The sequence below is a fragment of the Streptomyces guryensis genome (genome assembly GCF_021261325.1).
GTDB lineage: Bacteria > Actinomycetota > Actinomycetes > Streptomycetales > Streptomycetaceae > Streptomyces > Streptomyces guryensis.
This window is the reverse complement of the sequence record NZ_JAJSBI010000019.1, coordinates 115,344-169,958: the sequence shown is the minus strand read 5'-3', so window position 1 is coordinate 169,958 and position 54,615 is coordinate 115,344. Positions and strand designations below refer to the sequence as shown.

Annotated in this window: 56 protein-coding genes and 1 pseudogene; 24 read left to right on the top strand and 33 right to left on the bottom strand. The window is 69.9% G+C overall.

Going from position 1 to position 54,615, the window contains the following annotated elements:
• The first annotated feature begins 160 nt into the window (after positions 1 to 160).
• The gene (locus tag LJ657_RS31920; protein ID WP_232652367.1) at positions 161 to 727 is read left to right on the top strand and encodes a hypothetical protein; all 567 of its coding nucleotides are present in this window, start codon (positions 161 to 163) and stop codon (positions 725 to 727) included.
• On the opposite strand, the gene LJ657_RS31915 is transcribed toward LJ657_RS31920, so the two are convergent.
• Positions 693 to 1,031: a DUF3817 domain-containing protein gene (locus tag LJ657_RS31915; protein WP_232652366.1), complete on the bottom strand. Its 339-nt coding sequence runs from the start codon at positions 1,029 to 1,031 to the stop codon at positions 693 to 695. The two genes, LJ657_RS31920 and LJ657_RS31915, sit on opposite strands and share 35 nt — an antisense overlap.
• Before the next feature lie 43 nt (positions 1,032 to 1,074).
• Positions 1,075 to 1,584, bottom strand: a complete 510-nt coding sequence (locus tag LJ657_RS31910) for a MarR family winged helix-turn-helix transcriptional regulator (protein ID WP_232652365.1) — start codon at positions 1,582 to 1,584, stop codon at positions 1,075 to 1,077.
• A 25-nt stretch (positions 1,585 to 1,609) separates the two neighbouring features.
• Here LJ657_RS31910 and LJ657_RS31905 point away from each other — a divergent pair, with 25 nt between their 5' ends.
• Positions 1,610 to 2,341 carry an ArsR/SmtB family transcription factor gene (locus LJ657_RS31905; RefSeq protein WP_372487995.1) on the top strand — a complete coding sequence of 244 codons (732 nt, stop codon included), beginning with the start codon at positions 1,610 to 1,612 and terminating at the stop codon, positions 2,339 to 2,341.
• A 102-nt stretch (positions 2,342 to 2,443) separates the two neighbouring features.
• Positions 2,444 to 3,442 (top strand): glycoside hydrolase family 6 protein, encoded by a 999-nt coding sequence (locus LJ657_RS31900; protein WP_232652364.1) that lies wholly within the window; start codon positions 2,444 to 2,446, stop codon positions 3,440 to 3,442.
• Positions 3,443 to 3,519: 77 nt separating this feature from the next.
• Here the strand turns inward: LJ657_RS31900 and glxA are convergent, their stop codons facing one another.
• From glxA to LJ657_RS31865, 7 genes are all read right to left on the bottom strand, one after another.
• Positions 3,520 to 5,520 carry a radical copper oxidase GlxA gene (gene glxA / locus LJ657_RS31895; protein WP_232652363.1) on the bottom strand — a complete coding sequence of 667 codons (2,001 nt, stop codon included), beginning with the start codon at positions 5,518 to 5,520 and terminating at the stop codon, positions 3,520 to 3,522.
• A gap of 4 nt (positions 5,521 to 5,524) precedes the next feature.
• A complete protein-coding gene (locus tag LJ657_RS31890) occupies positions 5,525 to 7,321 on the bottom strand; it encodes a glycosyltransferase family 2 protein (protein ID WP_232652362.1) in 1,797 nt (598 codons plus the stop codon).
• Between the two features lie 322 nt (positions 7,322 to 7,643).
• On the bottom strand, positions 7,644 to 8,294 hold the full coding sequence (locus LJ657_RS31885) for a TetR/AcrR family transcriptional regulator (RefSeq protein ID WP_232652361.1): 651 nt from the start codon (positions 8,292 to 8,294) through the stop codon (positions 7,644 to 7,646).
• Positions 8,291 to 8,947 (bottom strand): DUF4166 domain-containing protein, encoded by a 657-nt coding sequence (locus tag LJ657_RS31880; protein ID WP_232652401.1) that lies wholly within the window; start codon positions 8,945 to 8,947, stop codon positions 8,291 to 8,293. Before LJ657_RS31880 ends, LJ657_RS31885 begins: the two co-directional genes overlap by 4 nt.
• A gap of 98 nt (positions 8,948 to 9,045) precedes the next feature.
• Positions 9,046 to 9,807, bottom strand: coding sequence for a hypothetical protein (locus tag LJ657_RS31875; RefSeq protein WP_232652359.1), 762 nt, complete (start codon positions 9,805 to 9,807; stop codon positions 9,046 to 9,048).
• A gap of 146 nt (positions 9,808 to 9,953) precedes the next feature.
• Positions 9,954 to 10,247: an MTH1187 family thiamine-binding protein gene (locus LJ657_RS31870; RefSeq protein ID WP_232652358.1), complete on the bottom strand. Its 294-nt coding sequence runs from the start codon at positions 10,245 to 10,247 to the stop codon at positions 9,954 to 9,956.
• Positions 10,244 to 10,588, bottom strand: a complete 345-nt coding sequence (locus tag LJ657_RS31865) for a DUF3817 domain-containing protein (RefSeq protein WP_115905837.1) — start codon at positions 10,586 to 10,588, stop codon at positions 10,244 to 10,246. The genes LJ657_RS31870 and LJ657_RS31865 overlap by 4 nt, the downstream gene beginning before the upstream one ends.
• Positions 10,589 to 10,748: 160 nt before the next feature.
• On the opposite strand from LJ657_RS31865, the gene LJ657_RS31860 reads away from it, so the two are divergent.
• The 4 genes from LJ657_RS31860 to LJ657_RS31845 all read left to right on the top strand — a co-directional run bounded on the left by LJ657_RS31860 (position 10,749) and on the right by LJ657_RS31845 (position 13,399).
• Complete coding sequence (locus tag LJ657_RS31860) at positions 10,749 to 11,381, top strand: AIM24 family protein (protein ID WP_232652400.1); 633 nt, start codon at positions 10,749 to 10,751, stop codon at positions 11,379 to 11,381.
• A 1-nt stretch (position 11,382) separates the two neighbouring features.
• Positions 11,383 to 12,033: an AIM24 family protein gene (locus LJ657_RS31855; RefSeq protein ID WP_232652399.1), complete on the top strand. Its 651-nt coding sequence runs from the start codon at positions 11,383 to 11,385 to the stop codon at positions 12,031 to 12,033.
• A complete protein-coding gene (locus LJ657_RS31850; RefSeq protein WP_232652356.1) occupies positions 12,030 to 12,827 on the top strand; it encodes an AIM24 family protein in 798 nt (265 codons plus the stop codon). Before LJ657_RS31855 ends, LJ657_RS31850 begins: the two co-directional genes overlap by 4 nt.
• Positions 12,828 to 12,922: 95 nt before the next feature.
• Positions 12,923 to 13,399, top strand: coding sequence for a MarR family winged helix-turn-helix transcriptional regulator (locus tag LJ657_RS31845; RefSeq protein WP_232652354.1), 477 nt, complete (start codon positions 12,923 to 12,925; stop codon positions 13,397 to 13,399).
• A gap of 57 nt (positions 13,400 to 13,456) precedes the next feature.
• Here LJ657_RS31845 and LJ657_RS48300 read toward each other — a convergent pair.
• A pseudogene (locus tag LJ657_RS48300) lies at positions 13,457 to 13,870 on the bottom strand (ATP-binding protein); the annotation flags it as partial.
• 76 nt (positions 13,871 to 13,946) lie between these two features.
• Between LJ657_RS48300 and LJ657_RS48730 the strand changes: the two are divergent.
• Entirely contained in the window at positions 13,947 to 14,261 is a 315-nt protein-coding gene (locus LJ657_RS48730; protein ID WP_308117094.1) for a helix-turn-helix domain-containing protein, read from the top strand.
• Entirely contained in the window at positions 14,258 to 15,667 is a 1,410-nt protein-coding gene (locus LJ657_RS31825; RefSeq protein ID WP_232652351.1) for a zinc ribbon domain-containing protein, read from the top strand. Before LJ657_RS48730 ends, LJ657_RS31825 begins: the two co-directional genes overlap by 4 nt.
• 30 nt (positions 15,668 to 15,697) lie before the next feature.
• Here LJ657_RS31825 and meaB read toward each other — a convergent pair whose 3' ends face one another.
• Both meaB and LJ657_RS31815 read right to left on the bottom strand, forming a co-directional pair.
• Complete coding sequence (meaB, locus tag LJ657_RS31820) at positions 15,698 to 16,654, bottom strand: methylmalonyl Co-A mutase-associated GTPase MeaB (RefSeq protein ID WP_232652350.1); 957 nt, start codon at positions 16,652 to 16,654, stop codon at positions 15,698 to 15,700.
• Positions 16,655 to 16,698: 44 nt separating this feature from the next.
• Positions 16,699 to 17,901, bottom strand: a complete 1,203-nt coding sequence (locus tag LJ657_RS31815) for an acetyl-CoA C-acetyltransferase (protein WP_232652349.1) — start codon at positions 17,899 to 17,901, stop codon at positions 16,699 to 16,701.
• Positions 17,902 to 18,048: 147 nt separating this feature from the next.
• On the opposite strand from LJ657_RS31815, the gene mce reads away from it, so the two are divergent.
• From mce to LJ657_RS31780, 7 genes are all read left to right on the top strand, one after another.
• Positions 18,049 to 18,489, top strand: a complete 441-nt coding sequence (gene mce, locus LJ657_RS31810; protein WP_115905844.1) for a methylmalonyl-CoA epimerase — start codon at positions 18,049 to 18,051, stop codon at positions 18,487 to 18,489.
• Positions 18,490 to 18,700: 211 nt separating this feature from the next.
• Positions 18,701 to 22,579 (top strand): polarized growth protein Scy, encoded by a 3,879-nt coding sequence (gene scy / locus LJ657_RS31805; RefSeq protein WP_232652348.1) that lies wholly within the window; start codon positions 18,701 to 18,703, stop codon positions 22,577 to 22,579.
• Positions 22,580 to 22,762: 183 nt separating this feature from the next.
• Positions 22,763 to 23,698, top strand: coding sequence for a coiled-coil domain-containing protein (locus LJ657_RS31800; protein ID WP_232652347.1), 936 nt, complete (start codon positions 22,763 to 22,765; stop codon positions 23,696 to 23,698).
• Positions 23,699 to 23,962: 264 nt separating this feature from the next.
• Positions 23,963 to 24,964, top strand: coding sequence for an ABC transporter ATP-binding protein (locus LJ657_RS31795; RefSeq protein ID WP_232652345.1), 1,002 nt, complete (start codon positions 23,963 to 23,965; stop codon positions 24,962 to 24,964).
• Positions 24,961 to 25,737 carry an ABC transporter permease gene (locus LJ657_RS31790; RefSeq protein ID WP_232652343.1) on the top strand — a complete coding sequence of 259 codons (777 nt, stop codon included), beginning with the start codon at positions 24,961 to 24,963 and terminating at the stop codon, positions 25,735 to 25,737. Before LJ657_RS31795 ends, LJ657_RS31790 begins: the two co-directional genes overlap by 4 nt.
• A 144-nt stretch (positions 25,738 to 25,881) precedes the next feature.
• Complete coding sequence (locus LJ657_RS31785) at positions 25,882 to 27,117, top strand: ABC transporter ATP-binding protein (protein ID WP_232652341.1); 1,236 nt, start codon at positions 25,882 to 25,884, stop codon at positions 27,115 to 27,117.
• On the top strand, positions 27,114 to 27,989 hold the full coding sequence (locus LJ657_RS31780; protein WP_232652338.1) for an ABC transporter permease: 876 nt from the start codon (positions 27,114 to 27,116) through the stop codon (positions 27,987 to 27,989). Before LJ657_RS31785 ends, LJ657_RS31780 begins: the two co-directional genes overlap by 4 nt.
• A 19-nt stretch (positions 27,990 to 28,008) precedes the next feature.
• On the opposite strand, the gene LJ657_RS31775 is transcribed toward LJ657_RS31780, so the two are convergent.
• Complete coding sequence (locus LJ657_RS31775) at positions 28,009 to 28,350, bottom strand: Rv1322 family protein (RefSeq protein WP_099931329.1); 342 nt, start codon at positions 28,348 to 28,350, stop codon at positions 28,009 to 28,011.
• Between the two features lie 219 nt (positions 28,351 to 28,569).
• Between LJ657_RS31775 and LJ657_RS31770 the strand changes: the two genes are divergently transcribed.
• The gene (locus LJ657_RS31770; protein ID WP_232652336.1) at positions 28,570 to 29,598 is read left to right on the top strand and encodes an LLM class flavin-dependent oxidoreductase; all 1,029 of its coding nucleotides are present in this window, start codon (positions 28,570 to 28,572) and stop codon (positions 29,596 to 29,598) included.
• Positions 29,599 to 29,687: 89 nt separating this feature from the next.
• Here the strand turns inward: LJ657_RS31770 and LJ657_RS31765 are convergent, their stop codons facing one another.
• Complete coding sequence (locus tag LJ657_RS31765) at positions 29,688 to 30,080, bottom strand: SCO5389 family protein (protein WP_232652334.1); 393 nt, start codon at positions 30,078 to 30,080, stop codon at positions 29,688 to 29,690.
• Between the two features lie 311 nt (positions 30,081 to 30,391).
• On the opposite strand from LJ657_RS31765, the gene nucS reads away from it, so the two are divergent.
• Entirely contained in the window at positions 30,392 to 31,063 is a 672-nt protein-coding gene (gene nucS, locus LJ657_RS31760; protein ID WP_232652332.1) for an endonuclease NucS, read from the top strand.
• 69 nt (positions 31,064 to 31,132) lie between these two features.
• Here the strand turns inward: nucS and LJ657_RS31755 are convergent, their stop codons facing one another.
• The 4 genes from LJ657_RS31755 to LJ657_RS31740 form a co-directional block, all read right to left on the bottom strand.
• Positions 31,133 to 33,634 carry an ATP-binding protein gene (locus LJ657_RS31755; RefSeq protein WP_232652330.1) on the bottom strand — a complete coding sequence of 834 codons (2,502 nt, stop codon included), beginning with the start codon at positions 33,632 to 33,634 and terminating at the stop codon, positions 31,133 to 31,135.
• A 207-nt stretch (positions 33,635 to 33,841) separates the two neighbouring features.
• Positions 33,842 to 34,165 (bottom strand): STAS domain-containing protein, encoded by a 324-nt coding sequence (locus LJ657_RS31750; RefSeq protein ID WP_016438220.1) that lies wholly within the window; start codon positions 34,163 to 34,165, stop codon positions 33,842 to 33,844.
• Positions 34,166 to 34,334: 169 nt separating this feature from the next.
• Entirely contained in the window at positions 34,335 to 35,183 is an 849-nt protein-coding gene (locus LJ657_RS31745; RefSeq protein ID WP_232652323.1) for a 3-hydroxyacyl-CoA dehydrogenase family protein, read from the bottom strand.
• A 138-nt stretch (positions 35,184 to 35,321) separates the two neighbouring features.
• Positions 35,322 to 35,963, bottom strand: coding sequence for a TetR/AcrR family transcriptional regulator (locus LJ657_RS31740; protein ID WP_232652322.1), 642 nt, complete (start codon positions 35,961 to 35,963; stop codon positions 35,322 to 35,324).
• 81 nt (positions 35,964 to 36,044) lie between these two features.
• On the opposite strand from LJ657_RS31740, the gene LJ657_RS31735 reads away from it, so the two are divergent.
• Genes LJ657_RS31735 through LJ657_RS31725 form a run of 3 tightly spaced genes read left to right on the top strand, consistent with a single transcriptional unit; the run spans position 36,045 to position 38,170 of the window.
• Positions 36,045 to 36,827: an ABC transporter ATP-binding protein gene (locus LJ657_RS31735; RefSeq protein ID WP_232652321.1), complete on the top strand. Its 783-nt coding sequence runs from the start codon at positions 36,045 to 36,047 to the stop codon at positions 36,825 to 36,827.
• A gap of 7 nt (positions 36,828 to 36,834) precedes the next feature.
• On the top strand, positions 36,835 to 37,584 hold the full coding sequence (locus LJ657_RS31730; protein ID WP_232652320.1) for an ABC transporter permease: 750 nt from the start codon (positions 36,835 to 36,837) through the stop codon (positions 37,582 to 37,584).
• Between the two features lie 13 nt (positions 37,585 to 37,597).
• On the top strand, positions 37,598 to 38,170 hold the full coding sequence (locus tag LJ657_RS31725) for a cob(I)yrinic acid a,c-diamide adenosyltransferase (RefSeq protein ID WP_232652319.1): 573 nt from the start codon (positions 37,598 to 37,600) through the stop codon (positions 38,168 to 38,170).
• Between the two features lie 31 nt (positions 38,171 to 38,201).
• Here LJ657_RS31725 and LJ657_RS31720 read toward each other — a convergent pair whose 3' ends face one another.
• The 5 genes from LJ657_RS31720 to LJ657_RS31700 are packed head-to-tail and all read right to left on the bottom strand — an operon-like array spanning position 38,202 to position 41,639.
• Positions 38,202 to 38,408, bottom strand: coding sequence for a hypothetical protein (locus tag LJ657_RS31720; protein ID WP_232652318.1), 207 nt, complete (start codon positions 38,406 to 38,408; stop codon positions 38,202 to 38,204).
• Complete coding sequence (locus LJ657_RS31715; RefSeq protein WP_372487994.1) at positions 38,408 to 38,851, bottom strand: hypothetical protein; 444 nt, start codon at positions 38,849 to 38,851, stop codon at positions 38,408 to 38,410. The genes LJ657_RS31720 and LJ657_RS31715 overlap by 1 nt, the downstream gene beginning before the upstream one ends.
• Positions 38,852 to 38,861: 10 nt before the next feature.
• On the bottom strand, positions 38,862 to 40,337 hold the full coding sequence (locus LJ657_RS31710; RefSeq protein WP_232652316.1) for a sensor histidine kinase: 1,476 nt from the start codon (positions 40,335 to 40,337) through the stop codon (positions 38,862 to 38,864).
• Complete coding sequence (locus LJ657_RS31705) at positions 40,334 to 41,047, bottom strand: response regulator transcription factor (RefSeq protein ID WP_232652314.1); 714 nt, start codon at positions 41,045 to 41,047, stop codon at positions 40,334 to 40,336. Before LJ657_RS31705 ends, LJ657_RS31710 begins: the two co-directional genes overlap by 4 nt.
• Before the next feature lie 13 nt (positions 41,048 to 41,060).
• Entirely contained in the window at positions 41,061 to 41,639 is a 579-nt protein-coding gene (locus tag LJ657_RS31700) for a hypothetical protein (protein WP_232652312.1), read from the bottom strand.
• A gap of 151 nt (positions 41,640 to 41,790) precedes the next feature.
• Here LJ657_RS31700 and LJ657_RS31695 point away from each other — a divergent pair, with 151 nt between their 5' ends.
• The 3 genes from LJ657_RS31695 (at position 41,791) to LJ657_RS31685 (ending at position 45,552) form a co-directional block, all read left to right on the top strand.
• Positions 41,791 to 42,963, top strand: coding sequence for a sensor histidine kinase (locus LJ657_RS31695; protein ID WP_232652310.1), 1,173 nt, complete (start codon positions 41,791 to 41,793; stop codon positions 42,961 to 42,963).
• A complete protein-coding gene (locus LJ657_RS31690) occupies positions 42,960 to 43,610 on the top strand; it encodes a response regulator (protein WP_232652308.1) in 651 nt (216 codons plus the stop codon). Before LJ657_RS31695 ends, LJ657_RS31690 begins: the two co-directional genes overlap by 4 nt.
• 118 nt (positions 43,611 to 43,728) lie before the next feature.
• On the top strand, positions 43,729 to 45,552 hold the full coding sequence (locus LJ657_RS31685) for a glycoside hydrolase family 18 chitinase (RefSeq protein WP_232652306.1): 1,824 nt from the start codon (positions 43,729 to 43,731) through the stop codon (positions 45,550 to 45,552).
• A 487-nt stretch (positions 45,553 to 46,039) separates the two neighbouring features.
• Here LJ657_RS31685 and LJ657_RS31680 read toward each other — a convergent pair whose 3' ends face one another.
• The 10 genes from LJ657_RS31680 to LJ657_RS31635 form a co-directional block, all read right to left on the bottom strand.
• On the bottom strand, positions 46,040 to 46,486 hold the full coding sequence (locus tag LJ657_RS31680; protein WP_232652304.1) for a DUF2550 domain-containing protein: 447 nt from the start codon (positions 46,484 to 46,486) through the stop codon (positions 46,040 to 46,042).
• Positions 46,487 to 46,628: 142 nt separating this feature from the next.
• The gene (locus LJ657_RS31675) at positions 46,629 to 47,006 is read right to left on the bottom strand and encodes a F0F1 ATP synthase subunit epsilon (protein WP_232652302.1); all 378 of its coding nucleotides are present in this window, start codon (positions 47,004 to 47,006) and stop codon (positions 46,629 to 46,631) included.
• 110 nt (positions 47,007 to 47,116) lie between these two features.
• A complete protein-coding gene (gene atpD / locus LJ657_RS31670) occupies positions 47,117 to 48,553 on the bottom strand; it encodes a F0F1 ATP synthase subunit beta (RefSeq protein ID WP_232652301.1) in 1,437 nt (478 codons plus the stop codon).
• On the bottom strand, positions 48,553 to 49,485 hold the full coding sequence (locus LJ657_RS31665) for a F0F1 ATP synthase subunit gamma (protein WP_232652300.1): 933 nt from the start codon (positions 49,483 to 49,485) through the stop codon (positions 48,553 to 48,555). The genes atpD and LJ657_RS31665 overlap by 1 nt, the downstream gene beginning before the upstream one ends.
• Before the next feature lie 21 nt (positions 49,486 to 49,506).
• On the bottom strand, positions 49,507 to 51,099 hold the full coding sequence (gene atpA, locus LJ657_RS31660; protein ID WP_232652298.1) for a F0F1 ATP synthase subunit alpha: 1,593 nt from the start codon (positions 51,097 to 51,099) through the stop codon (positions 49,507 to 49,509).
• Between the two features lie 149 nt (positions 51,100 to 51,248).
• A complete protein-coding gene (locus LJ657_RS31655) occupies positions 51,249 to 52,064 on the bottom strand; it encodes a F0F1 ATP synthase subunit delta (RefSeq protein ID WP_232652297.1) in 816 nt (271 codons plus the stop codon).
• The gene (locus LJ657_RS31650) at positions 52,061 to 52,609 is read right to left on the bottom strand and encodes a F0F1 ATP synthase subunit B (protein WP_232652293.1); all 549 of its coding nucleotides are present in this window, start codon (positions 52,607 to 52,609) and stop codon (positions 52,061 to 52,063) included. Before LJ657_RS31650 ends, LJ657_RS31655 begins: the two co-directional genes overlap by 4 nt.
• 34 nt (positions 52,610 to 52,643) lie before the next feature.
• Positions 52,644 to 52,889: an ATP synthase F0 subunit C gene (gene atpE, locus LJ657_RS31645; RefSeq protein ID WP_232652291.1), complete on the bottom strand. Its 246-nt coding sequence runs from the start codon at positions 52,887 to 52,889 to the stop codon at positions 52,644 to 52,646.
• Positions 52,890 to 52,976: 87 nt separating this feature from the next.
• Positions 52,977 to 53,783, bottom strand: a complete 807-nt coding sequence (atpB, locus tag LJ657_RS31640; RefSeq protein WP_232652284.1) for a F0F1 ATP synthase subunit A — start codon at positions 53,781 to 53,783, stop codon at positions 52,977 to 52,979.
• A 294-nt stretch (positions 53,784 to 54,077) separates the two neighbouring features.
• Positions 54,078 to 54,530, bottom strand: coding sequence for a hypothetical protein (locus LJ657_RS31635; protein WP_232652283.1), 453 nt, complete (start codon positions 54,528 to 54,530; stop codon positions 54,078 to 54,080).
• Positions 54,531 to 54,615 lie beyond the last annotated feature (85 nt).

Here is a 54,615-nt window from a genome sequence, read left to right as displayed (position 1 = left end):
GAAGAACCACGCCACCTGCTCGTGCAGGCCCGGGGCGAGCCGTCCCCGCTGTACGAGCCGCCCGCGGGCGGCCGGTGGGACGAGGACCTACGAGGACCCCGATTCCTTCACCGTCGGCTCGGCGCTGGAGGACACCGCTCTCGCCCTGCCCGCGGACCTCTTGGAGGCCCTGCGCTCCTGGTCCCTGTCCGGCCCTCCGCACGACGAACGGGGCCTGCCGACGGCCCAGCGCCCGGCCCGGCACCTCGGCCCTTCCTGGGCGGTCCGCTACTGGGACGAAGGCCGACGCACGGTGAAGGGGCTGTGCTGGGGCTGCGACCGTCTCCACTGGGAACGCGACGGCCACGCCAGCCCGCCGCACCCCGTCGACATCACGGTCGAGGGCGAGTTCAAGTACGGTCCGCTGCGTTCCGACGGGTTCGGGGACTTCCTCCCCGACGATCCCGCAGCCGCGCTGGATCTGTCCGACGGCCTGGTCGCCGGTCTGTACGGGTGGGCGCGGAGCATCGATGACACGCTCGACCTGGACGTGCGGGACCGGGAGGAGGGCAGGTACGACGCCGAATGGGACCGGCTGTTCCGGCAGGGCTCGGCGCCGGCGCAGCAGCTCGCGGACGAGCTCGGGCCGTCGCGGACGGTGACCTACAAGGGTCTGGCCCACGGCGGCCCGGCGGCCGTCACCTCGGTGATCGTCAGACCTTGGCGACCGCGGGCGAACCTTCGGTGAGCTTCGCCTCCAGCTCGTGGCTGATCTTCCGCTCGACGAAGAAGGCGGCCGTCGGAATGGTCCCGGCGAGCAGCACCCACAGCTGCTTGCCCACCGGCCACTTCGCCTTGGAGCCCAGGTCGAAGGCGAAGATCAGGTAGACCACGTAGAGCCAGCCGTGCGCGATGGCGACGACGCGGGTGAAGTCCGCGGCACCACCGACCTCCAGGCCGTACTTGGCGATCATGCTCAGGCACAGCAGGACCAGCAGCACACCGGTGACGTAGGCCATGACGCGGTAGCGGGTCAGCACGCTCTTCTTCATGGCGTCGAGCGTAACCGCCCGTTCCGGGAGATCTTGGGCCGGGTCAGTCCTCGGCGAAGTCGCTCGCTGCCACCCGCAGCGGCCGCAGCATCGCGAAGATCTCCGCGCACTCCTCGGCGTCGTACGCCCCGAGGCCGAAGTCCATCGCCATCAGGTCGCGGGTGGCCGCCTCGACGACCTCGCGGCCCTTGTCGGTGATGGAGGCGAGGGTGCCGCGCCCGTCGTTGGGGTTGGGCCGCTTGGCCACCAGGCCCGACTTCACCAGGCGGTCGACGGTGTTCGTCACCGACGTGGGGTGCACCATGAGCCGCTCGCCGATCTTCGACATCGTCAGCTCGCCCTCCTTGGAGAAGGTGAGCAGCACCAGCGCCTCGTACCGCGCGAACGTCAGCCCGTACGGCTTGACCACCGAGTCGACCTCGGCGAGCAGGATCTGGTGCGCGCGCATGATCGATGTGATGGCCGCCATGGACGGTACGTTTCCCCAGCGCTGCTTCCAGAGTTCGTCGGCGCGGGCGATCGGATCGAAAGGAAGACTGAGCGGCTTCGACACGGAACCGACCTTACCGGCCGGTCACATGGTGGTCAGCCCCGTCTCGCCTTTCGGTCCGCCGGGCCTCAGCGGCGAGCAGCACGCAGCACACCGCGCCCAGCGCGCCGGCCCCCCGGGCGCCCTCGACCCCCCGCGGGCCCGGAGGCGGCTGAAGGACCCCACCCGCATGGTCGAGGAACTGCCGGACGCAATGGAGGAGGCCTGGCGCGCCCTTGTCGCCGCGGACCGGCCCCGGCTCCGCACCCTGCTGGAGGCCGACGTCACCTTCCACTCGCGGCGGCTGGCCGAGGCCGGGCCCGGCGGACTGCTGCCGGAGATCAACCGGCGGTTCGGCCGGCACGCGCTGACCGTCGAGTTCAAGGGCGAGCACGAGCGGCGGCTCGGCGGTCAGCGCCTGGTCCTGATGCTGAGCGTCTTCATCTGGCCCGACGTGGTCAGCACCTTCGATCCCCCGTGGCAGCCGACGCTCGCCTGTCCGGCGCGCGGCACCGGCGGCCTGTGGGCCGGGCCCGCCCACCGCGCCTCGGACGTTCTCGTACTGCTGCTCGGCCGCCGACGGGCGGCCGTGCTCGCCGCACTCGACGAGCCCGCCACCACCAGCGCCCTCGCCCACCGCCTGGACCTGGCCCCGTCCTCCGTCTACGCACACCTGACGCTGCTGCGGGACGCCGGACTGCTCACCGCCCGCCGGTACGGCCATCAGGTGCTGTACGAGCGGACACCGCTGGGCATGGCGCTGATGTCGTCGGACGTCTGACCGGTAGCCCGGCTGCCATGTCGAACCCGGCAGCCTCAATTCCCTTGTGCAACGATTACTGACGAATCATCATTAAATGTCACCTTCGCCCCAGGGAGCAGCATGTCCCGGCTGATCCACACTCTCGCGGCTCTCGCGGTCCTCGGGCTTGCGGCGGGCTGCTCGTCCGCGTCCGACATCGATGCCGCCGCCGCGGCGGGCAGCGCCTCGAAGAAGGCGGCCCGCGCGGGCGCCATGGACTTCTGGGTCGACCCGGACAGCCCCGCCGCCAAGCAGATCAAGGAGTGGCGAAAGGCGGGCCGGGCCCAGGACGCGCACGTGCTCAAGCGGATCGCGGACGAACCGGAGGCGTTGTGGCCGGCCGGCGAGATCGACCCCGGCCCCATCGTGAAGGCGGCCACCGAGTCCGCGGCCGAGGAGAACCGCACGGCGCTCTTCGTGGCGTACGACATCCCGCACCGCGACTGCGGCCAGCACTCCGCGGGCGGCGCGGCCGACGCGGACGCCTACCGGGAGTGGATCGGGAAGTTCGCGGACGCGCTCGGGGACGGCAAGGCCCTGGTCGTCCTCGAACCGGACGCGGTCGCCCACATCGTGGACGGCTGCACACCGGCGGGGTACCACGACGAGCGCGAGCAGCTGCTGAACGAGGCGGTCGTCCGTCTGAAGCAGCAGCCGAACACCAAGGTGTACCTCGACGCGGGCAACCCGGCGTGGATCCGCGACCCCTGGAAACTGGTCGATCCGCTCAAGCAGGCGGGCATCGAGCACGCCGACGGCTTCTCCCTCAACGTCTCCAACTTCCAGACGGACGAACTCACCAAGGCGTACGGCCTCGAACTCTCCGGCGACCTCGGCGGCAAGCACTTCGTCGTCGACACCAGCCGCAACGGCAACGGCCCCCTGCCCGGCGCCTGGTGCAACCCGCCCGGCCGCGCGCTGGGCACCCGCCCGACGACCGACACCGGCGACCCCGTCCTCGACGCCTACCTGTGGATCAAGCGGCCCGGGGAGTCCGACGGGACCTGCGGGAGCGGGCCGGCCGCGGGGAAGTGGTGGCCGGAGTACGCCCTGGAACTGGCCCGCAACTCCAAGCCGTAGCACCCGGTCGGGCCGACGGCCCGGGCTTGCGGACCGGGCTTGCGGACCGGGCTTGCGGACCGGGCTTGCGGACCGGGTCACTTCACCTGGATCCACCTGGCCTCGGACGGCGTGCCCTGCGCGTCCGTCACGAACAGCATGTACCAGCCGGGCGGCACCAGGGCCCGGTCGTCCGGTACGTCGACCGTCACCGAGTGCGTGTCCTTGGTCAGGCCGAGTTCGATGGAGCGCTGCTCGACGTCGGTCGTGTGGGTGACCGCGCTGGGCCGCATGAGCCGGGCCTTCGCCACCCGTTCGGGGTGGTCGGTGCGGTAGGTCGCCCGGCGGTCCTTGCCGAGCTCCCGGGGGCCGCCCTCCAGTACGGGGCGGTTCTTGCCGTTGCGATGCAGCGCGGGCGGTGTGAAGACCTCCATGCGCTGCTCGAAGTGGCCGAGCTTGGTGTTCTGCTGGTCGTCGAAGAGCGGGTCGGAGCCGAAGGTGGCGACCCGGCCGTCGGGCAGCAGCAGTGCCTCGGAGTGGTAGTTGCGACCGACGGTCGGCGCGGCCGCCTCGTGGAAGGCGTTGCTCTTCGGGTCGTAGAACTGCGCCTTGAAGATGTTGCTGGCGCTGCGGCCGCGGTAGTCCTCGGAGCCGTTGGTGGTGAACACCGAGTCGTCCGGCATGATCACGCTGTTCAGGTACCGGGTGCCCTGGGGGAGGTCGGGCCCGTCCTTGAAGACCGGGTTGTCCTGCTTCAGATCCACGACGGCCGTGCGCGGGGTCGACCTCCTGGACTCGCCGACGCCTCCGCCGCCCAGGATCATCACCTTCTGGTCCTGCGCGGGCGGCAGCAGCAGGGAGGAGGAGGTCTCCGTCTCGTCGGGGTCGCGCAGCCCCGGCACCTTCCGGAAGGTGTTGGTCCTCAGGTCCCACAGCCCCGGTTCCCGCCCCTGGTCGGCGGGCCCGTAACCGGCGTTGGAGGACGTGTAGAAGAGCTTGCCGCCCTTGGTCAGGAAGAGCGCGGGGTACGTGGGGAAGTACCGCTTCGGGCCGGGGGACCACTTCTTGGTCCTCGGGTCGTAGATCTCGTTGTCCCCGGGGTCGATCATGCCGACGTCGTCCAGTCCGGAGACGGCGAGCACCCGTCCGTCGTCGAGTCCGACGAGCGTCGGGTACCAGCGGGCCTTCTGCATCGGGTCGACGGGCACGTAACGCTCGGCCACGGGATCGAACTCGTAGGCGGTGCGGATCCCCTGGAAGTCCTGCTTGTCGAGGGTGATCTTCTCGCTCAGCCCGTAGGTGTTGGCCGCGTCCTTGCCGGTCAGCCCGACGATGTCGTACTGCGCCTGCTTCTCGGTGACGGACAGCGGGCCGGCTTCGACGGCCTCGACGAAGACCCGGGCCTCGCCCGCCACCACCGGGGCCGGGGCCGCGGCCTGCCCGGGCCGCACCGCGCCGGCGGCGCCGACCGCGCCGACCGCGCCGGCTGCGGGCCTGGCCTTCGGGACGGTGACGTCGAACCTGCTGACGTACTCGACGCCCGCGGGCGAGCGGAAGCGGGTGCCCTTCTTCAGGAAGACCGCCTTGACGGCGCTCTCGTTCTTGACCCGCATTCCGCCGCCGGCCCGTTTGACCTCGCCGTCGAGCAGTTCGTAGCGGGCGGTGCCGCCGGCCACGAGGAGCCGCCCGTCGGGGAGTTGGGTGTGGCCGGAGCAGAAGAAGTCGGCGGGGGTGGGGATCTTCTTGAAGGTGTTCGCCTTCGGGTCCCACAGGACGGTGTCGAAGGATCCGGCGTTGAATTTCCTCTGCTCGTTGCCGGACCCGGCGACGATCAGCACCTTGCCGGTGTGCAGAAGCGCCGCGTGGATGGCGTTGGTGCGGTACTTCGCGGGAATGTCGACACGGCTCCAGGAGCCGTACTTCGCCTGGTACTCAGGCTGGGCGATCTTGTATTCGTGGTACTCCGCATCGGCGAACTCGACCGCGGCAGGGGCGTTGAGACCGGCCAGGACCACGATGCCCCCGACCCCGAGGGCGGCCCTTCTGGTCGCCCTGTTCCTGGGGTTCTTCCGGTACTTGTTCTCAGCGTTCCGGGACATGGCGCTAGTTGCCTCCTGTCGTGGATCCGGAGACCGGGGAGCCTGCGACGCCGGCGGCGAGGACGGGCTCCGTGCCGTCGACGGCACGAGCGGTCCGGTGCGGTGCGTGCCGCTCCCGCCGCTCCTTGAGGAGCGTGGAGCACCACACCGCGACCGGTGCGAGCGAGATGGCCATGGCCAGGACGGCCCAGGTGCGCATGGCCGCATGGGTGTGGTCCAGGACGACAGAGGCTGCCAGGGAGGCCGCGAGGAGGGCCGCCCAGAAGAGGTGGATACGGAAGGTGAGCAGCCGGTCGGCACTGGCGTCCGCGCCCTTGGGGGTCACGACGAACCTGCTGGGCCGGCGGGTGAGCGCCTCGCCGAAGGACTTGAGGTAGATCGGCGCGGCCAGGGCCGACATGACCATGCCGGCGAGACCGCCGGACCCCTCCGGCTCATGGGGCGAGATGTTGTGCCGCCGGTTCCACAGGTACAGCCCGATCTGCAGCGCGGCGGCGTCGCTGTAGAGCATCAGCCACACCGAGGACGCGACCTGTGTGCCGGAGGCCCCGAACCAGAGGAAGAGCACACAACTCAGGATGCCGAGAAACCAGTTGACGGCCGTCATCGGGTAGTAGACAAGCATCATGGTGTACGAGAACAGCCGCCCCGGAGCCATCCTGAACAGCGCTTTCCCGTACTGCTTGAGCAGCGTCTCGTAGGTCCCCCGTGACCAGCGCATCTGCTGCGTGAAGAAGTCCGTCCAGGAGGCGGGCCCCTCTCCGACGGCGAGTACGTCCGGGGTGTACACGGACCGCCAGTGGTTGCCCGTGACGGGGTTGCGCCGCTGGTGTATCTCGAACCCGGTGGCCATGTCCTCGGTGATGGAGTCGTACAGCCCGCCTATCTGCTTCACGGCGGCGATCCGCACCACGTTGTTCGTGCCGACGAACATGGGCGAGCGGTACCGGTTCCCGGCCCGCTGGATCAGCGCGTGGAAGAGGAACTGCTGCGACTCGGCGGCCTTGGTGACGGGATGGTCGGCATAGTTCCCGTACACCTGAGGCCCGACCACGAAGGCGACATCGGGATCCCGGAAGTACCCCATCATCCGCTCCAGGAAATTGGGGCGCGGGACGTGGTCCGTGTCGACGGAGGCGAAGAAGTCGTACGCGTCGCCGTGCACGGCGATCCAGGCGTTGTAGTTGCCGTGCTTGGTCAGGGCCTTGTGGACGCCCGCGGCCTGGTTCCACCGCGCCACGCCGCGCCGGGTGAAGTGCCGGACCCCGAGCTCCGCGCACAGGGCCTTCGCCTGCTCGTCGTCGCCCTCGTCGAGGAGCCATATGTCGAGGACGCTGCCGGGCCCGGCGTGGGTGATGCGGACGGCTCCCTCAAGGGTGGCGCGGACCATCGACAGGGGTTCCTTGCCCGGGACGTACGTGGTGAGAAACGCGACGCGGGTACCGGCCTCCGGAACGACCGGAACGGGATCACGGGCGACCAGCGTGGCATGTGCGACGGAGGCGACGTTGACCACCATGAACAGCTCGATCAGCCCGATGGATACCAGCATCGTGACGTCGAGCCCGACCAGCCAGCTCTCACCGCCGTCCCGCTCCACCCAGTGGGTGGGCCAGACCAGGTAGACGAGCAGGGTCCCGGTGAGCACCGGGGCAAGGGTCATCAGGAGCACGGCCTGTATTCGCCGTGGCTCACTGGAGAGGAGCGAGATGTACTGCACCTGGTACGACGCGTCGGTCGGCTCCGTCAGGGGTCCGGCCAGTCGGCTGTGGGTGTCGTATGCGTAGCCCTCCGACTGCACGGCGCCCTCCAGTGATTGAGGTGTGACCGGCGGACGAATACCGATCACCCCCTACAAAAGTGGAGTTCCGGGGGCACGGCGACCTGGGGGCGTCCAGGCGGGTTGTTCGACGGCGGTTCCGGGGCGGCGGGGGCCGACTCCCGCCGGGCGGAGCTGATCTTCACCGGGCGGGGATCGGTCTTCCAGCCCGTCCGGCGTTTGAGGACGAGGCCGTTCAGGCCGACCGGGGGCCTGGGGGCAGAGCCCCCAGCAGGACTCCGGGGCAGCGCCCCGGGACGGGCAGGGGCGGCGGGGGCGGGAGAACACCCCGGCACCCACCCCGTCAGCGCCGCCCCACCCGCCGCAACCGATGCCGCACCGCCCGCTGCCCCACCGGCCCGAGCTCCTCCAACACGGCCACCACAACCCCCAGTTGCTCCAGCGCGTCCAACGCCGCCGAAGCCCCCTCCGCATCCACCCCCTCGTACAACTCGATCCCCACGAACGCAGCCGCCACAGCCCGCGCCAGCCCCGCAGGATCCGCGAACTCCCCCAGCGGTGTGTCCGCCAGCACCCGCGTCAGCACCTTCTCGATCTCCGCGATCCACAGGTCGAGCCCCGCGGCGGTGGCCGGTCCCAGCGACGCGTGGGTCTGCGCCCCCGCCAACAGCTGCCCGAGCAGGGCGACATGCCCCCCGGCACGCTCCGCCTCGTGCATCTCCCGCCCCATGGCGAGCAGTTCGGACAGCGACGTCACCGCGGAGAACCGTTCCCGGTATCGCGCCACCGACTGCTCCGCGCCGTATCGGCAGGCCGCCGCGAGCAGTTCGTCCACCGAGCCGAAGTGGTAGAAGACGAGCGCCTGGTTCACCCCGGCCGCCGTCGCGATCGTGCGGGCCGACACCTTCGCGATCCCTTGCTCGGTGAGCGTGCGCAACGCCCCCTCCAGGAGTTTGGCCTTGGTTTCCCGGGACTTCGCCGTCTCGGGACTCACGCGCGCCGCTCCTCGCGCACGGGCCGCAGCCCGGGCCGCACGCCACAGGTCCGGATGTCCGTGTACGTCACCTCGAAGGACCCGTCGTAGCCGAACAGGGGCCCGAAGTACTTGTTCACCACCCGGACCCGGATACGGAAGCGCCCGGCCACATCGTCGAAGGACTCCCGCACCTCGGCGCTCGCCCCGATCAGCTCCGGCACACGTACGTCCACCGCCCCCTCCCGGAACCGGTGTTCGCCGGACCGGATCAGCAGCGACCCGTCCGGCTCGGCACTGAAGTACAGGTCGCTGGCCAGGTGCTGGTGGGTCCCGAGGTAGTCCAGGATGCGGTCCCCGCGCGGGCTCAGCACCATCTGGGCGTCGAAGCGCCGGGAACGTCCGGGCAGGTCGAAGGTGCGCACGAAGGTCACCGTCTCACGCCCGAAGGTGTCGGCGTAGGGGACATTCTCGATCACGAAGGGAACATGACGGCCCGGTCGCGGGACGAGGATGTTGCGCGTGGTGCCGAGCGCGAGAAAGGGCTTCACGAAGGATCCGCCGTGCCAGACGCGGTCCATCACCCCGCGGCCGGTGCAGGCCTCCCCGCTCGCCAGGCCGACCGAGAAGCGGCGCTGCAGCTGGGGGTGGAGGCGGTCGAAGTCCGCGCCCATGACCGTGCGGAAGATCGAGTGCGCCGAGGCGTCCGCGGGGGTCGAGTTCGTCGCCTTGGCCGAGTTCGTGCACTTGGCCGAGTTCGTGGACTTCTCCGTCATCGGTGGCTCTCCAGGGTGTGCAGAAGCCGGGGCGCACGCACGCGCGTGGGCGGCGTACGCAGACAGCGGCGGGCGGCCGGGGTGGCGGACAGCGGCGGCGCGAAGAGAGCCAGCGCCAGGGCGACCACCGCCAGCAAGGGTGTGGCGTAGAAGAACAGCGGGGCGAACGGCCCGGCCAGCCGCAGCAGACCGCCGCAGCCGAAGCCCGTGCCGGCGAGGACGATCACCAGGGCTCGCACCAGCAGCTCGGCCAGCCAGTTCGCCCGCGCCCGCTCCGGAGTGATCCCGTGCTCCAGCCAGAGCCGGAGCCGGTCGAAGGACCAGGCAGTCGCCCAGCCCATCAGCGGACGGAACAGAAGCCGGTCGGCGAGCGCTCCGAAGCCGCCCCAGCGGGGCCGGTAGTCGTAGCCGGTGAGGAAGCGGACTCCGTCTCCGTCGGGGATGTAGCGCCAGTACCCGCCGCCCTCGGCCAGCAGCGAGAGCGGATGGGCCGAGCCGAACCGGAGAGCGGACGTACGGGTCCCGTCCGGGCGCTCCCGCTCGCCCGCCGAGACTCCGGTGCCGGCGACCGTGAGGAAGGGCAGCACGCGTGTGGCGTACCGGAAATGCTGCGGTTCGCCCTCCGCGCGCGGGAGGTGGTCGATCTCGGTGAAGCGGAGGTCCCAGCGTTGATGCTGGGACGGCTCCTGCGTACGTGACCACAGTTCGTCGAGGTCGGCGCGGATGCGTGCCTCTATGTAGAGCCCTGAGCGGCCCATGCGAATCCCCCAGGTCAGGCGCGTTGTTTGAGCGACTGCTCAAGTCGCTTGACCGTGAACCTACACCTTCTTGAGCGATCGCTCAAACATGTGGCACAAGAAAACCCCGGACCGCGCGGGCCCGGGGTTCTCCATGCCGAGGAGTGTCACCCGGCGAGATAACGCTCCACCGTCTCCACCTTCGCGGTGAGACCGTCGGTCACTCCGGGGCGGATGTCCGCCTTGAGGACCAGGGACACGCGCGGCGCCCGCTCCTCGACCGCGGCGACGGCGCGCCTGACGACCTCCATCACCTGGTCCCACTCGCCCTCGATGCTCGTGAACATCGCGTCGGTGCGGTGGGGCAGGCCGGAGTCGCGGACGACACGGACGGCGTCGGCGACATACTCCCCGACCTCGTCACCGACCCCCAGCGGCGTCACTGAGAAGGCGACGATCATGCGTTCACGATTCCTTCCTGGCGCGCGCGGGAGGCGATGACGGCGTCCTCGGCGGCGCGCTTGAGCTTGCGCTCGGCGAAGAAGCCGCCGGTCGGCAGGACGGAGAGGAGGAAGTAGAGCCCCGCGGTCTTCTTGTCCCACTTCGTACGGTTCCAGGCGTCGGCCCAGAAGATCACGTACAGGATGAACAGGACGCCGTGGACCATGCCCATCACCGGGACCGCGTTGAAGTCCGTGGTCCGCTTCAACACGGAGCAGACCAGCAGGAGGAGGAAGGACACGGCCTCCGGAGCCGAGACGAGGCGCAGGCGGCGGAGGGCGGTGGCGGTCTTGATGTCCACGGGTCACCTTCGGTGGGAGACGGATCGCTCTTTGTGAACGGAAGCACAAGCGTCCGCCCATTGTGACAAACGGTTCCCCTAGGGGTGCGGTCAGGGTGTGTCTCCACCCCCGGGCCCTGTGCGGTGCACCCGCCCGGCGGCTACCTTTCGCAGCGTGGCGATGTTTCGACTCCAAGGCAGCAAGGTGCTCGCCGTCGACATGACCGGGGACGCCGTTAAGGCGAAGAACGGCTCGATGGTCGCGTACGACGGGCAGATGGCCTTCAAGAAGATGAGCGGCGGCGGTGAGGGCCTCAGGGGCATGGTGACCCGGCGGCTCACCGGTGAGCAGATGACCGTGATGGAGGTGAAGGGGCACGGGACGTGCTGGTTCGCGGACCGGGCCTCCGAGATCAACCTCGTGAGTCTCCAGGGGGACAAGCTGTACGTGGAGTCGAGCAATCTGCTCGCGACCGACGCCGGCCTCAGGACGGGCACGACCTTCACCGGGCTGCGCGGCGCCTCGCAGGGCAACGGGCTGTTCACGACGACCGTCGAGGGCCACGGCCAGGCGGCGATCATGTCGGACGGCCCGGCGGTGGTGCTGCGGGTGAGCGCGCAGTACCCGCTGACCGTCGACCCCGGCGCCTACATCGCGCACCAGGGGAACCTGCGGCAGTCCTTCCAGTCCGGCGTGACGTTCCGCACGTTCTTCGGCGAGGGCGGCGGCGAGGCCTTCCAGATCCGGTTCGAGGGGGACGGGCTGGTGTACGTACAGCCGAGCGAGCGGAACACGATCGCGGGTGATGTGTGACATGGCACTGCGCGAGATCAACTCCAAGATGGTCGAGGCGACCATCCAGCCGGGCCAGCGGTGGTTCAGCCAGCGCGGCGCGATGCTCGCCTACAAGGGCGAGGTGTCCTTCACGCCCAACATCCAGGGCGGCCAGGGCGGGATCATGTCGATGATCGGGCGGCGAGTGGCCAATGAGGCGACACCCCTGATGTCCGTCGAGGGCAGCGGCACCGTCCTGTTCGGGCACGGCGGCCACCACGTCCAGGTCATCAACCTCACCGGAGACACCCTCTACGTGGAGGCGGACCGCCTGCTCGCCTTCGAGGGCACGCTCCAGCAGGGCACGATGTTCATGGGCTCGCAGGGCGGCGTCATGGGCATGGTCCGCGGCCAGGTCACCGGCCAGGGGTTGTTCACGACCACCCTCAAGGGACACGGGTCGGTGGCCGTGATGGCCCACGGCGGCGTCTTCGAGATCCCGATCACCCCCCAGCGGCCCGTGCACGTCGACCCCCAGGCGTACGTCGCCCACCACGGCGACGTACGCAACAAGCTGTCCTCGGCGCTGGGCTGGCGCGACATGGTGGGCCGCGGCTCCGGGGAGGCCTTCCAGCTGGAGCTCAGCGGAAACGGCGCGGTGTACGTCCAGGCCTCGGAGGAGAAGCTGTGAGCGGGTACGGGACTCCGGGCGGCCCGACGGTCTTCGACCCGATGACGCTGCCGGTCGACGACAACGTCAACAAGTACACCTTCTGCGTGGAGCTCAAGGGGAGCCAGTGGTTCCTGCAGAAGGGGAAGATGATCGCCTACTACGGCTCGATGGAGTTCAACGGCATCGGCCACGGCCGGCTCGACCGCCTTGTCCGTACGTCCTTTCATTCGCCACTGCACGCGAGCGACTGGGTCGTGGCGGAGGGCTCGGGCAAGATGCTCCTCGCCGACCGGGCCTTCGACGTGAACTCGTACGACCTCGAAGACGGCAACCTGACCATTCGCTCCGGCAATCTGCTCGCTTTTCAGCCAAGTCTCGCGCTCAAGCAATCGATCGTGCCTGGTTTTCTGACACTGATCGGAACCGGAAAGTTCGTAGCCGCATCTAACGGTCCGGTGGTGTTCATGGAGCCCCCGATCCGGGTGGACCCGCAGGCGCTCGTCGGCTGGGCCGACTGCCCGTCGCCGTGCCACCACTACGACCACGGCTACCTGACGGGCGTCATGGGCGGTCTACGTGCGATGACGGGCCTCGGCGGGGCCTCCGGGGAGGAGCATCAGTTCGAGTTCGTAGGGGCCGGCACGGTCCTGCTGCAGTCCTCGGAAACCCTCATGGCCGAGCAGGCCACGGGGGCGGTTCCGCCGGAGCCCGGGGTACCCGGCGGCGGGGCACACACAGGGCCTTCACAGCAAGCCGGCTCACCGCGCCTTCCCGGACAGCTGGGAGACCTCCAGCGTCGCTTCGGGCTGTGAGCGGTAGTCTGCGGAGTGTGACGTCGAACGTGTGCACGCCGACACCACGCCACCCTCACTAGTTCGCCTTTCAACATTTTAGGTAGACTTGATTCATGGAGACCGAGACGGCCACGCGCTGGCTGACCGATGCGGAGCAGTGCGCCTGGCGCACCCACCTGGAGGTCAACAGGCTGTTGACGTACCAGCTTGAGAGGGACCTGCAGCCGTTCGGCCTGACTATGAACGACTACGAGATCCTGGTGAACCTCTCCGAGTCGGAGGACGTACGGATGCGGATGAGCGACCTCGCGTCCGCCACCCTCCAGTCCAAGAGCCGCCTCTCCCACCAGATCACGCGGATGGAGAACGCGAACCTGGTCCGCCGTGAGAACTGCGAGTCCGACCGCCGAGGGCTCTACGCGGTCCTCACGGAGCACGGCATGGAGACGATGCAGAAGGTCGCCCCGCACCATGTGGCGTCCGTGCGCAGGCACTTCATCGACCTGCTGTCCCCGGAGGCCATGGCGGAACTCGACAAGGCCCTGAAGCCCATCGCGGAGCACCTGCGCGGGCAGCGGGGACGCCCCTAGCACCTCTGGCCCCCCTGGCGCTTCCAGGGCGCGAGCGGCAGGCGGAGTCCGAACGGGGCCCGCCTGCCGGCGCGTCGCGGACGGCGTTCCGCCGTGCCGTACGGCGACGTCGCAGGCGATGGCGAGCCCGGCGCCGCCGTCGTCGCGGCTGCGGGCGTCGTCGAGCCGTACGAACCGCTCGAAGACCCGCTCGCGGTCGCCCTCGGGCACGCCGCCCCCGTCGTCGGCGACGGCCAGTACGGCGTGCTCCCCGCCGCTCCGTATGGACACGGTGACCACTGACCGGGCGTGCCGCTGTGCGGTGTCGAGGAGATTGGCGAGCACTCGCTCCAACTGCCCCCGCGATCCGGCCACTTCCACCACTCCGGCCACCCCGCCCCCCTGAATCGCCTCCTCCCGAGCCAGCGCGGCCAACTTGACCCGCGGGTCCAGCCTGGCCAGCAGCTTGTCGGCGACGAGGCGCTGCAGTCGTGCGTACGTTGGGAGACAAAAGGAGCGCTCAAGTCTGAAGAGGAAAGCGTCAGCAGGCGAACGTTCGAACCGTCACGTGATCGCAACGGTTCGAACGTACTTGCCCGCGTCGCGCACACTTCCAGTTGATTGTGTCTTTTACGCGAGGTTGCGGTGCCCGGCTCCTACGGTGATCTGCGTGCAGCTTCGTTATCAGTGCCGCGTCTACCTGACGTCCAGTCAGCTCATCTGTGCAGCCAGGGTGTTCGGGTGCCGACGTGTGGTCTGGGACGATGCTCTGGCGATGCGGACGCCGCGCAAGGCATCAAACAAACAGCTCGGCAGCCCGAAGACCCGGCTCGCGGAAGGCCCGTACCAGCAGAAGAAGGAACTGACCGGCGGTGGCCGGTGAAGGTCACGCGCATCGCCTACTCGCATCATCTCAATGCCGGGAAGTACGGGCAGTTGGATGAGCAGGCCCGGCGTCTGGGACAGGTGCGGTCGCTGGTGTGGCGCCGCTACGGCTCACTGGCCGGAGTCGGTGTCAGTGACCGTACGATCCGCGACCAGTGGATGGCGGATGGCACCGCCGATACGTTCGGAGTGCTGGCCAATGCCTGGAAAGAGACCGTGCGGGATGCGGTCGGAGACATCAAGGCCGCCCGTGAAGCGGCCAAGGTCCCAGTCCGCCGGGCGATCAGTCGCAGCATCACCGACAAGACGGAGCAGAAGCGGCTGTTCACCGCACTCAAGCGTGACCAGTGGGCAGATGACCCGTACCTGTCCCGGATGATGCGCAGACAGTGGCGCCGGGGCCGCAACCGCACGGTCAATCAGATCGTGGTGCGCTGCGACCAGTACCGGACCTACCGCCTCGGCGAGAACGGGAACATGTGGCTGGCCGTACCGTCCATGGTCCGCCGGAAGATGATCGCCATTCCGCTGAACACCACAATCGCCCCTGCGGGAACGCTACGGCTGATCCTGCGGAACGGGCTCGTCGAGGTGCACTACGCCATCGACGCCTCCGTCCTGAAGTCCTCGCAGCGGCCCTGCGGAACGGGCAGGGTCGGCGTGGACAAGGGATACACCGAAGTCCTCACCGACTCCGACGGCCACCACCACGGCGAGGAACTGGGCGAGCTCCTCCGCGCCGAATCAGACTTCCTGAAGGTCAAGGACGCCCGGCGGGCGAAGATCCGCGCCGTTGCCGAAAAGGCCGGGAAGTCCGGCAACCAGGCAAAGGCCGACCGGATGATCCGCAACAACCTCGGAACCTCCAAACGCAGCCGACGCCGTCGGGTTTTCGAGGCGAAGGTACGAACCGTCACCTTCACCGCTGTCCACGCCGTCGTGGACAAGGCGAAGCAAGTCGTCGCCGAAGACCTCACCCGGCCTTTCACCTCGCGCAAGAAGCTGGGCAAGAACACCAACCGCCGCCTCGCGATGTGGCCCAAGGGCGTCACAGCCGAGGCACTGGCGAACGTGTCGGAGCGCAGAGGTTCTGCGCTGACGCTGGTCAACGCGGCCTACACCTCACAAGTCGTCCCCTGCTGCCGAACCCTCGGCAAGCGCCAAGGGGACCGGCTTGACTGCACCCAGTGCGGGGCGGTGTGGCAAGCAGACCACGCGGGAGCGATCAACGTCCTAGAGCGAGACGGGGACCCCGGCATCTCCCTGTTCACCCCGCACACGCGGGTCAAACAGCTCATCCAGGAACGGGACGATCGCCACCGGACCAGACTGCCGGTCCAGGACTCCAGCCCCACAAGGCGGAGAGCGAAACATCCGATTCGAGCAACAACGCTCAACGAATAGGAAGCAGGTACATGCGGATCAACGGGCGCCTCAGCCCTGCGTGAGTCCCGCCACCAGTTCGTCGGCGGCACGGTACGGGTCCAGGTCCCCGCTCACGATCCGTTCCGCCAGGGCGCTCAGGCGGCGGTCGCCGTGCAGGTCGCCGATGCGTTCGCGCAGGGCCGTCACGGCGATGGTCTCGACCTCGCGGGAGGCGCGGGCCAGGCGGCGTTCCGCCAGCACGCCCCGCTCCTCCATCCAGGCCCGGTGCTTCTCCAGGGCCTCCACGACCTCGTCGACGCCCTCGGCGCGCGCGGCGACCGTCTTGACGATCGGCGGGCGCCAGTCGCCCGGACCGCGGGACTCGCCCAGGCCCAGCATGTGGTTGAGCTCGCGGGCGGTGGCGTCGGCGCCGTCGCGGTCGGCCTTGTTGACGACGTAGACGTCACCGATCTCCAGGATTCCGGCCTTCGCCGCCTGGATGCCGTCGCCCATCCCGGGGGCCAGCAGCACCACGGACGTGTCCGCCTGGGAGGCGATCTCCACCTCCGACTGGCCGACACCTACCGTCTCCACGAGGATCACGTCGCAGCCCGCCGCGTCCAGCACCCGGATCGCCTGCGGGGCGGCCCACGCGAGGCCGCCCAGGTGGCCGCGGGTCGCCATCGAGCGGATGTACACGCCGGGGTCCGAGGCGTGCTCCGACATCCGCACGCGGTCGCCGAGCAACGCTCCGCCGGAGAACGGGGACGACGGGTCGACGGCCAGGACGCCGACCCGCCTGCCCTGCTTGCGGTACGCCGTGACGAGCGCGGACGTGGAGGTCGACTTGCCGACGCCCGGCGAGCCGGTCAGACCGACCACATAGGCGTTGCCCGTCAGCGGAGCGAGTGTCTCCATGACCTCCCTGAGCTGCGGGGACGCCCCCTCCACCAGGGAGATCAGCCGGGCCACGGCCCGCGGCCGGCCTTCCCTCGCCTGGGCGACGAGTGTGGAGACGTCCTGCATCACAGCTCCGTTCAGAGAAGTACAGAGGTACGTGGAGAAAGGGTTCAGGCCTTGGGTACCCGCACGATCAGTGCGTCACCCTGACCGCCGCCACCGCACAGCGCGGCCGCACCCACGCCGCCGCCCCGGCGCTTGAGCTCCAGCGCCAGATGCAGGACGAGCCGGGCGCCGGACATGCCGATGGGGTGGCCCAGGGCGATGGCGCCGCCGTTGACATTCACCTTTTCCGCTGAAACTCCGAGGTCCTTCATTGACTGCACCGCCACGGCGGCGAAGGCCTCGTTGATCTCGATGAGGTCCAGGTCCTCGACGTCCAGGCCCTCCTTCTTCAGGGCGTGCAGGATCGCGTTGGACGGCTGCGACTGGAGCGAGTTGTCGGGGCCCGCCACGTTGCCGTGGGCGCCGATCTCGGCGATCCAGTCCAGGCCCAGCTCCTGCGCCTTGGCCTTGCTCATCACGACCACGGCCGCCGCACCGTCCGAGATCTGCGAGGCGGAACCGGCCGTGATCGTGCCGTCCCGGGTGAACGCCGGGCGCAGCTTGCCCAGGGACTCCGCGGTCGTGTCGCCGCGGATGCCCTCGTCCTTGCTGAACAGGACGGGGTCGCCCTTGCGCTGCGGGATCTCGACCGGGGTGATCTCGGCCTCGAAGAGGCCGTTCTTCTGGGCGGCGGCCGCGCGCTGGTGGGACTGGGCGGCGATCTCGTCCTGCTCGGGGCGCCGGATGCCGAGGCGGGTGTTGTGCTTCTCCGTCGACTCGCCCATGGCGATGTTCTCGAAGGCGTCGGTCAGGCCGTCGTACGCCATGGCGTCGAGCATCTCGATCGCGCCGTACTTGAAGCCCTCGCGGGACTTCGGCAGCAGGTGGGGCGCGTTGGTCATGGATTCCTGGCCGCCCGCGACGATCACGTCGAACTCGCCGGCGCGGATCAGCTGGTCGGCGAGGGCGATGGCGTCGAGGCCGGACAGACACACCTTGTTGACGGTGAGCGCCGGGACGTTCATCGGGATGCCGGCCTTGACGGCGGCCTGGCGTGCCGGGATCTGCCCTGCCCCGGCCTGCAGCACCTGACCCATGATCACGTACTGCACCTGGTCGCCACCGATCCCCGCACGGTCGAGGGCGGCCTTGATCGCGAAGCCGCCGAGGTCGGCTCCGGAGAAGGACTTGAGGGAGCCCAGCAGCCGTCCCATGGGGGTACGTGCCCCCGCGACGATCACCGAGGTCGTGCTGTTAGATCCAGACATGAGCTGCGATCCCCTTCCGGCTGCACTGCCGAGGAGTGAACGAGGGTTTACTTCGAATGTACTGAGTGGCACTCCGTGCCGTCACCCGGCAGTCGGTGTGATCGCTGGCACGTTGCGTAACCATCCCCGGAGCGCTGCACTAACACCATGCTGACGCGAATCGACCACATCGGAATCGCCTGTTTCGATCTCGACAAGACCGTCGAGTTCTACCGGGCCACATACGGCTTCGAGGTGTTCCACTCCGAGGTCAACGAGGAGCAGGGCGTCCGCGAGGCCATGCTCAAGATCAACGAAACGTCCGACGGCGGTGCCTCCTACCTGCAGCTTCTGGAGCCGACGCGACCGGACTCGACCGTCGCCAAGTGGCTCGACAAGAACGGCGAGGGTGTCCACCACATCGCTTTCGGTACGGCGGACGTGGACGCCGACGCGGCCGACATCAAGGAAAAGGGCGTACGCGTTCTGTACGAAGAGCCCCGGCGCGGCTCCATGGGGTCACGAATCACGTTCCTGCACCCCAAGGACTGCCACGGCGTTCTGACAGAACTGGTCACTTCCGCGCCTGTTGAGTCACCTGAGCACTGACCCCCGTACATATGGGCCGGTAGGGTTGGGGGCGGTCGCCGCTTTCCAGGGGGGTGACCGCACGCCGGGGACCGTGTTTCGGGGGTCGAGCGTCGGGGCAGCAGCCCATGCTCCGCCGATGATCTGACACCATTCCCCGGGGGCCCCGTTCGGCGGATGGACGGAGCTCGTTTGGCCAGACTTGCGACCAGGGGACGGATGGGACCGCGCAGTGCGGGGCTACGAACGCCAGGAGCGAGAGCCGGCGGCTGACGTCGACCACCTCTCTCGGTTCGAGGCCGAGATGGAGCGGCTGAAGACCGAGCGGGAAAAGGCGATCCAGCACGCCGAGGACCTCGGCTACCAGGTCGAGGTGCTGCGCGCCAAGCTGCACGAGGCGCGCCGCACCATCATGTCCCGGCCCTCCTTCGACGGCGGTGACATCGGCTACCAGGCCGAGCAGCTGCTGCGGAACGCGCAGATCCAGGCCGACCAGCTGCGCCAGGACGCCGAGCGCGAGCTGAGCCAGGCGCGGGCGCAGACCCAGCGCATCCTCCAGGAGCACGCGGAGCAGGCCGCCCGGCTGCAGGCCGAGCTGCACCAGGAGGCGGTCACCCGCCGCCAGCAGCTGGACCAGGAGCTAGCGGAGCGCCGGCAGACCGTCGAGTCGCATGTCAACGAGAACGTGGCGTGGGCGGAGCAACTGCGCGCCCGTACGGAGTCCCAGGCGCGCCGGCTGCTCGACGAGTCCCGTGCCGAGGCCGAGCAGGCCCTGACGGCCGCCCGTGCGGAGGCCGAGCGGGTCGCGACCGAGGCCAGGCAGCGGCTGCAGAGCGAGGCCGAGGAGGCCCGCGCGGAGGCCGATCAGCTGCTGCGCCGGGCCCGTGCGGACGCCGAGCGGCTGCTGAACGCCGCGTCCACCCAGGCCCAGGAGGCCACCGACCACGCCGAGCAGCTGCGCTCCTCCACGGCCACGGAGTCGGACTCCGCCCGCCGCCAGTCGCAGGAGCTGAGCCGGGCCGCCGAGCAGCGCATGGCGGAGGCCGAGGAGGCGCTGCGCAAGGCGCAGGCCGAGGCCGACAAGCTGGTCACCGAGGCCACGGCGGCCGCCGAGAAGGCCCTCGCCAGCGCCGAGTCGACGAACGAGCAGCGCACGCGTACGGCGAAGGAGCAGGTCGCCCGGCTGGTCGAGGAGGCCACGAAGGAGGCCGAGGCCACCAAGTCGGACGCCGAACAGGTCGTCTCGGACGCCCGTTCGGAGGCCGAGCGGATCGTCGCCGAGGCCTCCGAGAAGGCCCGCACGATCACCGCCGAGGAGAGCGCGACCCAGCTGTCCAAGGCGGCCAAGACCGCCGAGGACGTCCTCAACAGGGCGCAGGAGGACGCGAAGAACACCACCAAGGCCGCCGCGGAGGAGGCCGAGCGGATCCGCTCCGAGGCCGAGGCCGAGGCGGACCGGCTGCGCGCCGAGGCGCACGACATCTCCGAGCAGCTCAAGGGCGCGGCCAAGGACGACACCAAGGAGTACCGCGCCAAGACGGTCGAGCTGCAGGAGGAGGCGCGCCGGCTGCGCGGCGAGGCCGAGCAGCTGCGTGCCGACGCGGTCGCCGAGGGCGAGAAGATCCGCGCTGAGGCCCGCAAGGAGGCCGTCCAGCAGATCGAGGAGGCGGCCAAGACCGCCGAGGAGCTGCTGGCGAAGTCCCGGCAGGACGCGGACGAGCTGCGCCAGAAGGCCACCGCGGACAGCGAGAAGGTCCGTACGGAGGCCATCGAGCGGGCGACCACGCTGCGCCGGCAGGCCGAGGAGACCCTCCAGCGCACCCGTCAGGAGGCGGAGCGGCACCGCGAGGAGGTCGTCGAGCAGGCCGAGGGCATCAAGGCCGAGGCCGAGGAGGCCGCGCGCGAGCTGCGCGCGGAGACCGAGCGGGCCATGGAGGCCCGGCGCGCCGAGGCCGCGGGCGAGCTGACCCGGCTGCAGACCGAGGCCGAGGAGCGCCTCGCCGCCGCCGAGCAGGCCCTGACCGACGCCCGTGACGAGGCGTCGCGGATCCGCCGCGAGGCCGCCGAGGAGAGCGAGCGGCTGCGCGCCGAGGCCGCCGAGCGGATCCGCACGCTGCAGGCGCAGGCCGAGGCGGAGGCCGATCGGCTGCGCGACGAGGCCGCTTCGGACGCGTCCGCGTCCCGCGCCGAGGGCGAGGCCATCGCCGTACGCCTGCGGTCCGAGGCCGCAGCGGAGGCGGAGCGGCTGAGGTCGGAGGCCCAGGAGAGCGCCGACCGGGTGCGGACGGAGGCGCTGGCCGCCGCCGAGCGGCTCGGCACCGAGGCGTCCGAGACGCTGGCCGCCGCGCAGGAGGAGGCCAACCGGCGCCGTCGCGAGGCCGACGAGACCCTCGGCGCCGCGCGCACCGAGGCCGACCAGGAGCGCGAGCGGGCGCGCGAGCAGAGCGAGGAGCTGCTGGCCTCGGCGCGCAACCGCGTGGAGGAGGCGCAGGCCGAGGCGGTCCGGCTGGTCGAGGAGGCCGACCGGCGCGCGAACGAGATGGTGTCGGGCGCCGAGCAACACGCCCAGCAGGTACGGGACTCCGTGTCCGGGCTGCACGAGCAGGCCCAGGAGGAGATCACCGGGCTGCGCAGCGCCGCCGAGCACGCGGCGGACCGTACCCGGCGCGAGGCGCAGGAGGAGGCGGACCGGGTCCGCTCCGACGCCTACGCCGAGCGGGAGCGGGCCAGCGAGGACGCGGGCCGCATCCGGCGCGAGGCGAACGAGGAGACCGACGCCGCCAAGTCGCTTGCCGAGCGCACGGTTTCGGAGGCGATCGCGGAGTCGGAGCGGCTGCGTTCGGACGCGGCCGAGTACGCGCAGCGGGTGCGTACGGAGGCGTCGGACGCCATCGCGGAGGCCGACCAGGCGGCGGCGCGCACCCGGGCGGACGCCCGCGAGGACGCCAACCGCATCCGCTCGGACGCGGCGACGCAGGCGGACGCCCTCATCACCGAGGCGCGCAGCGAGGCCGAGCGGCTCACCACGGAGACGGTCCGGGACACCGACCGGCTGCGCACCGAGACGGTCGCGGAGGCCGAACGGGTGCGGTCCGAGGCGGTCGCCAAGGCGGAGAAGCTCATCGCGGACGCCACCGGGGACGCGGAGCGGCTGCGCGCCGAGGCCGCCGACACGGTCGGGGCGGCGCAGCAGCACGCCGAGCGGACCCGCAGCGAGTCGGAGCGGGTCAGGGCGGAGGCGGCTGCGGAGGCCGAGCGTCTGGTCAACGCCGCGCGCGAGGAGGCCGAGCGCACCCTCGACGAGGCCCGCAAGGACGCGGGCAAGCGGCGCCAGGACGTGGCCGAGCAGGTCGACACCCTCATCACGGAGACCACGGCCGAGGCCGACAAGCTGCTCTCCGAGGCGCAGCAGCAGGCCCACAAGACCACCGCCGACGCCGAGGCGCAGGCCGACACGATGGTGGGTGCGGCCCGCAAGGAGGCCGACCGCCTGGTGTCGGAGGCGACGGTCGAGGGCAACTCGCGGGTGGAGAAGGCCCGTACGGACGCGGACGAGCTGCTCGTCGGCGCCCGCCGGGACGCCACCCAGATCCGAGAGCGCGCCGAGGAGCTGCGCGAACGCATCACCGGCGAGATCGAGGCGCTGCACGAGCGGGCCCGCCGCGAGTCCGCGGAGACCATGAAGTCGGCCGGCGACCGCTGCGACGCGCTCATCAAGGCCGCAGAGGAGCAGCTGGCCAAGGCTCAGGCCAAGGCCAAGGAGCTGGTCTCGGAGGCCAACTCCGAGGCGGGCAAGGTCCGTATCGCCGCCGTGAAGAAGGCCGAGGGGCTCCTGAAGGAGGCCGAGCAGAAGAAGTCGGCGCTCGTGAGGGAGGCCGAGGAGCTCAAGGCCGAGGCGATCCGCGAGGCCAGGCGCACCGTCGAGGAGGGAAAGCGCGAGCTGGAGATCCTGGTGCGCCGGCGCGAGGACATCAACGCCGAGATCTCCCGTGTCCAGGACGTCCTGGAGGCGTTGGAGTCTTTCGAGGCCCCGACTGCGGGCAAGGACGGTGGCGTCAAGGCGGGGGCCACGGTCGGCGCCCCTCGTTCGGGTAAGCCGTCGGACAGCTGATCGACAGGTCCACATGGGGCGCGGTCTGGGGCCTTTGACCAATTTTTTGGCAAGTGGTCCGAGGGTTAGCCACCCAAAAGGGGTGTCATTCTCCAGATCAAACACGTATCCGCTCGATGACACACCGCTTCGGCCCCTAGGATTCCCCCTATCACCTCACCGGTCTCATTTGACAGGAACCCCATGAGCGACACTTCCCCCTACGGCTTCGAGCTTGTGCGGCGTGGGTACGACCGCGCTCAGGTGGACGAACGAATCTCCAAGCTCGTCTCCGACCGTGACAGCGCTCTCGCCCGCATCACCGCTCTGGAAAAGCGCATCGAGGAGCTCCACCTCGAGACGCAGAACGCCCAGGCTCAGGTAAGCGACGCGGAACCGTCGTACGCCGGCCTCGGCGCGCGTGTCGAGAAGATCCTCCGCCTCGCCGAGGAAGAGGCCAAGGATCTGCGCGAGGAGGCCCGTCGCGCGGCCGAGCAGCACCGCGAACTTGCGGAGTCGGCGGCCCAGCAGGTCCGCAACGACGCAGAATCGTTCGCTGCGGAGCGCAAGGCCAAGGCCGAGGACGAGGGCGTCCGGATCGTCGAGAAGGCCAAGAGCGACTCCTCCCAGCTGCGCCAGGAGGCCCAGAAGGACGCTCAGCAGAAGCGCGAGGAGGCCGACGCCCTCTTCGAGGAGACCCGCGCCAAGGCCGCGCAGGCCGCCGCCGACTTCGAGACGAACCTCGCCAAGCGCCGCGAGCAGTCCGAGCGCGACCTGGCGTCCCGTCAGGCCAAGGCCGAGAAGCGCCTCGCGGAGATCGAGCACCGCGCGGAGCAGCTCCGCCTGGAGGCCGAGAAGCTGCGCACCGACGCCGAGCGCCGCGCCCGCCAGACGGTGGAGACGGCCCAGCGCCAGGCCGAGGACATCGTGGCCGACGCGAACGCCAAGGCCGACCGGATCCGTTCGGAATCCGAGCGCGAGCTGGCCGCCCTCACCAACCGCCGCGACAGCATCAACGCCCAGCTGACGAACGTCCGCGAGATGCTCGCGACGCTCACGGGCGCCGCGGTGGCCGCGGCCGGTTCCCCGGCCGAGGACGAGCCGATCTCCCGTGGGGTTCCGGCGCAGCAGACCCGGTAACACCGCCTGACGGCAGCAGAGGCCCGCACCATCTCCCCCGAGGGTGCGGGCCTTTGGCGTGTTCCTCACGACACCGGGGTGCTCACGGCACCAGGGCAGGAAGATCTCGTCGGCGAGTTCCATCGGCGTGCCCTCCGTCAGCGGCTCGGCGGCTCCGTCGGCGCCGCGGTCCTCGCCGGTCTCCTGCTCCCCGCCCGGCACCGGGAGGCCGGCCCGGGGCCCGCTCAAGTGGCAGCCCCCGAAGCCCGGTCTTAGCGTGACTTCATGATCGAGCTCGTGGGCCTGACCAAGCGGTACGGCGAGAAACTGGCGGTCAACAACCTCACCTTCACCGTCAGACCCGGCATGGTGACCGGGTTCCTCGGGCCGAACGGGGCCGGCAAGTCGACGACGATGCGGATGATGCTGGGGCTCGACCGGCCCACCGCCGGAGACGTCCGGATCGACGGCATCCGCTACGACCGCCTCAGGGACCCCCTGCGGTACATCGGCGCCCTGCTGGACGCCAAGGCCGTGCACGGCGGCCGTAGCGCCTTCAACCATCTGCTGTGTCTCGCGCAGAGCAACGGCATCCCGCAGCGGCGGGTGGCCGAGGTCCTGGACACGGTGGGCCTCACGGCGGTCGCGAGGAAGAAGGCCAAAGGTTTCTCACTGGGTATGGGGCAGCGGCTCGGGATCGCGGGGGCGCTGCTCGGCGACCCACGGATCCTGATGTTCGACGAGCCGGTCAACGGCCTCGACCCCGAGGGCATCCACTGGATCCGCAATCTGATGAAGTCCCTGGCCGCCCAGGGACGTACCGTCTTCGTCTCCTCCCATCTGATGAGCGAGATGGCGCTGACCGCCGACCACCTCGTCGTCATCGGGCAGGGGCGGCTGCTCGCCGACACCTCCATGGCCGACTTCATCGAGCGGAACTCGCGCTCGTACATCCGGATCCGCTCCCCGCAGCGCGAGCGGCTGCTCGATGTGCTGCACGACGAGGGCGTCACCGTCATCGAGTCCGGCAGCGGGGCGCTCGAGGTGGACGGCGGCAAGGCCGAACAGATCGGCGAACTCGTCGCACAGCACCAGATCGTGCTGCACGAGCTGAGCCCCCAGCAGGCCTCCCTGGAGGAGGCGTTCATGCGGCTGACCGCGGAGTCGGTCGAGTACCACGCGCATGCCGACACCCCCCTCGAAGCTCCCTTCGAAGGGCGCTTCGAACCACGCTTCGAGAGAGCCCCCGAGCGGCAGCACTGGGGCGAGGACTGGACGAGGAGATGAGCATGGCGGCGACACAGGTCGTACGGTCCGAATGGACCAAGATCCGGTCGGTGGCGTCCACAGTGTGGACGCTCTCCCTCGCCGTGGTCGTCACCATCGCCCTCGGCATGCTGATCACGGCGCTGTCCAGGCACGAGTTCGACAGGATGAGCCGGCAGGACCGGCTCACCTTCGACCCGACCTACATCAGCTTCGCGGGCATGAGCCTGGGCCAGCTCGCGATGATCGTGTTCGGGGTGCTCGTCGTGTCGAACGAGTACAGCACCGGAATGATCCGCACCTCGCTGGCCGCAGTACCGCAGCGCGGCACCTTCCTGTTCAGCAAGATCGCCGTGGCGACCGGCCTCGCACTGGTCGTCGCCCTGGCGACCAGCTTCGTCGCCTTCTTCCTCGGACAGGCGATGCTCGGCGCGCACCGCGCCTCGATCGGCGACCCGCACGTCCTGCGCGCCGTGATCGGCGGCGGCATCTACATGACCCTCATCGCGGTGTTCTCGATGGGCGTCGCCGCGATGCTGCGCTCACCGATGCTGTCGCTGGGCATCCTGATGCCGTTCTTCTTCCTGATCTCCAACATCCTGGGCAACGTCGACGCGACGAAGAAGATCGGCCGGTTCCTGCCGGACCAGGCCGGCAGCAAGATCATGCAGGTGGTCCCGCGGGTCGGCGAGGACACCGCGTACGGGCCCTGGGGCGGGCTCGGGATCATGATGCTGTGGGCGGTCGCGGCCCTCGCGGGCGGCTATGTGCTGCTGAAGAAGCGGGACGCGTAGCGCTCCCGGGCAGGGCTCCGCACCGGGAAGCGGAGTCCCATTGCTTTACTTTCATTTGAGCGGAACCGTCAGCTCCTCGATATCCTCCTAACCCTTACGGGGGCGTGTGCCCCGCTGTCCTGAACCTTTCGATGGGTGCGGAGCATGATCGAGGCTGTAGGCCTGACCAAGCGCTACGGCGACAAGACCGCCGTGTACAACCTTTCCTTCCAGGTGCGGCCGGGTGCCGTCACCGGCTTCCTGGGGCCCAACGGCTCCGGCAAGTCGACGACGATGCGCATGATCCTCGGCCTGGACAACCCGACCGCGGGGCAGGTGACGATCGGCGGCTACCCGTACCCCAAGCTGCCCAACGCCCCCCGCCAGGTCGGCGCCCTGCTCGACGCCAAGGCCGTGCACGGCGGCCGGTCGGCCCGCAGCCACCTGCTCTGCCTGGCCCAGCTGTCCGGCATCCCGGCGCGCCGGGTCGACGAGGTGCTGGGCGTGGTCGGGCTCCAGGAGGTGGCCAGAAAGCGCTCGAAGGGGTTCTCCCTCGGCATGGGCCAGCGGCTCGGCATCGCCGCCGCACTGCTCGGGGACCCCCAGGTGCTGCTGTTCGACGAGCCGGTCAACGGCCTCGACCCCGAGGGCATCCTCTGGGTGCGCAACCTCATGAAGGCGCTCGCGGCGGAGGGCCGTACGGTCTTCGTCTCGTCCCATCTGATGAGCGAGATGGCGCTGACCGCCGACCACCTCATCGTGATCGGCCGCGGACAGCTGCTGGCCGACATGAGCGTCACGGACTTCATCTCGGCGAACTCCGCCGACTTCGCGCGCGTGCGGACGCCTGACACAGAGCCCCAGCTGCGCGAGAAGCTGACGTCCGCGCTCACCGAGGCGGGCGGCCACGTGCTGCCCGAGCAGGACGGCGCCCTCCGGATCACGGGACTGCCGCTCCCCCGCATCAGCGACATCGCGCATGACGCCGACGTACGCCTGTGGGAACTGTCGCCGCACCAGGCCTCGCTGGAAGAGGCGTACATGCGGATGACCCAGGGGGCCGTCGACTACCGCTCGACCATCGACCAGAAGTCGGGGCTCATGCAGCCGCTGCCGCCCGGCGCGCAGCCGCCGATGCCGGTGCCGGGGCAGGGCCAGCCCGACTGGTACGCCCCGCCGTCGCCCCAGGAGGGCGGACAGCCGTTCGCGATGCCACAGGGACAGCCGGGTCCGTACGGCGCGGGGCAGCCCCCGGCGGGTCCGTACGGCGCTCCGGGCGCGGGTCAGCCCAACCCGTACGCCCAGCCGGCGCCCGCGGCTCCCCAGGCGCCTGCCGCGCCGCCCGCGCCCCCTGCCCCCGCCGCCCCCGCCGACCTGACCAAGCCCGAGGACGCCCGATGAGCACCCCGCAGCCCCCGATGCCGCAGGCCGCCGCACCCGACTGGCAGGCGGCGGCGTCCGGTTCGCCGTACCCCAGCTACACCTCGCCGATCCCCGTCGTGCGCACCCACCTCGGGCACGCGATCTCCTCGGAGTGGACGAAGATCAGATCGGTGCGCTCCACGGTGTGGACGCTCGGCGTGTTCCTGCTGCTCGTCGTCGGCATCGGGCTGCTGGTCGCCGCGCTGGTCGCCGCCAACCAGGGGGAGGAAAGCCTGAGCGGCCAGAACCCGTTGTCCTTCGGCGTGTTCGGGCTGCTCCTCGGCAGCATGTGCATCATCACGCTCGGTGTGCTGACCACCGCCTCGGAGTACGGAACCGGCATGATCCGGACGACGATGACCGCGTGCCCGTCACGCGCGCGCGTGCTGGCGGCGAAGGCGATCGTCTTCTTCGCGGTGGCGTTCACCGTCACGTTCGCCTCGGTGCTCCTCGTCGCCGTCGCGGACGTGGCCATGCTGAAGGGTGCCAGGAGCCCGTCCGGCGGCGAGTGGCTGAAGGGCACCTTCGGCATCTCGCTCTACATCGCGCTGCTCGGGCTGCTCTCGCTCCTCGTCGGCTCGATCATCCGGCACTCGGCGGGCGCCATCACCATCATGATCGGCCTGGTGCTGGCGCCGTTGGTGATCGCGCTGTTCATGTTCTCGTCGGCCCTGGAGAAGGTGCGCCAGGCGCTGTTCGACTACTCGATCCCGAACCAGCTCAGTGCCTTCTACACCAACACCTTGAGCCGCACCGGCCCGACCGGCTGGGACCCGGTGTGGATCGCCCTGGGCGTGACGGCCGTCGCGTTCGCCGGCGCGGTCGCGCTGCTGCAGAAGCGCGACGTCTAGGGAGAGTCCGGGGACCGGTTCAGAACTTCGGCGCGTTACGGGACCGCTGCACCCGCGTGGTGCGGCGGTCCTTCGCGTTCCAGCACGCCTTGTGCCAGTGGCGGCGCTCGTCGACACCCGAATGCTCCGGCCAGGCCACCACGTGCGGGACACCGGAGGGGATCATCTGGTCGCAGCCGGGGCAGCGGTACGTCTTGCCCTGCGCGCTCGCGCCCGCCACGTGCCGCACGCTCCACTCCTCGCCCTGCCAGCTCTCGGTGGACTGCCAGCCGCCGTAACGGCCGGACCGGTCGTCCTCGCCGCTCCGGCCGGACGAGCCCGACGGGTCGGCACCCTTGGGTCGGTTGCGACGCGGGGACACGGGACACCTCACGGGGCTATACAGGGAGCACGGGCCGTGTCCAGCCTACGGGGCGCCGACGGGGGTACGCGTAGAGCACCGGCCGGCCCGGACCCCGCCGCGACCCCCCATTCTGCAGACAATCCGCAAATCTCTTCGCCAGGCCGTGTCCTCGTCACGTGTCAGGCGGTTATGCGGGTGGGGGAGCTCCGCGTCGGAGCCAAGGAAGCAGGAAAAGCGATGCGCGTAGGAAGTTTCGTGTTGGCGGCCCAGTTCCCGGGTCAGGGCCAGGGGGAGGCGCTGCACCGCGCGGTCCGCTCGGCCGAGGTCGCCGAGGAAGCGGGCCTCGACTCGGTCTGGCTGGCCGAGCACCACTTCGTGCCGTACGGGACATGCCCGTCGGCGATCACCCTGGCGGCGTTACTCCTCGGCCGGACCCGCAGGCTCCGCGTCGGCACTGCGGTCACCGTCCTGCCCACCGCCCACCCCGTGGCGGTCGGCGAGCAGGCCGCGCTGCTCCACCTCACTTCCGGCGGGCGCTTCTCGCTGGGCGTGGGCCGCGGCGGACCGTGGGTCGACCTGGAGGTGTTCGGCTCGGGCATCAAGGCGTACGAGGAGGGGTTTCCCGAAGCACTGGATCTGCTGCTGCGCTGGCTGCGCGAGCCGTCGGTCGGGGCCACGGGGGAGCGCTTCGGCTTCCGTGAAGTGCCCGTCGTACCAAGGCCGTCGGAGTCCCTGACGGACATCGCGGGCCCCGAGGTCGTCGTCGCGTGCACCTCGCCGTCGAGTGTGCGGCAGGCCGCCGAGCGCGGGCTGCCGATGCTGCTCGGCATGCATGTGGGTGACGAGGAGAAGGCCGAGATGGTCGCCCTGTGGCAGCAGCTCGCGCGCGCCGCCGGACACTCCGCGGAAACGGTCCTGGGCGCGGCCCATGTCTCGGCCGGCGTCTGCCAGATCGCGGACCGGCGTACGGACGCGGTGGAGACCCTGACGAAGGCGATGCCGGGCTGGCTGAAGCACGGCCTGGAGGCACATGTCACGGTGGACGGCCGGACCCGGCAGATGCGCGACCCCCTGGCATACACCGAACTGCTCTGCGGACTGCACCCGGTCGGCACCCCGCGCCTGTGCGCCGACCGGCTCGCCGCGACCAGCGAGCGGACCGGCATCTCCCGCTTCGCCCTGCTCGTGGAGGGCTCGGGAGACCTGGCGGCCACCGAGGAGAACGTACGGCGGCTGGGCACCGAGGTGCTCCCGCACCTCGGTTGAACGGGCTCCTGCCCGGCTGCTGCGGAGCTTGCCGCCCCAATACTGAATGCACCTCCCGCGTACGGAGCGGCAAGCAAGCGGCTTGCTCCTCAGCAGTCCCGGAACTCCGGGGACTGATTGAGCAGCTGACTGCGGACCGAGGTGAAGCGGGCCAGCGTCTCGTCGACCGAGGCGTCCAGTGGGAACACCGCCACCCGGTGGCAGTTCTGGAAGGCCAGCCGGACTCCGAAGTGCCGCTGCAGCGCGCCGCGTATCGCGTCACTCGCGAGCGCACGCAGCAGCTGTCCGCGTGCCTGCTCGTCCGGCGGGGGCGTCTGGTTGTCGGCGAAGTTGCCGCCGTCCACCTTCAGCTGGGCCACCAGGGAGCTGATCATCTCCCATGCGTAAGGCAGGGAGGTCCGGACGCAGTCGACGAATTCTGCTTCGTCGACCTCGCCTCGCTCGGCCTTCTCGAGTAGGGCCGGTGAGACGTCGAGCGACATGGGTTCTCCTCTCGCACCCCCGTGGTCGACAGGGGTTGCCGGACAGATAGGGGGGTTCGCGATACCGAACACGCTCAGTACTCGCCTCGCGACCTCCCGTTTACTACCGTAGGCAACGGGCGGTGACGGCACCAGGAAAATGCGTACATGGAGAGCCCTCTTTGGGCACACAATCAGCCACGAATGAACAAGGGTTGTCTCGGGTCTTCCAGGACAACAAGGGCGGCCCGCAGGGCCTCGTTTGAGGGTGGTGGTGGGAGACGGGAGGGCGAATCGCGTGGACCCACACCCGTCGAGTAGCGTTGCCGACCATGCGTCTCGTCATTGCCCGATGCTCCGTGGACTACGCGGGCCGGCTCACCGCCCATCTCCCTTCGGCACCCCGCCTGATCCTGGTGAAGGCCGACGGCAGCGTCTCCATCCACGCGGACGACCGCGCCTACAAGCCCCTGAACTGGATGTCCCCGCCCTGCACGCTGAAGGAAGGCGCGGGCGACGACGAGGGCGTCTGGACCGTCATCAACAAGGGGGGCGAGAAGCTCATCATCACGATGGAGGAGATCCTCCATGACTCCTCGCACGAACTGGGCGTGGATCCCGGCCTGATCAAGGACGGCGTGGAAGCACACCTTCAGGAGCTCCTCGCGGACCGCATCGAGACGCTCGGCGACGGCTACACGCTCATCCGCCGCGAGTACATGACGGCCATCGGCCCGGTCGACATCCTGTGCCGGGACGCCGACGGGCAGACCGTCGCGGTCGAGATCAAGCGGCGCGGCGAGATCGACGGCGTGGAGCAGCTCACCCGCTACCTGGAGCTGCTGAACCGCGATCCCCATCTCGCCCCGGTCCGCGGCATCTTCGCGGCCCAGGAGATCAAGCCGCAGGCCCGCGTCCTCGCCACGGACCGCGGAATCGGCTGCGCGGTGCTGGATTACGACGCCCTGAGGGGCATCGAGGACGACAAGCTGCGGTTGTTCTGACCCCCGTCGCCGCATACGAGAGGGCCGGGTCCGTCGGACGGACCCGGCCCTCTTTGTGTGTACGGGCCCTCACATCACCGGGCTGGAGCTGGTGCTCGCCGGCCTGGTCGTCGAGGCCGGGGCGCTGGTGACCGGGGCGGTGGAGGTGATCGGCGCGCTGGCCGAGTTGGAGGTGGACGGTGACGTCGGCTGCGTCGGCGTCGTTGAAGACGTGTCGCTCGGTGTAGGGGACGCCGACTTCGTAGGCGTCGGGGAGGCCGACTTCGTAGGCGTCGGCGATGTCGACTTCGTAGGCGTCGGAGATGTCGACTTCGTAGGCGTGGAAGCGCCGCCCGACCCCTTCGTGCCGCTCGGGTTGTCCGACGGCTGACCCGTGCTCGACGACGGCGTCGGGGCTCCCGAGGTGCCGGGTGTGCCGCTGGCGCCCGGGTTCGTCGGGCGGCTCGTCGCGGTGCCGGTGTCGCTCTTCGGCTTGTCCGCACCAAGGCTGCCGTCGTCGGTGCCCTGGCTGGCGGACGGGTTGACGCCGACCTTGTCGGACGGGTTGTTGGCGTCGTTGTTGGACGTGGCGCCGAGCGTCACGACCGTGCCGAGTACGGCGGCGAGCAGCGCACCCGCGCCGGCCGCGACGAGGTTGCGCCGGGCGAGGCCGCGGATGCCGCCGCGGTGGGTCCTGGGCGGCGGGCCGGACACGGCCCGGTTGACGACGATGGTCGAGGTGTCGCCGGACGAAGGCGGCGGGTTCACCGCGAACGCGGCCGGCACTCCGCCGGGCGGCGACTGGGACTCCTCGTAGCGCGCGTCCGGGACCTCCTCGCCCGCCATCGAGCCGAGGCCCGGCGTGGTGCCGGAGCGGTCGGAGACCAGGGCGAGGGCGCGGCGGCCCGCGACGGTGCCGCGCTTGTCGGCGAGCGCACCGCGCAGCCCGATGGAGGACTCCAGCTCGGCGCGGGCCCGGTCGAGCTGTCCGCCGCAGAGTGCGAGGATGCCCAACTCGTGGTGGAAGTAGGCCTGTTCGGACACCTCGCCGGCGAGCCGGGATGCCTCGGCACCGGACCGCAGCGCCCGCTCCCAGGCGCTCCAGTGCAGGCCCGCGGCGAACGCGGGCGCTGCCGTGCGGGCCAGCCGAACGGTGACGCTCTCCTCGCCCTCGGCCGGTGCGGTCGTGCCCGGCACCAGGATGCCGAGCGCGGCGAGCAGGGCGTCGGCCTCGGCGCACACCCGCTCCGGGGTGACCGAGGGGTGCCCCGCCCACCAGGCGTAGTGCTGGGCGGCGGCCAGGGCCTGCGCCTCGATGTCGTCGCCGTATCCGGCGGCCTCCAGCTGGGCGAGGACCCCGGCGGCGAGCCGGTAGCGGGAGCCGACCGGCGAGACCAGTCCGCAGGAGGCCAGTTCGCCGAGGGCGGCGTCCGCGTGGGTGTCGCCGACCAGCGCGGGCAGATGGGCCTGGTGCGGCACCTCGCCGGCGAGTGCCACGGCGAACCGCAGGGTGGCGCGCGCCGAGGCGCTGAGCCGGGAGGCCAGCAGCGGTGCGGGGGCGGCGGCCTCGCCGAGCGACGGCAGGGGTACCTCGTCGCCGTCCTCGGCGTGGAGAGACACGTCGAAGGGCGCGTCCGCAGGGATCGCGTCCTCGAAGACGCCGAACGTGTCGACGGCGCCGGTCCCGGCGCGCTGCTGGTCGCGCTGGCGCAGCAGGGCACCGGCCTGGACGAAGCGCAGCGGCAGGCCCTCGGACTCGAACCAGAGGTCGCCGGCCCAGTTGGCCTCCTCCTCCGTCAGCGTCCGGCCGACGGCGCGCTCGATGAGCTCCACGCCGCCCGCGCGGTCGAGACCGCCGAGGAAGACCTCTTCGAGGGTGGAGTCGGCGGAGGGCGCGGGCACCTCGGGCGTGGCGCCGATCACGAAGGCGCACTCGGGTGTCGCGTCCAGCAGTTCGTCGAGCCCGGCGCCGCCGAACTCGACGTCGTCGAGGACGACTACCGCGCCGATCTCCCGGACCAGCCCGAGCAGTTCGTCCTGTTCCGGGCGGTGCAGGGGCGCGTGGTAGACGGCATAGAAGAGGTCGTACAGCAGTTCGTTCGCCGTGCGGTGGAAGCCGCTGAGGCGGACGACGCCGTCGGGGGCCAGGTCGGCGCAGTCCTCGGCGACGAGGTCGAGAAGGGCGGTGCGGCCGGAGCCCGCGGGGCCGGTGAGACGCACGGAACGGCCGCGGGCCAGCAGCCGGACCAGGCGCTCGCGCTCCTCCTGGCGTTCCAGGAGATGCAGCGACGGCCGGCCCGGTCCCGGTGGAACGGGCGGCTTGGCGGCGCGGTCCACCTCGGCACGCTCGGCCGCCGTGAACTTCTCGGGGCGCCCCGGGCGCTCGCCCGGTGGGCAGGCCTCTATCTCGCTGCCGTCGACGGGGTTGACGGTGAGCAGGTAGTCGCCCGTGACGAGTTGCACCGTGCGCGCGAGCGCGGGCGAGTGCTGGCCGAAGTCGGGTGTGAGGGGGTCCCTGGGCGGGCGCTGGCGCGGCGCGCTGCCGTCGCCGTCATGGCCGTACTCCTCGGGTCCCCGCATGTTCGGGTCCATAGGTTCAAGCCCCCCAAAAGCGTCGTGTGTGCCTTAGAGCCCCTCCCGGCCTTGCTGCACACCGCGCTGTCGCTTCTGGTCCGGGCCCGCTTGCAGGGATGTCAGGCAGCGGGCGACCGAACCCTAAACCTTCGCTCAGTATCTACGACAGTCCGGGGTACCGCGCCGTGCGAGACGTCACAGTCTCGTGTGGATTGCACCGAGGGCTCACACGCGGGGGAGTGACTCCACCCCGATGCCGCCTTCGATCGCCAGGATCCGGTGCAGCCGGGTGGCCACCAGCAGGCGCTGCATCTGCGGCGGAACGTCGCGCAGCACCAGGCGCCGGCCGCAGCGGCCGGCCCGCCGGTGGACGCCCATGATCACCCCGAGTCCGGTGGCGTCCCAGGAGTCCAGTTCGGACAGGTCGAGCACCAGGTCGCCGGCTCCGTCGTCGACGGCCGAGTGCAGGACCGTACGGGCGTCCGCCGCGCTGCGGACGTCGAGGCGGCCCCCGACGACCAGCTCGGCGTGGTCGCCCCTGATGTACATATGCGCTCCCCGAGAGTGCGGTGACGTACTCCGTGACGGTGGCTGTGCAACGTCTGACTGCTTCAGCGGCGACGAAGTTGCCGTCTGTAAGCGAACCGATACCGAATTCACCCCCGCGGGTGATACCCGCGGGGCCTGTGCGGTTTCAGTGGCGGTACGTACTGATGTATCAGTACGTGTAGAAGCCCTGCCCGCTCTTGCGTCCGATGTCACCGGCGTCAACCATCCGGCGCATCAGCTCCGGCGGTGCGAACTTCTCGTCCTGCGACTCGGTGTAGATGTTGCTGGTGGCGTGCAGCAGGATGTCGACGCCGGTCAGGTCCGCCGTGGCCAGCGGGCCCATCGCGTGGCCGAAGCCCAGCTTGCAGGCGAGGTCGATGTCCTCGGCGCTCGCCACGCCCGACTCGTAGAGCTTGGTCGCCTCGACGACCAGCGCGGAGATGAGACGGGTGGTCACGAACCCCGCCACGTCCCGGTTGACGACGATGCAGGTCTTGCCGACGGACTCGGCGAACTCCCGCGCGGTGGCGAGGGCTTCGTCGCTCGTCTTGTAGCCGCGGACGAGTTCGACGAGCTGCATCATCGGCACCGGCGAGAAGAAGTGGACGCCGACGACCCGCTCGGGGTGCTCGGTGGCCGCCGCGATCTTGGTGATCGGGATCGCGGAGGTGTTGGAGGCGAGTACGGTGTCGGGGCGCACGATCTTGTCGAGCGCCCGGAAGATCTCGTGCTTCACTTCCAGCTTCTCGAAGACGGCCTCGACGACGACATCGGCGTCCGCTGCCGCGTCGAGGTCGGTGGTCGCGGTGATGCGCGCGAGGGCGGCGTCGGCGTCGTGCGCCTCCATCCTCCCCTTGCTCACGAACTTGTCGTACGAGGCCTTGATGCCGTCGGTGCCACGCTTCAGCGCTTCGTCGGTGACGTCACGCAGGACCACGTCCCAGCCCGCCTGGGCGGAGACCTGGGCGATGCCGGAACCCATCAAGCCGGCGCCGATGACGGCAAGCTTCCGTGCCACGTTTACGACTCCCCTTTGAAACGCCTTACACACTGTTTATGTCTGCCTCTTCGGCGGACCTTAGCGCTCGTGAGGTGCTGTGTGACCGGTAAGTAATGCGCGTCACGTCTCATCTGACGGACATCACACCGGGGCGGGTCATTCCGTGCCTCGGACGGCGTAGTTGAGCACCTTCTCGCCCAACAGCTCCTCGATGTCGTCGAGGAGGACCAGTACCTCTCGTGATACTTCGCCCGGGTTGCGCCCCTTGACCATCTCGCGGCCGACGACGCCCATCACACAGCTGTGCACCCAGCCGAGCTGACCGGCGATCAGATGCGGCATCGGGTCGTCGTCGGCCGCGCCGACGTCCTCGCGCAGGGCCTGTTCGAGATTGGCCTGAACCTCCTGCCCGATCGCCCACAGCCGGGAGCGCAGCGCCGGCGCGTTCTCGATGACGCGCATGAAGGCGGCGTACCCCGGGATCAGTCCGACCCTCGGCGAGACCGCCTCCACCTCCTCGCGCAGCTCCCGCAGCACGGCGGCAGCGGCGGACTCCCCCTTGTTACGGCCGCGGACCCAGCGGGCCATCCGGTCGACCATGCCGACGGAGCGGTCGAAGAAGAGGTCCTCCTTCGCCGGGAAGTAGTTGTAGACGGTGTTGACGGAGACGTCGGCGGCCTCGGCGATCTCCGCGACGGTCACCGCGTCGAAGCCACGCTCGATGAACAGCCCCGTGGCGACGTCCGAGATGTACTGCCGGGTCTGCCGCTTCTTCCGCTCCCTGAGTCCCTCTGCCATGTCCGAATCCTAGCTTTCGCTGGGCCCACTGAAAACTTGGTGTCATTGCAAAATTGGTGAGTCTCTGTTTTTCTGTGGAGCATGGCAGTCATCAGCGCGGCCGGACTGGCCCGCACCTTCCAGACCAAACGCGGCCCCGTTCAGGCCGTCCGCGGTATCGACCTCACCGTCCGCGAGGGCGAGATCCTGGGCTTCCTCGGTCCGAACGGCGCCGGCAAGACCACCACCCTGCGCATGCTCACGACGTTGCTCGCCTCGACCGGCGGCGCGGCCACCGTCGCCGGCCACGACCTCGCCGCCGACCCCGCGGGCGTACGCAGGGCCTGCGGTTACGTCGCGCAGTCGGGCGGGGTCGACGCACAGATCAGCGTGCGGGAGGAACTGGTCACCCAGGGCCGCCTCTACCGCCTGACAAAGCCGCAGGCGATCGCGCGCGCCGACGAGTTGGCCCGCGACCTGGGCCTCACCGACCTTCTCGACCGCAGGACGTCCGCGCTCTCCGGCGGCCAGCGCCGCCGCCTCGACATCGCGATGGCCCTCACCCACCGCCCGAAGGTCCTCTTCCTCGACGAGCCGACGACCGGCCTCGACCCCGGCAGCCGCGCCGACCTGTGGGACCTGATCCGCCGCCTGCGCGACGAGCACGGCACCACGGTCTTCCTGACCACCCATTACCTGGACGAGGCCGACGCCCTCTCCGACCGTCTGGTGATCGTCGACAGGGGAGTGGTCGTGGCGGAGGGCACGCCCACCGCGCTCAAGCTCCGCTACGGCGGCTCGATCGACGCGAGCCTCCAGGACACGTTCCTCGCCATCACCGGCCGCGGTCCCTCCCCGGCCGACGCCGCCCCCGTAGCCGTATAGGAACCCGATGCTGCTTCACGACACCGCGCTGATCTACGGCCGGTACCTGCGCCAGTCCCTGCGTTCCCGCTTCGCGCTGCTCTTCGGCGTGCTGATGCCGCTCCTCTATCTCCTCTTCTTCGGCCCGCTGCTGACCGGTCTGTCCCTGGGCGGACGGGGCAGTTCCTGGCAGCTGCTGGTGCCGGGGCTGCTGCTTCAACTCGGTCTGTTCGGCGCCTCGTTCGCGGGGTTCTCGATCATCATCGAGAAGGGTCAGGGAGTGGTCGAACGGATGCGTGTGACGCCCGTCAGCCGACTCGCCCTGCTGCTGGGCCGTGTGCTGCGCGACGCCACGGTGTTCGTCTTCCAGGCGGTGCTGCTGGTGGTCGCCGCCGTGGCGATGGGGCTGCGGGCGCCGCTCGCCGGGATCCTGATCGGCTTCGTGTTCGTCGCGCTGCTGACCGTCTCGCTCGGCTCACTGTCGTACGCCCTGGCGATGAAGGTCCACACCCCGCAGGCGTTCGGGCCGCTGATCAACGCCATGACCATGCCGTCGATGCTGCTGTCCGGTCTGATGCTGCCCATGTCCCTGGCCCCGGCCTGGCTGGACGTGCTCTCGCACTTCATGCCGTTCCGCTATCTGGTGGACGCGGTGCGGGACGCGTACGTCGGCTCGTACACGACGGATCACATGCTGTACGGCGTCCTGGTCGCCCTCGGCTTCTCGGCGCTCGCCGTGACAGTGGGCACACGCGTGTTCCGGACGGCCGGAGCGTAACTACGCTGGTCACATGGTCAATCTGACGCGCATCTACACCAGGACCGGCGACCAGGGCACGACCGCCCTCGGCGACATGAGCCGGGTCGCCAAGACCGATCTGCGGATCTCCGCGTACGCCGACGCCAACGAGGCGAACGCGGTGATCGGCACGGCGGTCGCGCTGGGCGGGCTGGAGGAGGAGATCGTCAAGGTCCTCACCCGTGTCCAGAACGACCTGTTCGACGTGGGGGCGGACCTGTCCACGCCGGTGGTGGAGAACCCGGAATTCCCGCCTCTCCGTGTCGAGCAGTTCTACGTCGACAAGCTGGAAGCCGACTGCGACCGCTTCAACGAGCGGCTGGAGAAGCTGCGGTCCTTCATCCTGCCGGGCGGTACACCGGGCGCGGCCCTGCTGCACCAGGCCTGCACCGTCGTACGGCGGGCGGAGCGCTCGACGTGGGCGGCGCTGGAGGTGCACGCGGAGGTGATGAACCCCCTCACCGCGACCTATCTGAACCGCCTGTCGGACCTGCTGTTCATTCTCGCCCGTACGGCCAACAAGGACGTCGGGGACGTGCTGTGGGTGCCGGGCGGGGAGCGCTGAGCCACCGCGCTCCCCGCCGTCCCCCCTCTTCTCAGTGGTCCGTGTCGTCCTGGGTCGCGTCCTGGTCCGCCCGGGCGACGGCGGACTCGGCGGCGGCCACCTTCTTCTGCATCTCCGGGTAGCCGGAGGGGGTGGCGGGCGTGGCGGGCGCCTTGTCCGCCGTACCGCCGTCCGGTGCGCAGCCCGCGGTGAGCCCTGCGAGGAGGGCCACCGCGACGGCCGCGACCTTCAGGCGCATCAGCTCGCGCCCTCGTTGTTGTTCCCGCACCAGGTCCGGACGTCGTTCAGGTCCTTCTGCCGCTGCTGGAGCGTGGTCACCAGGGACTTGCGGAAGGTCAGCCGGTCCTGGAGATATGTGGCGATCTCGCTGTGACCCGCCGCCTTCGCGTTGTCCACCCGCTGCTGCAGCCGGGCGATGGAACCGCGCTTGTCGGCCCCGGCGTTCAGCCGCTTCAGCGCACGGTCGATGCGGTGGTCGATCTTCGGCGCCCGTTTGCACAGGGCCTTCGCCCCGTCGCCGGTAGGCTTCGCGGCCGGCGCGGGTGTGCTCTCGGCCGCCGCCATACCGGTGCCGGTCGCCACGAGTGCCGCCGTGGCGAGCCCCACGAGCAGGGTGCGCCGTGGTCGTCGTACGTACATCTCAGCCTCCGTTCCGCGGACGGCCCTTCGTCCGTCCGCCATGCCGTGGAGGCTAGGAAGGCTCTTTGGGGAAACTCTGTGACCGGTTTGCCCCGGCTGTGCCGATCAGCCAGTCCCGGCGGGCGGGCGGGGCCGCGCCCGTGGACGGCAGCCGTACCTCGAAACGGGCACCGACGCCCTGCGGCCCGTCCGTCACCGTGACGCTCCCCCGGTGCAGGGCCGTCTGCTGGGCCACCAGCGTCAGGCCGAGTCCGGAGCCCGAGCTGCCGGATCCGCGGGCGAAGCGCTCGAAGATCCGGGCACGGGCCGACTCGGGCACGCCCGGGCCCAGGTCGTCGACAGTGATCGCGATCTGCTCGCCCGTCTGCCGTACTCCGACCGTCACGGTCGCCTGCCCGGCCGCGTCCCGCCCGTGGGCGAGCGCGTTGGCGAGCAGGTTGTCGAGGAGCAGGCGGAGGCCGGGTTCCCAGCCGTGGACCGTCGGTCCCGGTGCCGCCTCCAGAGTGATACGGGCGTCGGGGGCGCGGCGCCGGGCCTCTGCCACCGCCGCGTCCGCCGTCTCCGTCACGTCCACGGTCCGGAAGGCCTCCGCCTCGACGAGGTCGCCGCGGCCCAGTTCGCGCAGCATCACCAGCAGGTTCAGCAGACGGGCGTGTTCGCCGCGCAGATCGGCCAGCACCTCCGTCCGGTCCGGCTCGGGAAGGTCCGGATGGTCGGCGAGGATGTCGAGGTTGGTGCCCATGCTCATCAGCGGGGTGCGCAGCTCGTGCGAGGCCGCCGCGGAGAAGGAGCGGGCCGTGTCCAGTGCCTCCGCGGTGCGGGCGGCCTGTTCGTCGTAGCGGGCGAGGACCGTGCGCAGGGTGGCCGCCAGTTCGTCGACCTCGGTCACTCCGGTGGGCTCGTCGGGCGGCCGGGCGGCGCTGGTGCGCGGGTCGAGTCCGGCGGTACGGCGGCCCAGGCGCCGCAGCGGGCCGGTCGCGCCGGTGGCGATGCCCCAGGCCAGCAGGCCGGACAGGGGCGCGGCGAGCAGCGTCGTGACCGCCACCCGGCGCCGTACGAGCCGGAGTTGGGCCTGGTCCGCGGCGTTGGGCGAGAACACCCACAGGGTGCCGGCGCCGCGGGCCGTGGTGATCGGCACGGACAGCGCGCGCCAGCTGCTGCCGCCGTCCCGGACCGTGACCGGTGCGCCCGCCCGCGCCCGCGCACGCCCCGGCAGCGGCACCGAGGCGTCCGGCTGCGGCCCGGCGCTGAAGGTGGCGTCCGGTCCGATGACGCGTACGCCGACGTCGAGGGCGGCGCTGTAGAGGAGCCGTTCCTTGTTGTCGGCCGCCTTGGGCCGGCCGTTGGCACTGGCCCGCAGCAGCGCGCGGGCGTCCGGCGCCACGGCGGTGGCACGCGCCCGCAGATGACCGTCCTCGGCGCTGTGCAGATCGTGGTTGACCAACTGGAGCAGCAGCCAGCCCGAGGCGAGCACGAGGAGCGGCACGGTGACCCCGACGGCGAGCCCGATGCGGGTGGAGAGCCTCATGGCTGCCCGTCCCGAAGTGACGACTCGTCCCGCAGCACGAATCCCACCCCGCGCACGGTGTGGACGAGCCTGGGCCGGCCGTCCGCCTCCAGCTTGCGCCGCAGATAGCTGACGAATGTGTCGACGGCGTCGGTCCGCACGTCGAAGTCGTAGCCCCAGACCCGCTCCAGCAGCTGGTCGCGGGTGAGGACGAGCCCCGCGTTGCGCGCGAGCACCTCAAGGAGTTCGAACTCGCGCCGGGTCAGCTCCAGCGGCCTGCCGTCCCGCTCCGCGGTGCGGGCCGCCGGGTCGATGACCAGGCCCGCGACCCGCAGCACCTCCCCCGCGGGCGGCCGGCGGCGCAGCAGCGCGCGCAGCCGCAGCACGAGTTCCTGCAAGGCGAACGGCTTGACCAGGTAGTCGTCGCCGCCCGCCTGGAGCCCGGCGATACGGTCGGCGGTCTCGTCGAGCGCCGAGAGCATGAGGACGGGGAGGTCCTGGCCGTCGGCGCGGAGCCGTTCGCAGACCTCGATGCCGCTCATGCCGGGCATCGACACGTCGAGGACGAGAACGTCCGGCGGCGTCTCCTCGATCACCGCGAGCGCCTCACGACCACCGTCCGCCGTCCGCACCCGGAAGCCGCTCAGCCGCAGCCCGCGCTCCAGCGACCGCCGGATGGCCGGGTCGTCGTCCACGACCAGCACCGCGCCGGGGCTGCCCGTCTCGCTCATCGCGCCCCTCCTCTCACCGTCCGGTCAGGGTACGGCTCTCCTCCGAGGCGGTGGCAGCGTCTGCCCGGGCCTTCCTGGGCCAGATCAGATACGTCAGCGCGATCAGCCCGTGGATGACCAGGACCCGCAGAGCCGTCCACTGGAAGGTCCTCAGCGAAGACGTGTCACCGTGGCCCACGTACCAGATCGCGGCCTGCAGCAGCGCGCAGGCGACCGCGGCCGCCAGGACCGTGCGCAGCCAGAGCCGGCCCTCGTGGCGGGCCCGGGCCGGCCCGGAACGGGGCGGCCTCGGCGGGCGGGGGCCGCCGGCCAGGCGGTGGGCGGCGTGGCCGTCGAGCCAGGTGATCGTGTAGTGGCCGTAGGCGACGGTGTAGCCGATGTACAGGGCGGCGAGACCGTGTTCCCAGCTCGGCTCGGCACCGTTCTTCAGGTCCACCGCCGTCACCACGAACAGGACCAGCTCCAGCAGCGGCTCGCACAGCAGCAGCGCCACGCTGGTGCGACGCCGTTTCAGCAGGTGGCGGACGACCAGCCCGGCGGCCAGCAGCACCCAGAATCCGACCTCGCACGCGATGATCAACCCGACGACCACGACCCGCCCCTTCCCTCGTGCTTCCAGACTTCCGGTGGGTCCTGGCGCTTTCGTCGTCGGCGGTGACGAGGTCGCAGTACATCGAAGGATGCAGTTCCGGACCCTCCTCGGGAATCAGGCGGGCGGCACGCGGGCCGTGTTGGATGGACTCATGCCCGTACGGCTCCCCCGCCCCCACCGCTTCGACGTGTACGTCGCGGCCGGCGGGCTGCTCGGCGGCCTGCTGCTGGTGGGCATCGGTCTGGGCACCCGGAAGTCCGCCGACCCGATCACGCTCTTCGACGGCCCCTGGCCGGTGCTGCCGCCGCTGGTCGTGACGGCCTGCTGCGAGTTGCTGCGCCGCACCGCCCCGCGCACGGCTCTGCTGGTCGGCACGGCGGCGATCTGCGCGGACCTCGTGACCCAGGGCAACCTGGCCACGATCCTGATGTTCACCGACCTCGTCTACGCGGCCGTCCTCTACGGCGCCACCGCCTCGGCCCGCCGCATCCTGTGGATCACGGGGCTGCTCAGCGTGGCCGGGACGCTTGTACCGTTCGCGGTGTGGCGGGTGCCCGAGGCCCTGCTGATCGGTGTGGTCACCGGCATCGTGGCGTTCGGCCCCGCGGCCACCGGCTGGATCGTCCGCGACCACCGCGACGCCGCCGAATCCGCCCTACTGCGCGCCGAACAGACCGCTCTGCTGGCCGAGATGGACCGCACCCAGGCGGTCTCCGCCGAACGCGCCCGGATGGCGCGGGAACTGCACGACATGGTCGCCAACCACCTGTCGGCGATCGCCATCCACTCCACGGCCGCGCTGTCGATCGACGATCCGGGCACCTCGAAGGAGGCCCTGACCGTCATCCGGGAGAACAGCGTGGCCGGTCTCGCCGAGATGCGCCGGCTCATCGGCATCCTGCGGGACGCGGGCGCCGGAACCGAGCCCGCCGCCGCCCCCACCCTGGGCGGTCTCACCACCCTCGTCGACGGCGCCCGCGCCAACGGCCTCGACGTCCACCTCGACACCGACCACGGCCCGGTCCCCGCGCCGGTCGAACTCGCCGCCTACCGCATCGTCCAGGAGTCCCTGACCAACGCCCTCAAGCACGCCTGCCCGGGCAAGGTCACCGTTGCCCTCGCCCAGCGGGACGGCGTCCTGCGCGTGCGGGTGGCCAGCCCGTACGGCCACCGACCAGGCCCGCGCGCCCCTGGCTCCGGCGCCGGCCTGGTCGGCATGCGGGAGCGGGCGGCGCTGCTCGGCGGCACGTTCGACGCCGGTGCCGAGGGCGCGCTGTGGACCGTACACGCCACGCTCCCCCTGACCGAAGGAGATTCCGCATGAGCCGGTCCATCAGGGTCCTCGTCGCCGAGGACCAGTCCGCCGTCCGGGCCGGGCTGGTCCTCATTCTGGGCAGCGCACCCGACATCGAGGTGGCCGGCGAGGCGGCGGACGGCGAGCAGGCGGTGACACTGGCACGGGAGTTGAGGCCGGATCTCGTGCTGATGGACGTCCAGATGCCGCGCCTGGACGGGGTGTCGGCGACCCGGCAGGTCGTCGCGGAGGGCCTGGCCGACGTCCTCGTCCTCACCACCTTCGACCTCGACGAGTACGTCTTCGGGGCGTTGCGGGCGGGCGCGGCGGGCTTTCTGCTCAAGAACACCGAGGCGAAGGATCTCCTGGAGGCGGTACGGACCGTGGCGCGCGGGGAGGGCCTGATCGCCCCGGCCGTCACCCGTCGTCTGATCGCCGAGTTCGCCACCACGTCCGTACGCGAACCCACGGCCGATCCCACCGTCCTCGACAGCCTCACCCGCCGTGAACGCGAGGTGCTGTCCTGTCTCGGCGAGGGCCTGTCGAACGCCGCCCTCGCGACCCGTCTCGACATGGCGGAGGCGACGGCGAAGACGCACGTCAGCCGCCTCCTCGGGAAGCTGGAGCTGCGCAGCAGGGTCCAAGCGGCCGTACTGGCGCAGGAGTTGGGGATCTAGCGCGGCCCGCCCCAGAGTGGTCCAGACCTATTGACCGATGGTCCAGACCTTTCTATTCTCGCGGCACTGTGGGCGTGAAGGCTCAGTCATGCCCCCCAACTCCCCTAGGAGGCGCACCATGCGCTTCGGACACAGAGCCGCGGCAGGCTTCGCGACCCTGTTGCTGCCGCTGGCCGGTCTGGTCGGCCTCGCAGGCCCCGCCCAGGCCGCGACCACCGAGACGGCGACCTACGCCAAGACCCAGGACTGGGGCACCGGCTTCGAGGGCAAGTGGACGGTGAAGAACACCGGCACCACGGCCATCAGCTCCTGGACGGTCGAGTGGGACTTCCCCTCCGGTACGTCCGTCACCTCCGCCTGGGACGCAGACGTCACGTCCTCCGGCACCCACTGGACCGCCAGGAACAAGTCCTACAACGGCTCCATAGCCCCCGGCGCCTCCGTCTCCTTCGGCTTCAACGGAGCGGGCTCCGGCTCCCCGTCCAACTGCAAGCTGAACGGCGACAGTTGCGACGGCACCACGGTCCCCGGCGACGCGGCCCCCTCCGCTCCGGGCACCCCCACCGCCTCCTCCGTCACCGACACCTCGGTGAAGCTGTCCTGGTCGGCGGCCACCGACGACAAGGGCATCAAGAACTACGACGTCCTGCGCGACGGCAAGGTCGTCTCGACGGTCACCACCACCTCGTACACCGACACCGGCCTCACCGCCGGCAGCGACTACTCCTACACCGTCCAGGCCCGTGACACCGCCGACCAGACCGGCCCGGCCAGCGGCTCGGCAGCCGTGCACACCACGGGCGGCACGACCACTCCCCCGACCTCCGGCTCCACGGTCAAGCTCGGCTACTTCACCGAGTGGGGCATCTACGGCCGCAACTACAACGTCAAGAATCTGGTGACGTCGGGCTCCGCGTCGAAGATCACGCACATCAACTACGCCTTCGGCAACGTGACGAACGGCCAGTGCGCGATCGGCGACTCCTACGCCGACTACGACAAGGCGTTCACCGCCGACCAGTCGGTCAGCGGCGTCGCCGACACCTGGGACCAGCCGCTGCGCGGCAACTTCAACCAGCTGCGCGAGCTGAAGGCCAAGTACCCGAACATCAAGATCCTGTGGTCCTTCGGCGGCTGGACCTGGTCCGGCGGCTTCGGACAGGCGGCGGCCAACCCGACCGCCTTCGCGAACTCCTGCTACAACCTGGTCAAGGACCCGCGCTGGGCCGACGTGTTCGACGGCATCGACATCGACTGGGAGTACCCGAACGCCTGCGGTCTGTCATGCGACACCAGCGGAGCTGCGGCCTTCAAGAACGTGATGTCGGCGCTGCGCGCGAAGTTCGGCGCCGGCGCCCTGGTCACGGCCGCGGTCACCGCGGACGGCTCGTCCGGCGGCAAGATCGAGGCCGCCGACTACGCGGGCGCCGCGCAGTACGTCAACTGGTACAACGTGATGACGTACGACTTCTTCGGCGCCTGGGACGCCCAGGGCCCGACCGCCCCGCACTCCCCGCTCACCTCGTACAGCGGCATCCCGAAGGCCGGGTTCACCACGGCCGACGCCATGGCCAAGTACAAGGCGGCCGGCGTCCCCGCGAGCAAGCTGCTGATCGGCATCGGCTTCTACGGCCGCGGCTGGACGGGTGTCACACAGGACGCCCCCGGCGGCACCGCGACGGGCCCCGCCGCGGGAACGTACGAACAGGGCATCGAGGACTACAAGGTGCTCAAGACGTCCTGCCCGACCACCGGAACCGTCGCCGGCACGGCGTACGCGCACTGCGGCAGCAACTGGTGGTCGTACGACACCCCGTCGACCATCGCCGGGAAGATGAGCTGGGCCAAGTCCCAGGGTCTCGGCGGCGCGTTCTTCTGGGAGTTCAGTGGTGACACCAGCAACGGCGAGCTGGTGAGCGCCATCAACAGCGGGCTGAGCTGATCGTCCACGCCTCGCCCCCCACACCCGCCGCGGACGGTCCACGAGCCTGTCCGCGGCGGGCTTCTGCGCGCCCCGCACGCCCCCCGCGTGCGCGTCAGGGGGCCGTTCGGCCCGTCGTGGCGGGCCGGTCGGCCGGTGGGAGACAGCCGCTGACCGGGGACAATCGGAATCTCAGCGGCAAGCGGAACGACTCGTTCGGGGGGAACGTGATGACACGGGGGGAAGCGTTGCAGCACAGGCTCAACAGGTCCCATACGGCGCTGGACCGGCCACGCCGGTCCAGGTGGGCGGCCGGCGGGGTGTTCGCAGGAACTACGGCGGCGGCTCTCCTGGCCGCCTGGCCCATCAACGTCACGGTCTCGCTCAGCCCCGAGCCGCGCACGGTGGTCGTCGGTCAGGCCGACGCCCAACACCCGGTGTGTCCGGCCACGTCGGCACTCCGCCAGACTTCGTCCGGGGGCCGCACCCCCATTCAACGGGCAAGGAATTAGGCGACATTCACCCGTTGCCCGGGCGGGGCTGCCTCCAGCCACGCGAGGAAACCGGTCAGCGCGTCCTCGCTCATCGCGAGTTCGAGACGCGTGCCCCGGTGCAGACAGGTGAGGATCACCGCGTCGGAGAGCAGCGCCAGCTCCTCCTCGCCCTCGGGGAGGCGGCGACCGGCGACCTCGATCGCGGCGCGTTCCAGGACGCGGCGCGGGCGGTAGGCGTAGGAGAAGACGCGGTACCACTCGATGCGGTCGCCGTTGTAGCGGGCGACGCCGTAGCTCCAGCCTTTTCCGCTGGTGTCGGGTTTCTCCGGGACGTCCCAGCGCAGGCTGCAGTCGAAGGTGCCGCCCGAGCGCTGGATCAGTCTGCGACGCAGGCCGAAGACGAACAGCCCCAGCACCACAAGGGCGACCACGACTCCGCACACAGTCAGAGCGAGGACCATCGACACCGACCTCCTCGTCTCCTAGGTACCGAAAATAGGTAACGGAACGGAAAAAACCCTTATATCTGCCTCAGCCGCGGTCGGCTCCGGATTGCTCCGGTGCCGGCCGCGGCTGAGTGACGTCTCACATGGTGCGCTGGCTTCAGCGGGTCGCCGTCGCCGCCCGCAGTCGTACGTCCGCGCGACGCTCGGCGGAGTCGTCAGCCTCCGACCTCGCGCGCTCGAACGCCCGCTCCGCACGCTGGACATCGATCTCGTCCGCGAGTTCGGCGATCTCGGCCAGCAGGGACAGCTTGTTGTCAGCGAACGAGATGAAACCGCCGTGCACCGCGGCGACGACCGTTCCACCATCACTCGTACGGATGGTCACCGGGCCCGACTCCAGCACGCTGAGCAGCGGCTGGTGGCCGGGCATGACACCGATATCGCCGGACGCGGTGCGAGCGACGACCAGACGGGCCTCACCGGACCAGACCTGGCGGTCGGCAGCGACCAGCTCGACGTGCAGCTCAGCAGCCAAGGGTGGCTCCTCTGGTCACCACCCGGCGGTTGTGCCGGGTGTTGGTTACAAGTCTAGTGGGCGTGACAGAGGGGGCGGGACGCACCCGCCCCCTCACACGAGCCGAGGGCTCAGGAGACGCCCAGCTCCTTGGCGTTGGCCTTGAGGTCCTCCAGGCCACCGCACATGAAGAACGCCTGCTCGGGGAAGTGGTCGTAGTCGCCGTCGCAGATCGCGTTGAACGCGGCGATCGACTCGTCCAGCGGAACGTCCGACCCGTCGACGCCGGTGAACTGCTTGGCGGCGTGGGTGTTCTGGGACAGGAAGCGCTCCACACGACGGGCGCGGTGGACGACGAGCTTGTCCTCCTCGCCCAGTTCGTCGATACCGAGGATCGCGATGATGTCCTGGAGGTCCTTGTACTTCTGCAGGATCGTCTTGACGCGCATGGCGGCGTCGTAGTGGTCCTGCGCGATGTACCGCGGGTCCAGGATGCGGGACGTGGAGTCCAGCGGGTCCACGGCCGGGTAGATGCCCTTCTCGGAGATCGGACGGGACAGAACCGTCGTCGCGTCGAGGTGGGCGAAGGTGGTGGCCGGGGCCGGGTCGGTCAGGTCGTCCGCGGGGACGTAGATCGCCTGCATCGAGGTGATCGAGTGACCACGCGTCGAGGTGATGCGCTCCTGCAGCTGACCCATCTCGTCGGCCAGGTTCGGCTGGTAACCCACCGCGGACGGCATACGGCCGAGCAGGGTGGAGACCTCGGAACCGGCCTGCGTGAAGCGGAAGATGTTGTCGATGAAGAACAGCACGTCCTGCTTCTGGACGTCACGGAAGTACTCGGCCATGGTCAGACCGGCCAGCGCGACGCGCAGACGGGTGCCCGGGGGCTCGTCCATCTGGCCGAAGACCAGCGCGGTCTTGTCCAGAACGCCGGACTCTTCCATCTCCGCGATGAGGTCGTTGCCCTCACGGGTGCGCTCGCCGACGCCCGCGAAGACGGAGACGCCCTCGTGGAGGTTGGCGACACGCATGATCATTTCCTGGATCAGCACGGTCTTGCCGACGCCGGCACCACCGAACAGGCCGATCTTGCCGCCCTTGACGTACGGGGTGAGCAGGTCGACGACCTTCAGGCCGGTCTCGAACATCTCGGTCTTGGACTCGAGCTGGTCGAAGGCCGGGGCCTTGCGGTGGATCGTCCAGCGCTCACCGTCGTAGGTCTCGTCGGTGTTCAGTACCTCACCGAGGGTGTTGAACACCTTGCCCTTGGTGAAGTCGCCGACCGGGACGCTGATGCCCGCGCCCGTGTTGGTCACCGTGGCCTGGCGTACCAGACCGTCGGTGGGCTGCATGGAGATCGTCCGGACCAGGCCCTCACCCAGGTGCTGGGCGACCTCCAGGGTCAGGATCTTCTTCTCGCCGGCGTTGGCCGGGTCGGCCACCTCGACGTGCAGCGCGTTGTAGATCTCCGGCATCGCGTCGACGGGGAACTCCACGTCGACGACCGGGCCGATGACCCGGGCGACGCGGCCCGTGGCAACGGCCGTCTCAACAGTGGTCGTCATTACTTGTCACTCCCCGCGGTCGCGTCGGCCAGGGCGCTGGCGCCACCGACGATCTCGCTGATTTCCTGGGTGATTTCGGCCTGGCGGGCCGCGTTGGCAAGGCGGGAGAGCGTGTTGATCAGCTCGCCCGCGTTGTCGGTCGCCGACTTCATCGCGCGGCGGGTGGCGGCGTGCTTGGAGGCAGCCGACTGGAGCAGCGCGTTGTAGATACGGCTCTCGACGTATCGCGGCAGCAGGGCGTCGAGGACGTCCTCCGCCGACGGTTCGAACTCGTAGAGCGGACGGACCTCGCCCTTCGACGGCGTGTCCGCCGCCGACGACTCGGTGGCCACGTCCTCGAGGCTGAGCGGCAGCAGGCGGCCGTCAACCGCCGTCTGCGTCATCATCGAGACGAACTCGGTGTAGACGATGTGGAGTTCGTCCACCCCGCCCTCCGCCGTGTCCATCTCTATGGCCTCGATGAGCGGCCCCGCGATCTGCTTCGCGTCGGCGTACGAGGGCTCGTCCGTGAATCCCGTCCACGAGTGCGAGATGGTGCGCTCGCGGAAGTTGTAGTGGGCGATGCCACGGCGGCCGACGATGTACGTGTCGACGCCCTTGCCCTCGGCCTCCAGGCGCGCGGTCAGCCGCTCCGCTGCCTTGATGGCGTTCGAGTTGAAGGCGCCGGCCAGGCCGCGGTCGCTCGTGAGGAGCAGCACCGCGGCGCGGGTCGCGGACTCCGCCTCCGTGGTCAACGGATGCTTGGTGTTCGAACCGGTACCGACGGCCGTGACCGCGCGGGTGAGCTCGGTCGCGTAAGGGGTGGAGGCCGCCACCTTGCGCTGCGCCTTGACGACGCGCGAGGCGGCGATCATCTCCATCGCCTTGGTGATCTTCTTGGTCGCGGTGACGGATCGGATGCGACGCTTGTAGACCCGGAGCTGGGCTCCCATGAGTCAGGTCCCTTCCTTACGTCACTTGGCGGCAGCGGCCGGAGCGTCCTCGCCGAGCAGCTTGCCGTCGGAGGTCTCGAACTGCCTCTTGAAGTCCGTGATCGCGTCGGCCACGGCCGTCAGCGTGTCGTCGGACATCTTGCCGCCCTCCTTGATGGAGGTCATGAGGCCCTGCTCCTTGCGGTGCAGGTACTCCAGGAGCTCCTTCTCGAAGCGGCGGATGTCGCCCACCGGGACATCGTCCATCTTGCCGGTGGTGCCGGCCCAGACGGAGACGACCTGGTCCTCGGTGGCCATCGGCTGGTACTGCGGCTGCTTGAGCAGCTCGACCATGCGCTGACCACGCTCCAGCTGGGCCTTCGACGCGGCGTCCAGGTCGGAACCGAAGGCGGCGAACGCCTCCAGCTCACGGAACTGGGCGAGGTCCACGCGGAGACGACCCGAGACCTGCTTCATCGCCTTGTGCTGCGCGGAACCACCGACTCGGGAGACGGAGATACCGACGTTCAGCGCGGGGCGCTGACCGGCGTTGAACAGGTCCGACTCCAGGAAGCACTGGCCGTCGGTGATGGAGATGACGTTGGTCGGGATGAACGCCGAGACGTCGTTGGCCTTGGTCTCGACGATCGGCAGACCCGTCATCGAACCGGCGCCCATGTCGTCGGAGAGCTTGGCGCAGCGCTCCAGCAGACGGGAGTGCAGGTAGAAGACGTCGCCGGGGTAGGCCTCGCGGCCCGGCGGACGGCGCAGCAGCAGGGACACGGCGCGGTACGCGTCGGCCTGCTTGGAGAGGTCGTCGAAGATGATGAGGACGTGCTTGCCCTCGTACATCCACTGCTGGCCGATGGCCGAACCGGTGTACGGCGCAAGGTACTTGAAGCCGGCCGGGTCCGACGCCGGGGCGGCGACGATGGTCGTGTACTCCAGCGCGCCGGCCTCTTCGAGGGAGCCACGCACGGAGGCGATCGTGGAGCCCTTCTGACCGATGGCGACGTAGATGCAGCGGACCTGCTTCGCCGGGTCGCCGGTGCGCCAGTTGTCGCGCTGGTTGATGATCGTGTCGACGGCCAGGGCGGTCTTGCCGGTCTGGCGGTCGCCGATGATCAGCTGACGCTGACCGCGGCCGACCGGGGTCATCGCGTCGACGGCCTTGTAGCCGGTCTCCATCGGCTCGTGCACCGACTTGCGCTGCATGACCGTGGGGGCCTGCAGTTCAAGGGCGCGGCGGCCGGACGTCTCGATCTCGCCGAGGCCGTCGATCGGATTGCCGAGCGGGTCGACGACGCGGCCGAGGTAGCCCTCGCCCACCGCCACGGAGAGCACCTCGCCCGTGCGCTGCACCGGCTGGCCCTCCTCGACACCGCTGAACTCGCCGAGGACGACCGCACCGATCTCGCGCTCTTCCAGGTTCAGCGCGAGACCGAGGGTCCCGTCCTCGAACTTCAGCAGTTCGTTGGCCATGGCCGAGGGGAGGCCCTCGACCTTCGCGATGCCGTCGCCGGCAAGGGTGACCGTACCGACCTCCTCGCGCGAGGCCGCGTCCGGCTTGTACGACTGGACGAAGTTCTCCAGCGCGTCCCGGATCTCCTCCGGCCGGATCGTGAGCTCCGCCATCTGGGTTCCCTGCTCTCCTTGTTGGGCCCGAAGTCTTTGGGGGTCTGGGGCTGTTTCCCTCAGCGGCTGTGCCGCGGGCCCCCAGCAATCTTCTGCAATTTCTGCACGACCCAACCGGGCCGCTGTTCTTCTTGGTGGCCGACCGGCCGTCAGCCGGCCAACCGCCGTGACGCCTCTGCGAGGCGCTCCGCGATCGTGCCGTCGATGACCTCTTCGCCGACCCGTACGGAGATCCCGCCGAGGACCGTGGGGTCCACGTCCAGGTTCAGATGCATCTGGCGTCCGTACAGCTTCGCCAGGGCAGCACCGAGACGCTGCTTCTGTCCGTCCGTGAGCGGCACCGCCGAGGTGACGACGGCGACCGCCCTGTCCCGGCGAGCCGCGGCGAGTCGGGACAGTGCCTCGAGGCCTGCCTCCAGGCTACGTCCCCGCGGCCGAGTAACAAGGCGCACGACCAGCCGCTCCGTGACCGGGTTGGCCCGGCCGCCGAGCAGGCTGTGCAGCAGCTCGGTCTTGGCCTCGGCCGAGGCCGCCCGGTCGGTCAGCGCGGCGCGCAGTGCGGCGTTGGACTGGACGATCCGGCCGAACCGGAACAACTCGTCCTCGACGTCGTCGAGCACGTTCGCCTGCTGAGCCGCCGTCAGGTCGGCGGTGGCAGCGAGCTCCTCCACCGAGTCGACGAGGTCACGCGAACGCGACCAGCGCGAGCGGACCATCCCGGTGACCAGGTCGACGGCCGGACCGTCGACGTGTCCGGCCAGCAGCCGGCCCGCGAGTTCGCCCCTGGCCTCACCGGACTGCACCGGGTCGGTCAGGACCCGACGCAGGGCCACCTCGCGGTCGAGGAACTCGGTGACGGCGGCCAGCTGCCCGGCGAGCTGCCCGGCGTCGACCGACGATGAGTCGGTCAGGGCCTCTAGACGGTCTCGCGCGGCTGCGAGCGCTTCGCGGCTCGCTCCGTTCATGGCCGGGCCTCGGCCTTCGCCGCGCTCTCCTCGAGCCCGTCGAGGAAGCGGTCGATGGTACGGCTCTGCCGGGCGTGGTCCTCGAGGGACTCACCGACCAGCTTGCCGGCCAGGTCGGTGGCGAGCGTGCCCACGTCCTGCCGGAGCGCGGCGACCACGGACTTGCGGTCCGCCTCGATCTGGGCGTGACCGGCGGCGATGATCTCCTCGCGCTGCCGCTGGCCTTCCGCCCTCATCTCCTGGATGATCGTGGCGCCCTGCTCGGTCGCCTCCTGGCGCAGGCGTGCGGCCTCGTGCCTGGCCTCGGCGAGCTGAGCCCGGTACTGCTCAAGGATCTGCTGCGCTTCGGCCTGTGCCGTGGCCGCACGCTCCAGGCCGCCCTCGATCGCGTCGTGCCGTTCTTCCAGGGTCTTCTGGATGTTGGGCAGGAGCTTCTTGCCGAGGACGCCGAAGACGATGAAGAAGCAGATCAGGCCGACGATCAATTCCGGGGTGGCGGGAATGAGCGGATTCTCCGCTCCCCCCTCAGCCAGGAAGGCCATCATGTCTGAACCTTTCGTCGAGAGTGGCTACTGGTCGTCAGCTGCTGAAGACGAAGGGAACGACCAGACCGAGCAGCGCCAGCACCTCACAGAGGGCGAAGCCCAGGAACATGTTGGTGCGGATGATCGGCATGGCCTCGGGCTGACGGGCCATGGCCTCGATGGAGTGACCGAAGACCAGACCGATGCCGACACCGGGGCCAATGGCGGCAAGACCGTAGGCGATCGCGCCCATACGACCCGCGACGGTGGAGGCAGCAAGGTTAACGAGCTCGGCAGACATTTCCCTGTCTTCCTTTTGTGATGTGTGCGATGCGGTCCGTTGGGAGGGCTTCCCAGCGGCGGTGATGCGGGAGGGGTGCAGTGCGGGTCAGTGACCCTCTTCGAGCGCTCCCTGGATGTAGATCGAGGCGAGGAGCGTGAAGATGTACGCCTGAAGGAACTGGATCAGAACCTCCAGGGTGGTCATGGCGAGCGCCAGCAGGAACGAGCCACCGGCGACGGCCGACATGATCGACGGAGTGAGCAGGTACCAGGACGCCACGCTGAACATCACGATCAGCATGTGGCCGGCGAACATGTTGGCCCACAGCCGCACCGCGAGGGTGAACGGACGCAGGATCACGTTCGAGAAGAACTCCAGCAGGACGATCAGCGGCACGAGGGGCTTGGGCAGACCGTCCAGCCAGACCAGGTTCTTGACGCCGCCCTTGAACCCGTGCGTCTTGAACGTGAGGAACATGTACGTGATGTACACCAGCGCGGCGAGGACCACCGGGTACGCGAACCGCGAGGTCGCCGGGAACTGCGCCAGCGGGATGATGGACATCACGTTCATGATCCACACGAAGAAGAAGATCGACGTGAGGAAGGGGACGTACTTGCTGCCCTTCTTGCCGATCACTTCCAGGGCGATGCTGCGCGCGACGAAGTTGTAACCGATCTCGCCGACGAGCTGCATCTTCCCGGGCACCAGCTTCGGCTTGCGGAAAGCCGCGAAGAAGAAGCCGATCACGGCCAGCATGCAGATGACCGTCAGAAGCATCGGCTTCGTGAAGTCGAAGCCGCCGACGCTGAAGATCGGCTGGAAGTTGAACGAGTGGAGGCCCGGCGCGGGAAAGGCGCAGTCGGCATTGATGTGGCAGCCGCTTTCAGCGAGCAGCATGTGGGCACTCACCCGTGACTCCTTCGTCGTGACGCATAAGTAACGGCAACCTTGTGTGTCAGCGCGGCTGGTGAGGCCGCTGATCGGCACTGGGGACGTGGTGGTGTGACGGTGCCGCCGCAGTCCGTGGGGCGCATCCGCCGAGGGCCCGGCCGCTCGGATTCCGTGCTGTGAACACAGCCATCGGTCCGAGTGCGCCAGCGGCCGTGGAGGCGATGTCCTGTCCCGCCCGAGAAGCGGAAGGAACCCCCACCGGAAACGCTTCCGGACCATAGCAGATCGGCATGTATCGCCTTTACGTGCCCCCTACGCCGCATCACGGGACTCCGCCTTGACCGGGTCCGCCTCCTTGGCAGGCGCGGACGGCACGGGATCCACGTAGAGCATGCGACTGGTGAGGCTCTGCTTGACCTGGCCACCGACCCATGCCAGGGCGGTGGCCAGCAGGCTGAGAGCGAAGGCCCGGCCGTTGAACAACGTGGTGTCGCTGAAGGCGATGACGAAGAGGCCGATGAGCAGCATCTGCACGGTGTAGACGAGCAGTCCGGCGGTCATCGCCACCTGCGGCTTGTCCTGCGTGAGGCGCATCAGTGCGGCGGAGCCGAGTCCGAAGAAGCCGGCGACCACCGCGAGGGCCACCAGTCCGCCGACCAGACCCTTCTCACCGGCGACGACCGCACTGACAACGGTGGCGACGATTCCCACGGGGGCGGCGATGAGCGCTGCACCCCGCAGGATCCGGACGTCGTTTGGCTGCATGCGGACGGCTCCAACGGAAGTGGGGGTCGTATATAGACGTGGTGACCGGGTGTCACTGATCGGTGATCCGGTGCAGTGCAGAGGT

Excerpts from the sequence above, each read along its gene's own strand:
- LJ657_RS31725 (WP_232652319.1), top strand. The coding sequence starts at position 37,598 with ATGGTCAATCTGACGCGCATCTACACCAGGACCGGCGACCAGGGCACG.
- LJ657_RS31695 (WP_232652310.1), top strand. The coding sequence starts at position 41,791 with ATGCCCGTACGGCTCCCCCGCCCCCACCGCTTCGACGTGTACGTCGCG.
- LJ657_RS31785 (WP_232652341.1), top strand. The coding sequence starts at position 25,882 with ATGATCGAGGCTGTAGGCCTGACCAAGCGCTACGGCGACAAGACCGCC.
- LJ657_RS31880 (WP_232652401.1), bottom strand. The coding sequence starts at position 8,947 with ATGGGCGCGGACTTCGACCGCCTCCACCCCCAGCTGCAGCGCCGCTTC.
- LJ657_RS31650 (WP_232652293.1), bottom strand. The coding sequence starts at position 52,609 with ATGATGGCCTTCCTGGCTGAGGGGGGAGCGGAGAATCCGCTCATTCCC.
- LJ657_RS31770 (WP_232652336.1), top strand. The coding sequence starts at position 28,570 with ATGCGCGTAGGAAGTTTCGTGTTGGCGGCCCAGTTCCCGGGTCAGGGC.
- LJ657_RS31655 (WP_232652297.1), bottom strand. The coding sequence starts at position 52,064 with ATGAACGGAGCGAGCCGCGAAGCGCTCGCAGCCGCGCGAGACCGTCTA.
- LJ657_RS31710 (WP_232652316.1), bottom strand. The coding sequence starts at position 40,337 with ATGAGGCTCTCCACCCGCATCGGGCTCGCCGTCGGGGTCACCGTGCCG.
- LJ657_RS31905 (WP_372487995.1), top strand. The coding sequence starts at position 1,610 with ATGGTGGTCAGCCCCGTCTCGCCTTTCGGTCCGCCGGGCCTCAGCGGC.
- LJ657_RS31740 (WP_232652322.1), bottom strand. The coding sequence starts at position 35,963 with ATGGCAGAGGGACTCAGGGAGCGGAAGAAGCGGCAGACCCGGCAGTAC.
- LJ657_RS31795 (WP_232652345.1), top strand. The coding sequence starts at position 23,963 with ATGATCGAGCTCGTGGGCCTGACCAAGCGGTACGGCGAGAAACTGGCG.
- LJ657_RS31765 (WP_232652334.1), bottom strand. The coding sequence starts at position 30,080 with ATGTCGCTCGACGTCTCACCGGCCCTACTCGAGAAGGCCGAGCGAGGC.
- LJ657_RS31750 (WP_016438220.1), bottom strand. The coding sequence starts at position 34,165 with ATGTACATCAGGGGCGACCACGCCGAGCTGGTCGTCGGGGGCCGCCTC.
- LJ657_RS31680 (WP_232652304.1), bottom strand. The coding sequence starts at position 46,486 with ATGGTCCTCGCTCTGACTGTGTGCGGAGTCGTGGTCGCCCTTGTGGTG.
- LJ657_RS31855 (WP_232652399.1), top strand. The coding sequence starts at position 11,383 with ATGGCACTGCGCGAGATCAACTCCAAGATGGTCGAGGCGACCATCCAG.
- meaB (WP_232652350.1), bottom strand. The coding sequence starts at position 16,654 with ATGCAGGACGTCTCCACACTCGTCGCCCAGGCGAGGGAAGGCCGGCCG.
- LJ657_RS31915 (WP_232652366.1), bottom strand. The coding sequence starts at position 1,031 with ATGAAGAAGAGCGTGCTGACCCGCTACCGCGTCATGGCCTACGTCACC.
- LJ657_RS31845 (WP_232652354.1), top strand. The coding sequence starts at position 12,923 with ATGGAGACCGAGACGGCCACGCGCTGGCTGACCGATGCGGAGCAGTGC.
- LJ657_RS31780 (WP_232652338.1), top strand. The coding sequence starts at position 27,114 with ATGAGCACCCCGCAGCCCCCGATGCCGCAGGCCGCCGCACCCGACTGG.
- glxA (WP_232652363.1), bottom strand. The coding sequence starts at position 5,520 with ATGTCCCGGAACGCTGAGAACAAGTACCGGAAGAACCCCAGGAACAGG.
- LJ657_RS31860 (WP_232652400.1), top strand. The coding sequence starts at position 10,749 with ATGTTTCGACTCCAAGGCAGCAAGGTGCTCGCCGTCGACATGACCGGG.
- LJ657_RS31900 (WP_232652364.1), top strand. The coding sequence starts at position 2,444 with ATGTCCCGGCTGATCCACACTCTCGCGGCTCTCGCGGTCCTCGGGCTT.
- LJ657_RS31705 (WP_232652314.1), bottom strand. The coding sequence starts at position 41,047 with ATGAGCGAGACGGGCAGCCCCGGCGCGGTGCTGGTCGTGGACGACGAC.
- LJ657_RS31715 (WP_372487994.1), bottom strand. The coding sequence starts at position 38,851 with ATGGCGGACGGACGAAGGGCCGTCCGCGGAACGGAGGCTGAGATGTAC.
- atpE (WP_232652291.1), bottom strand. The coding sequence starts at position 52,889 with ATGTCTGCCGAGCTCGTTAACCTTGCTGCCTCCACCGTCGCGGGTCGT.
- LJ657_RS31730 (WP_232652320.1), top strand. The coding sequence starts at position 36,835 with ATGCTGCTTCACGACACCGCGCTGATCTACGGCCGGTACCTGCGCCAG.
- LJ657_RS31665 (WP_232652300.1), bottom strand. The coding sequence starts at position 49,485 with ATGGGAGCCCAGCTCCGGGTCTACAAGCGTCGCATCCGATCCGTCACC.
- LJ657_RS31635 (WP_232652283.1), bottom strand. The coding sequence starts at position 54,530 with ATGCAGCCAAACGACGTCCGGATCCTGCGGGGTGCAGCGCTCATCGCC.
- nucS (WP_232652332.1), top strand. The coding sequence starts at position 30,392 with ATGCGTCTCGTCATTGCCCGATGCTCCGTGGACTACGCGGGCCGGCTC.
- atpA (WP_232652298.1), bottom strand. The coding sequence starts at position 51,099 with ATGGCGGAGCTCACGATCCGGCCGGAGGAGATCCGGGACGCGCTGGAG.
- LJ657_RS31875 (WP_232652359.1), bottom strand. The coding sequence starts at position 9,807 with ATGGGCCGCTCAGGGCTCTACATAGAGGCACGCATCCGCGCCGACCTC.
- LJ657_RS31800 (WP_232652347.1), top strand. The coding sequence starts at position 22,763 with ATGAGCGACACTTCCCCCTACGGCTTCGAGCTTGTGCGGCGTGGGTAC.
- LJ657_RS31815 (WP_232652349.1), bottom strand. The coding sequence starts at position 17,901 with ATGTCTGGATCTAACAGCACGACCTCGGTGATCGTCGCGGGGGCACGT.
- LJ657_RS31735 (WP_232652321.1), top strand. The coding sequence starts at position 36,045 with ATGGCAGTCATCAGCGCGGCCGGACTGGCCCGCACCTTCCAGACCAAA.
- LJ657_RS31755 (WP_232652330.1), bottom strand. The coding sequence starts at position 33,634 with ATGGACCCGAACATGCGGGGACCCGAGGAGTACGGCCATGACGGCGAC.
- LJ657_RS31870 (WP_232652358.1), bottom strand. The coding sequence starts at position 10,247 with ATGATCGTCGCCTTCTCAGTGACGCCGCTGGGGGTCGGTGACGAGGTC.
- LJ657_RS31790 (WP_232652343.1), top strand. The coding sequence starts at position 24,961 with ATGAGCATGGCGGCGACACAGGTCGTACGGTCCGAATGGACCAAGATC.
- LJ657_RS31690 (WP_232652308.1), top strand. The coding sequence starts at position 42,960 with ATGAGCCGGTCCATCAGGGTCCTCGTCGCCGAGGACCAGTCCGCCGTC.
- LJ657_RS31685 (WP_232652306.1), top strand. The coding sequence starts at position 43,729 with ATGCGCTTCGGACACAGAGCCGCGGCAGGCTTCGCGACCCTGTTGCTG.
- mce (WP_115905844.1), top strand. The coding sequence starts at position 18,049 with ATGCTGACGCGAATCGACCACATCGGAATCGCCTGTTTCGATCTCGAC.
- atpD (WP_232652301.1), bottom strand. The coding sequence starts at position 48,553 with ATGACGACCACTGTTGAGACGGCCGTTGCCACGGGCCGCGTCGCCCGG.
- LJ657_RS31720 (WP_232652318.1), bottom strand. The coding sequence starts at position 38,408 with ATGCGCCTGAAGGTCGCGGCCGTCGCGGTGGCCCTCCTCGCAGGGCTC.